At 50.2% G+C, this 54223-nt stretch carries 52 protein-coding genes, 3 pseudogenes and 1 riboswitch; of the genes and pseudogenes, 12 read left to right on the top strand and 43 right to left on the bottom strand.

Features of this window, described 5'->3' with window-relative positions; all coding sequences use genetic code 11:
* Nucleotides 1-806 precede the first annotated feature (806 nt).
* A complete protein-coding gene (locus tag D479_RS12380) occupies nt 807-1340 on the top strand; it encodes a sigma-70 family RNA polymerase sigma factor (RefSeq protein WP_008637533.1) in 534 nt (177 codons plus the stop codon).
* Nucleotides 1321-2730, top strand: a complete 1410-nt coding sequence (locus tag D479_RS12375; protein WP_008637532.1) for a DUF4179 domain-containing protein — start codon at nt 1321-1323, stop codon at nt 2728-2730. The genes D479_RS12380 and D479_RS12375 overlap by 20 nt, the downstream gene beginning before the upstream one ends.
* A 235-nt stretch (nt 2731-2965) precedes the next feature.
* Here D479_RS12375 and D479_RS20245 read toward each other — a convergent pair whose 3' ends face one another.
* The 12 genes and pseudogenes from D479_RS20245 to D479_RS12320 all read right to left on the bottom strand — a co-directional run bounded on the left by D479_RS20245 (nt 2966) and on the right by D479_RS12320 (nt 15777).
* Nucleotides 2966-3142 carry a hypothetical protein gene (locus D479_RS20245; RefSeq protein ID WP_008637531.1) on the bottom strand — a complete coding sequence of 59 codons (177 nt, stop codon included), beginning with the start codon at nt 3140-3142 and terminating at the stop codon, nt 2966-2968.
* Between the two features lie 50 nt (nt 3143-3192).
* Nucleotides 3193-4965, bottom strand: coding sequence for an AAA family ATPase (locus D479_RS12370; RefSeq protein ID WP_008637530.1), 1773 nt, complete (start codon nt 4963-4965; stop codon nt 3193-3195).
* A gap of 178 nt (nt 4966-5143) precedes the next feature.
* On the bottom strand, nt 5144-5365 hold the full coding sequence (locus D479_RS12365; RefSeq protein WP_039871423.1) for a hypothetical protein: 222 nt from the start codon (nt 5363-5365) through the stop codon (nt 5144-5146).
* Between the two features lie 91 nt (nt 5366-5456).
* Nucleotides 5457-5720, bottom strand: coding sequence for a hypothetical protein (locus tag D479_RS12360; protein WP_241210931.1), 264 nt, complete (start codon nt 5718-5720; stop codon nt 5457-5459).
* A 15-nt stretch (nt 5721-5735) separates the two neighbouring features.
* Nucleotides 5736-6080, bottom strand: a complete 345-nt coding sequence (locus D479_RS12355; protein WP_008637524.1) for a hypothetical protein — start codon at nt 6078-6080, stop codon at nt 5736-5738.
* Nucleotides 6081-6239: 159 nt separating this feature from the next.
* Nucleotides 6240-7457, bottom strand: coding sequence for an aspartate kinase (locus tag D479_RS12350; protein ID WP_008637522.1), 1218 nt, complete (start codon nt 7455-7457; stop codon nt 6240-6242).
* A gap of 19 nt (nt 7458-7476) precedes the next feature.
* A pseudogene (locus tag D479_RS12345) lies at nt 7477-9275 on the bottom strand (IucA/IucC family siderophore biosynthesis protein).
* A 22-nt stretch (nt 9276-9297) separates the two neighbouring features.
* Nucleotides 9298-10633: pseudogene (locus D479_RS12340) on the bottom strand (lysine N(6)-hydroxylase/L-ornithine N(5)-oxygenase family protein).
* On the bottom strand, nt 10608-11156 hold the full coding sequence (locus D479_RS12335) for a GNAT family N-acetyltransferase (RefSeq protein WP_039871435.1): 549 nt from the start codon (nt 11154-11156) through the stop codon (nt 10608-10610). Before D479_RS12335 ends, D479_RS12340 begins: the two are co-directional and overlap by 26 nt.
* 22 nt (nt 11157-11178) lie before the next feature.
* A complete protein-coding gene (locus D479_RS12330; RefSeq protein ID WP_039871422.1) occupies nt 11179-12915 on the bottom strand; it encodes an IucA/IucC family protein in 1737 nt (578 codons plus the stop codon).
* Nucleotides 12915-14480 (bottom strand): aspartate aminotransferase family protein, encoded by a 1566-nt coding sequence (locus D479_RS12325; RefSeq protein WP_081594830.1) that lies wholly within the window; start codon nt 14478-14480, stop codon nt 12915-12917. Before D479_RS12325 ends, D479_RS12330 begins: the two co-directional genes overlap by 1 nt.
* Nucleotides 14428-15777, bottom strand: coding sequence for an aspartate aminotransferase family protein (locus D479_RS12320; protein WP_008637510.1), 1350 nt, complete (start codon nt 15775-15777; stop codon nt 14428-14430). Before D479_RS12320 ends, D479_RS12325 begins: the two co-directional genes overlap by 53 nt.
* A gap of 325 nt (nt 15778-16102) precedes the next feature.
* On the opposite strand from D479_RS12320, the gene D479_RS12315 reads away from it, so the two are divergent.
* Both D479_RS12315 and D479_RS12310 read left to right on the top strand, forming a co-directional pair.
* Nucleotides 16103-17785, top strand: a complete 1683-nt coding sequence (locus D479_RS12315; RefSeq protein ID WP_008637509.1) for a serine hydrolase domain-containing protein — start codon at nt 16103-16105, stop codon at nt 17783-17785.
* Nucleotides 17786-17880: 95 nt separating this feature from the next.
* Nucleotides 17881-18063 carry a hypothetical protein gene (locus tag D479_RS12310; RefSeq protein WP_008637508.1) on the top strand — a complete coding sequence of 61 codons (183 nt, stop codon included), beginning with the start codon at nt 17881-17883 and terminating at the stop codon, nt 18061-18063.
* Here the strand turns inward: D479_RS12310 and D479_RS12305 are convergent.
* The 8 genes from D479_RS12305 to D479_RS12270 all read right to left on the bottom strand — a co-directional run bounded on the left by D479_RS12305 (nt 18058) and on the right by D479_RS12270 (nt 26609).
* Complete coding sequence (locus D479_RS12305) at nt 18058-19080, bottom strand: oligopeptide/dipeptide ABC transporter ATP-binding protein (RefSeq protein WP_008637507.1); 1023 nt, start codon at nt 19078-19080, stop codon at nt 18058-18060. The genes D479_RS12310 and D479_RS12305 overlap by 6 nt on opposite strands.
* The gene (locus tag D479_RS12300; RefSeq protein WP_008637506.1) at nt 19080-20009 is read right to left on the bottom strand and encodes a C40 family peptidase; all 930 of its coding nucleotides are present in this window, start codon (nt 20007-20009) and stop codon (nt 19080-19082) included. Before D479_RS12300 ends, D479_RS12305 begins: the two co-directional genes overlap by 1 nt.
* A gap of 22 nt (nt 20010-20031) precedes the next feature.
* Nucleotides 20032-21129, bottom strand: a complete 1098-nt coding sequence (locus D479_RS12295) for a dipeptide epimerase (protein ID WP_008637505.1) — start codon at nt 21127-21129, stop codon at nt 20032-20034.
* Between the two features lie 97 nt (nt 21130-21226).
* Nucleotides 21227-22852, bottom strand: coding sequence for a peptide ABC transporter substrate-binding protein (locus D479_RS12290; protein ID WP_008637504.1), 1626 nt, complete (start codon nt 22850-22852; stop codon nt 21227-21229).
* Between the two features lie 18 nt (nt 22853-22870).
* A complete protein-coding gene (locus tag D479_RS12285; protein WP_008637503.1) occupies nt 22871-23875 on the bottom strand; it encodes an ABC transporter ATP-binding protein in 1005 nt (334 codons plus the stop codon).
* Between the two features lie 3 nt (nt 23876-23878).
* Nucleotides 23879-24835, bottom strand: a complete 957-nt coding sequence (locus tag D479_RS12280; protein ID WP_008637502.1) for an ABC transporter permease — start codon at nt 24833-24835, stop codon at nt 23879-23881.
* A 4-nt stretch (nt 24836-24839) separates the two neighbouring features.
* Nucleotides 24840-25772 carry an ABC transporter permease gene (locus D479_RS12275; protein WP_008637501.1) on the bottom strand — a complete coding sequence of 311 codons (933 nt, stop codon included), beginning with the start codon at nt 25770-25772 and terminating at the stop codon, nt 24840-24842.
* 12 nt (nt 25773-25784) lie between these two features.
* Nucleotides 25785-26609, bottom strand: a complete 825-nt coding sequence (locus tag D479_RS12270) for a M55 family metallopeptidase (RefSeq protein ID WP_008637499.1) — start codon at nt 26607-26609, stop codon at nt 25785-25787.
* Between the two features lie 212 nt (nt 26610-26821).
* Between D479_RS12270 and D479_RS12265 the strand changes: the two genes are divergently transcribed.
* The gene (locus D479_RS12265; protein ID WP_008637497.1) at nt 26822-27274 is read left to right on the top strand and encodes an RDD family protein; all 453 of its coding nucleotides are present in this window, start codon (nt 26822-26824) and stop codon (nt 27272-27274) included.
* Between the two features lie 78 nt (nt 27275-27352).
* On the opposite strand, the gene fosB is transcribed toward D479_RS12265, so the two are convergent.
* The 4 genes and pseudogenes from fosB to D479_RS12245 form a co-directional block, all read right to left on the bottom strand.
* Nucleotides 27353-27775: a metallothiol transferase FosB gene (gene fosB, locus D479_RS12260; RefSeq protein ID WP_008637495.1), complete on the bottom strand. Its 423-nt coding sequence runs from the start codon at nt 27773-27775 to the stop codon at nt 27353-27355.
* A complete protein-coding gene (locus D479_RS12255; RefSeq protein ID WP_008637494.1) occupies nt 27772-27975 on the bottom strand; it encodes a hypothetical protein in 204 nt (67 codons plus the stop codon). Before D479_RS12255 ends, fosB begins: the two co-directional genes overlap by 4 nt.
* Before the next feature lie 102 nt (nt 27976-28077).
* A pseudogene (locus D479_RS12250) lies at nt 28078-28373 on the bottom strand (putative quinol monooxygenase).
* 98 nt (nt 28374-28471) lie between these two features.
* Nucleotides 28472-30835, bottom strand: a complete 2364-nt coding sequence (locus D479_RS12245; RefSeq protein WP_008637484.1) for a penicillin acylase family protein — start codon at nt 30833-30835, stop codon at nt 28472-28474.
* 117 nt (nt 30836-30952) lie between these two features.
* Here D479_RS12245 and D479_RS12240 point away from each other — a divergent pair, with 117 nt between their 5' ends.
* The 3 genes from D479_RS12240 (at nt 30953) to map (ending at nt 33442) form a co-directional block, all read left to right on the top strand.
* On the top strand, nt 30953-31957 hold the full coding sequence (locus D479_RS12240) for an aldo/keto reductase (protein ID WP_008637481.1): 1005 nt from the start codon (nt 30953-30955) through the stop codon (nt 31955-31957).
* A 117-nt stretch (nt 31958-32074) separates the two neighbouring features.
* On the top strand, nt 32075-32551 hold the full coding sequence (locus D479_RS12235; RefSeq protein ID WP_008637477.1) for a DUF456 domain-containing protein: 477 nt from the start codon (nt 32075-32077) through the stop codon (nt 32549-32551).
* Nucleotides 32552-32698: 147 nt separating this feature from the next.
* A complete protein-coding gene (gene map / locus D479_RS12230) occupies nt 32699-33442 on the top strand; it encodes a type I methionyl aminopeptidase (protein WP_008637475.1) in 744 nt (247 codons plus the stop codon).
* A 227-nt stretch (nt 33443-33669) separates the two neighbouring features.
* On the opposite strand, the gene D479_RS12225 is transcribed toward map, so the two are convergent.
* The 5 genes from D479_RS12225 to D479_RS12205 form a co-directional block, all read right to left on the bottom strand.
* Nucleotides 33670-34134, bottom strand: coding sequence for a DUF1641 domain-containing protein (locus D479_RS12225; RefSeq protein ID WP_008637472.1), 465 nt, complete (start codon nt 34132-34134; stop codon nt 33670-33672).
* Nucleotides 34135-37074, bottom strand: coding sequence for a formate dehydrogenase subunit alpha (fdhF, locus tag D479_RS12220; RefSeq protein ID WP_008637467.1), 2940 nt, complete (start codon nt 37072-37074; stop codon nt 34135-34137). It abuts the gene before it with no gap.
* On the bottom strand, nt 37067-37870 hold the full coding sequence (fdhD, locus tag D479_RS12215) for a formate dehydrogenase accessory sulfurtransferase FdhD (protein ID WP_008637463.1): 804 nt from the start codon (nt 37868-37870) through the stop codon (nt 37067-37069). Before fdhD ends, fdhF begins: the two co-directional genes overlap by 8 nt.
* A gap of 112 nt (nt 37871-37982) precedes the next feature.
* Entirely contained in the window at nt 37983-39167 is a 1185-nt protein-coding gene (locus D479_RS12210; RefSeq protein ID WP_008637461.1) for an MFS transporter, read from the bottom strand.
* A 79-nt stretch (nt 39168-39246) separates the two neighbouring features.
* Nucleotides 39247-39846, bottom strand: coding sequence for a metalloregulator ArsR/SmtB family transcription factor (locus D479_RS12205; protein WP_008637459.1), 600 nt, complete (start codon nt 39844-39846; stop codon nt 39247-39249).
* A 162-nt stretch (nt 39847-40008) separates the two neighbouring features.
* Between D479_RS12205 and D479_RS12200 the strand changes: the two genes are divergently transcribed.
* Nucleotides 40009-40875: a YitT family protein gene (locus D479_RS12200; RefSeq protein ID WP_039871419.1), complete on the top strand. Its 867-nt coding sequence runs from the start codon at nt 40009-40011 to the stop codon at nt 40873-40875.
* Between the two features lie 64 nt (nt 40876-40939).
* Here D479_RS12200 and D479_RS12195 read toward each other — a convergent pair whose 3' ends face one another.
* From D479_RS12195 to D479_RS12185, 3 genes are all read right to left on the bottom strand, one after another.
* Nucleotides 40940-41305, bottom strand: coding sequence for a hypothetical protein (locus tag D479_RS12195; protein WP_008637454.1), 366 nt, complete (start codon nt 41303-41305; stop codon nt 40940-40942).
* 261 nt (nt 41306-41566) lie between these two features.
* The gene (locus D479_RS12190) at nt 41567-42133 is read right to left on the bottom strand and encodes an NADPH-dependent FMN reductase (RefSeq protein ID WP_008637453.1); all 567 of its coding nucleotides are present in this window, start codon (nt 42131-42133) and stop codon (nt 41567-41569) included.
* A gap of 25 nt (nt 42134-42158) precedes the next feature.
* On the bottom strand, nt 42159-43217 hold the full coding sequence (locus D479_RS12185) for an LLM class flavin-dependent oxidoreductase (protein WP_008637452.1): 1059 nt from the start codon (nt 43215-43217) through the stop codon (nt 42159-42161).
* A 121-nt stretch (nt 43218-43338) separates the two neighbouring features.
* Between D479_RS12185 and D479_RS12180 the strand changes: the two genes are divergently transcribed.
* Nucleotides 43339-43668: a helix-turn-helix domain-containing protein gene (locus D479_RS12180; RefSeq protein WP_008637451.1), complete on the top strand. Its 330-nt coding sequence runs from the start codon at nt 43339-43341 to the stop codon at nt 43666-43668.
* Nucleotides 43669-43695: 27 nt separating this feature from the next.
* Here the strand turns inward: D479_RS12180 and D479_RS12175 are convergent, their stop codons facing one another.
* The 3 genes from D479_RS12175 to D479_RS12165 are packed head-to-tail and all read right to left on the bottom strand — an operon-like array spanning nt 43696 to nt 44984.
* Nucleotides 43696-43887: a PspC domain-containing protein gene (locus tag D479_RS12175; RefSeq protein ID WP_026578509.1), complete on the bottom strand. Its 192-nt coding sequence runs from the start codon at nt 43885-43887 to the stop codon at nt 43696-43698.
* Between the two features lie 18 nt (nt 43888-43905).
* Nucleotides 43906-44406, bottom strand: a complete 501-nt coding sequence (locus tag D479_RS12170; protein WP_008637441.1) for an NUDIX domain-containing protein — start codon at nt 44404-44406, stop codon at nt 43906-43908.
* Nucleotides 44403-44984 (bottom strand): XRE family transcriptional regulator, encoded by a 582-nt coding sequence (locus D479_RS12165; RefSeq protein ID WP_008637439.1) that lies wholly within the window; start codon nt 44982-44984, stop codon nt 44403-44405. The genes D479_RS12170 and D479_RS12165 overlap by 4 nt, the downstream gene beginning before the upstream one ends.
* A gap of 102 nt (nt 44985-45086) precedes the next feature.
* Between D479_RS12165 and D479_RS12160 the strand changes: the two genes are divergently transcribed.
* A complete protein-coding gene (locus tag D479_RS12160) occupies nt 45087-46037 on the top strand; it encodes a multidrug resistance efflux transporter family protein (RefSeq protein WP_008637437.1) in 951 nt (316 codons plus the stop codon).
* Nucleotides 46038-46114: 77 nt separating this feature from the next.
* Nucleotides 46115-46879 carry a DUF4397 domain-containing protein gene (locus tag D479_RS12155; protein ID WP_008637436.1) on the top strand — a complete coding sequence of 255 codons (765 nt, stop codon included), beginning with the start codon at nt 46115-46117 and terminating at the stop codon, nt 46877-46879.
* Between the two features lie 33 nt (nt 46880-46912).
* Here D479_RS12155 and D479_RS12150 read toward each other — a convergent pair whose 3' ends face one another.
* The 8 genes from D479_RS12150 to D479_RS12115 form a co-directional block, all read right to left on the bottom strand.
* Entirely contained in the window at nt 46913-47449 is a 537-nt protein-coding gene (locus D479_RS12150; RefSeq protein WP_008637435.1) for a GNAT family N-acetyltransferase, read from the bottom strand.
* Between the two features lie 19 nt (nt 47450-47468).
* On the bottom strand, nt 47469-47933 hold the full coding sequence (locus D479_RS12145; protein WP_008637434.1) for a hypothetical protein: 465 nt from the start codon (nt 47931-47933) through the stop codon (nt 47469-47471).
* An 83-nt stretch (nt 47934-48016) separates the two neighbouring features.
* On the bottom strand, nt 48017-49459 hold the full coding sequence (locus D479_RS12140; protein ID WP_008637433.1) for a phospholipase D family protein: 1443 nt from the start codon (nt 49457-49459) through the stop codon (nt 48017-48019).
* A gap of 175 nt (nt 49460-49634) precedes the next feature.
* Complete coding sequence (thiT, locus tag D479_RS12135; protein WP_008637432.1) at nt 49635-50204, bottom strand: energy-coupled thiamine transporter ThiT; 570 nt, start codon at nt 50202-50204, stop codon at nt 49635-49637.
* Nucleotides 50205-50293: 89 nt separating this feature from the next.
* A riboswitch (TPP riboswitch) is annotated at nt 50294-50393 on the bottom strand.
* 83 nt (nt 50394-50476) lie between these two features.
* The gene (locus D479_RS12130) at nt 50477-51214 is read right to left on the bottom strand and encodes an alpha/beta fold hydrolase (protein WP_008637430.1); all 738 of its coding nucleotides are present in this window, start codon (nt 51212-51214) and stop codon (nt 50477-50479) included.
* Nucleotides 51168-52076, bottom strand: a complete 909-nt coding sequence (locus D479_RS12125; RefSeq protein WP_008637428.1) for an SDR family oxidoreductase — start codon at nt 52074-52076, stop codon at nt 51168-51170. The genes D479_RS12130 and D479_RS12125 overlap by 47 nt, the downstream gene beginning before the upstream one ends.
* Before the next feature lie 195 nt (nt 52077-52271).
* The gene (locus D479_RS12120) at nt 52272-53516 is read right to left on the bottom strand and encodes an MFS transporter (protein WP_008637427.1); all 1245 of its coding nucleotides are present in this window, start codon (nt 53514-53516) and stop codon (nt 52272-52274) included.
* A gap of 74 nt (nt 53517-53590) precedes the next feature.
* Nucleotides 53591-54196, bottom strand: a complete 606-nt coding sequence (locus D479_RS12115) for a winged helix-turn-helix domain-containing protein (protein WP_008637426.1) — start codon at nt 54194-54196, stop codon at nt 53591-53593.
* Nucleotides 54197-54223 lie beyond the last annotated feature (27 nt).

Here is a 54223-nt window from a genome sequence, read left to right as displayed (position 1 = left end):
AACATATAATTCAATAAATAAGAAAGAAAATAATTATTTTCTAAGCCATGCCTATAAATAAACTTAGAATATTAAGAAAGATAAACCAACTAAACGTTCCAATACTAAGGAAAACCGCTATCAAAGAGAAGGTTTTAAAAGAATCTATATGATTTCGTTTGTCATTAAAAAAAATAAACAAAGAAAAAATTAAACTGATAGATAGCAAAACTCCCAATGTAGCATTATAATTACCTACCCTAATACCTAAATAATTGTCTAGACCAAAAAGAGTGATTGCAATATAAAACAGATTAACTAATAATGCTATCCCTAAGAAAAATGACCTCATCATCAATCCTCCTATTCACCATTTCAGTAACTTAGAATGACTTCATAAAATAAAGTCATGAAAACACCTAACCTACCTCCTTTAATTTTGTAGATATTACAACCATACCATTAATAATCCAACCTTTTCCAATTATGAAGTGAATCAATTATTTCGAAACTGAGTCTCCCACAAACCTGCCCAAAACATTAAGAAGAGGGCAATTCTTCTGTTAAAGAATTGCCCCTTCTCTGGAAGACTCGATTTCGAGATAAATTCAAATATGATTAGATTTCTACCTATATCGAAATAGTAAGATACCTCTATTTTCTTCTTCAATTCCAATACGTATAATTCCTCCTACAGTCAAATATATCTGGAACTTTCATAAATTATATCCAAGTTTTATATGTTAAGGTCTATCATAGTTCAAAAAAATGAAAAAATTGAAACTTTTCAAGGGGCTGCTCCCTCATATAAGTAAGGAGGTGACACATTGGCACACAAAAAGACGGTCAAAAAAGCGATCAAAGGGAATGCAGAGGCCTTTGAATTATTAATTAACGAACAAAGAGAAAAACTTTATAAAACGGCTTGGCTCTATGTCAGAAATAAAGAGGACGCCCTCGATATTGTACAGGAAGCTGTTACCAAAGCCTTTGTGTCTTTAGCTCAGCTAAAAAAGCCTGAGTTGTTTAACGCCTGGCTGATGAAGATTTTAATACATACGGCTTATGATGTCCTTCAAAAGAAGAAGAAGGTTGTTCTTACGGATGACTTCTCTAACTTTCAAAGGAAAGAATCCATAGAGGTAGAAGAAAAAATCGACTTAATCTCAGCGATAACTAACCTGGATTACCATTACAGAACGGCTATTATCCTTTTTTATTTTCATGACCAGTCCATTCACACCATTTCTGAAATCATGGATAAGCCAGAAGGAACCATTAAAACGTACCTTCGTCGTGCCAAAGGTGAACTAAAAAAGGTGTTAGGGGGAGTGAATATCGATGAAAAAAGACTGGTTTGAGGAACGTTGGAATTCAATCGAAGTCCCAGAAGAAGAGTTAGACAAGGCTATTACAAACGGCATTCAAGCAGGTAAAAAAGAAACTCCCAATAAAAAGCACTGGAAGTTACCTGCCATGGTCTCATCGGCAGCTGCTTCGCTGATCCTGGTCTCTGGATTAGTTTTTTCACCCATAACCGAAGTCCTTGCGAAAGTCCCTTTACTAAATTTTGTTTATGATGAAATTTCCTTTCCTGTCGGGAGTGAGTTATTCAATAAACAGTTAGTCACAGAACTTAATGAAACAGCCACAAGTAACGGTGTAGACGTAACCATAACCAGTGCCTATTATGACAACACTCTCCTTGGTATTACGTTTAAAGTAACATCCGATCAGCTTTCGATAGAGGCTATGGACAGAAAAAACAGTCCACAAGCCGGTTATAGTTATTATTTATTTAATGGAGATGAACAAAATCAATGGGGAGGTTCCATGAGTCAATTAAAAGAAACAGAGGAAGGGTTTGTCGGAGCCATGGAGTTTCAGCAACGCGACCAATCCATAGGCGAGGACTTTACTCTTCCGATCACCTTTACTTCCATTCTAGGTAAGAAAGGAACATGGAAATTCGACATTCCCATTGAACAAAGAACTCCAGAAAAAATAATAATAGACGGACATGATACAACAACCAAAGGGGGCTATTCCTTTAGTCTTAATTCTATAACTAAAGGTGAAGCTACGACCATTCTTAATTACACCACCACACGACCCAAGAATGGAGAAGATGACCACTTTAGTATCGACGTGGAGGATGCACAAGGAGACCAATTGTCGAAAAGGAACATCGGTAAAACATTAAGTGTAAATAAAACCAATGAATCTATAAAAGTGAAGGAACAGTCTCTTTTCTCAAGTACACTCAACGAGAAGGATGACTATATTTTGATTCATCCTAAAGTAAGCAGAGATGAATTTGATACGATACAAGCTTTCCAGAAGACCCCCTTTGAAATCCAAAGCGATCGATTTGGATACACAATAGTGGTAGAAAATGTTCAAATGAACCATCGACTGCTAACGATTGATTATTATCTTAAGAATGTAGACCGAGAAAAATTAAAGAAAGATAACTTTCTTAATTTCGCCAATCAAATTAAGCTTATCCGGTCTGAAGACGTAATTGCAGGGGCAGATGGTCAAGCTCAGTATGAAGCTTTAAAAGAAGACTCTCTTATCTACGGTAATAATGGAGAAATTATTAATCAAGGTGAATTGCATTTACAGTCAACATTTGAAATAAAATCAAATTTCAATCTCAAGGAATATTCGCTTATGGTTCCCTTTGGAATTTTCAGTTCAAACGCTCCAATAGAATTAGATCCTATTAAAATTGATATTTCTTTTTGATAATTTATGTTCCATCAAAAAACAGCGCAACTTCTGAATTGGAAGTCGCGCTGTTTTTGGAAATAAAAGGTTATTTTAGAATAGACCCCGAGTCTTGTAAACCCAATATCAGGTTCACTTAAAAAAACATAACAAATTCACTAGCTTAAATTGTAGATATAAGCATATTCATAAACAAATTACTTTAAATGATACTTTGTTATAGTTTCAGCATATTGATAAAGACCCCGTTTTTCTAATTCTTCAACAAATACGGGCCAAGGGGGACGTTACTCATATATGGTTTGGGACCGGAGGAGAGTCCACCTCCTGGGCCTGTAGAAAGCCCCCCTCCATGACCTGTTGACATTCCGCCTTTGGGACCTGTAGACAAGCCTCCACCAGGGCCTGTATTCTTATTTCTATTCCACATACAATTACCTCCTACTAGTATATTGATTAGGTTTATTCAGGTAGAACAAGTTAACAACCTACACGTATAACATAGTCTTCTCTTGGAACTTCCCATTGTTTCTTCACCTCATTGATATTCTCCCAATCATAATATTCAAGAAGTATATGATTCTTATGATCAATTGGTTCATTACTTTTCTGTTTATAAGCGAGCTTAATTATATTCAATAGGTTACCTGGAATATCATGGATAGATTTATTTTTTATATATTCATATGCAGCAAAGGATTTTGACTCTCCTTTTTCATAATCCTCGGGCATTTCAGCTTCAAAAGTATGTTGGAAAACGTACTTTGGCGATTCACCAATTTCGCATAATCTCTCTATCTTATGATTAAGTGTAAGAGCAGCCTTTAAAGACGGGACTGTTCTTATATCACCTTTTTTGTTGTATTCAGTAATATCAAAATCATGAATACATGTGTAATCAACTCCAAAGTTATTTAAAACATTTAGAACAACATACATGGTCCCTTTACCAGCACAGTTAATGACAGATGTTCGTTGATAAACCTCTTCTTCCAATTCACCACTTTCAACTAACTTTTCACCAATTGACTTTAAAGCAACTACCTCAGTATCTCCTTCAACTAATATCACATTATTTGCAAAAAACATTTCATTTACGTAGGGATCAAACTTTAAAAGAGCTTGAAACCTCTCTTTTTCTTGATCAGGTAAACCATAAATATCTGAATTCACCTGCTTAACAGATATTTTTTTATCCTCTTTCATATTTAATTTGATTAAAGTACGATGTGGTTTTGAAAGATCAATAAAATTTGGAGAATGAGAAGTTGCTATAACTTGGAAGAATCCTTCATCCACCAGGTTGTAGAGTGTATCTTTGAATACTCTTGCTAAATGAGGATGAAGGTATAATTCAGGTTCTTCTATAGCAATTATTAAAGGTCTATTAACACCTTTCTCTTCTTCATTAAATTTTTTCTTGAATAATTTAAAACCTTTAAATATAGACAAAATAAAAGTTCGTTGAACACCATTTCCTTGATGTTTTAACGTTGTTTCTAATCCATTAAAATCGAAGTTAGGTTCCACTGAAGTACTTACAATATCTTCTAATGGACTGACATTAACATTAAACTTAATCTTTGTTGAAGTTACGTCTTTTAAAAATTCTTGAACTTCCTCTTCAAAGTAATTAATTTTTTCATCATTATGTTTATTTATTTTGTCCTGCAATAAACGTGCCTTCTCTTCCGCTTCCTTATATTCATCCAAGTTTTTTATAACGCTTTTATATAGTGAATATAAAGTTTTCATGTATTGAGAATTATTTTTCAAATCATCTGATGCATCCTTAACAGCTGGTATATAGACTATTTCTGGGAAGGCATTTAAAAAATGGGTTCCATCCTTTCCACCACCTAACTTTCCATCCCATCCTTCATAATTTAAATCGTGAGATTCCTCACCAGTAGTTTTAGATGCTCTTTCTACTTTTTGATCATAATTATAAATTGCCCGCACAATAAAATTACCACTATCTTCATGTACTGACTTTCTTATACCATGCAAGTCTAATTCTTCTGACGTAATATCCGTGAAAGTAGCATGAAAACTAACAGGATTAGAGGTTTCATAATTATGATAAAAGCTTTGATCTAATTTTGTTTCTTTTGAACCGAATTGTTTTAATGCTTGTAGTATAGTACTCTTACTATTATTATTTGGGCCTATAACAATAGAAATGTCTTCAATATGTAATGTTAATTCTTTTATACCTTTAAAGTTCCTTATAGTTAATTTTGATAGTTTCAAATCGACCCCTCCCACTTCCTTATTTTAACATAAGGGGAATGTGAATTTTTATAATTTTCAAATATTAATTAATTGACAATGCTCTATACTATATACTTAACTGCCAATTATCTCGAAACTGAGTCTTCAACTAACCTGCCCGTTTCTTTAAGACTTGAACCCAAGATATCTATGCCATCTACGATCTCTTATACGTCCAAAATATACGAAGTAACACAACGACAAGGGATAAAGGAATGCTCCACAATATTTGATAACTCCCTAACATATACATGAACAATACGGGCATCAATACAACCGCATAAATGCCCCATGTCTGTTTATGAGTGGAAAGATAATATCCGACGAAAGCTGTGACCAATGCCGGAAAGAGAACGAGGGACAGAAAAGACATAGTCATAGTGAACCTCCTTTTTTATGGCATCAAATCTTCCTGAAGTTTCCTTTTTATACTATGTATGTAGGAATAGATTCCTTATCCTTCCGCAGCATTAAAAAGCTGCCAGGGCGTAGCCCACGAACATGAAGATAAGGAAACGGAAGGTCATGATACTGTTCAAGACGATTCCAAGCCGGCTGCCGCCAAGTATTCCGAATACGACACCGATCGGATTGATGATGAACGTTCCCATCCAGAATCCGTAACCATAGTTTAATAGAAAGTTCGGCAGCCATAAGGCGGCGCCTAAACATGCACAAAGAATCGACAACAGCTGCCAGCGACTTTCTTTATCTACCGGGATGACACGATGCAACATAATTCCTCCTTCTTATGTAAAAAAATAAATAGTAATCGATGTCAGGATGACGGCTCGTACGCTTTTCCCTTTATTGTTTCGCCACGCACCGACAGCCGTCGTGATCCCGCTTATAGCGAGCAGGGCGATGCCGATCCGGTTGATAAGTGGAACGGAACCTGTCTGCCCGAGCGACGCAAGGAATCCTCCGACGACGAGAAAGCCGATGGTAACGATATAGGACGGCGAAGTTATCTCCTCTCTCGCTTCCTTTCGCTCCTCCGGCTCCATCTTGACGTACGTCATCCCGACGGCGCTGCCCATCGATCCCCACATGATGGCGAAGGGTATCCAAGCATCTAACACCTCGACGTTCATTGTTACCCTCCTTCGTTGATTTCTATTGCCGTTTCCTGTGGAATCAAGAAATCTAACAATTGCTGCCAATTATATCAAAATTCCACTCCCCTATGGAAGGCGCTTATCGTTTTACATAAGCAAAGGCCTGATCGAATCATCGATCAGGCCTTTGTCATCCTATCCGTAGGCGACGGGATGCTGGTTGTCTTGTTTTAATAGGACTCGATCGTGAAGCTGCTGCATCCATGCATCGAGGTTCTTTTCAGGCAGGAGGGCGCTCCACGCTTCGGGGTGGCAGTCGGCCGTCTCGACCTCCTTCGCTTGGAAAAGAGGGCTTGTCCGGATCAGGTTCGCTTGCTTCTTTTTTTGGTCTTCTGATCCGCACACGAGATGCACGAGTGCTTTGCCCGGCTCCTGTGTGACGGTATGGATTCCTAGTGTCTCTTTTTTCCGGTTGATCCGGTTCATCGTTTCATAGATTTCTTCTTCTTTCATTATAATGGCATACGCATCACGCTTGGCGGCTGCTATGCCGCTCCAGGTGACGTGTGCTTCAGCAAGGGTTTCCCGCAGCTTCCTCAGGTCGATATCGCCGGTCATGCGGAGAAGCGTCAGCCCCTTCTGTCCGGTGATACCGGTAACGCCGGGCGCTGTCAGGCCGGGAGCCAGCCGTTCGATGCGGGTTCCTTGGTCTGTATGGAAGCTGGACCGGACGTGCAGTGGAACGTCGTGGCTTCTGGCATGGAGGACCGCCCGTGGATGGATGACGGACGCTCCTGCCGCTGCCATCGCAAGCAGGCTTTCGTAGTCCATGCAGCTGTATTTGATCGCTCCTCGGACCGAACGTGGATCCGCGGAATAGACGCCGTCGACGTCTGTGAAAATGTCGCAGCGTTCGGCCCCTAATTCCGCAGCCAGCGCTGCGGCTGTCGTATCGGACCCTCCTCGGCCGAGGGTGCAGATTTCTCCTTCACCGGCGTTGCCCTGGAAGCCGGCGACGACGACGATCTTACCGGCATCCAGCTGCTCTTGGATCGGACGCGTAGCAATCTTCGTGATCCGTGCCTTCCCGTAGGCGTGTTCTGTCTGGATGCCGGCTTGTGGGCCGGTCAGGGCAACGGCATCGGCCCCTTTTTCCTTCAGGGCGAGCGAGAGGAGCGAACAGGAAACCTGCTCTCCTGTCGCAAGCAGAAGATCCATGTCCCGCGGATCGGGACGGTTCGTCAGTTCTTTGGCAAGCGAAAGCAGGCGGTTGGTGGAATCCCCCATTGCTGATACGACGACGACCAGCTGGCTGCCTTTCTCTCTTTCCAGCAGGATCCGGTCCCGGATGGCTGCGATTCGCTCGGTGGACTGGAGGGATGTACCTCCGAACTTCTGCACGATGATGGCCATCGTCTTTCCCTCCCATTCGTCAGTGGCTTTTCTCGATTCGTTGGAACTCGGCAAGGGCATTGGTGACCCGGCCGAATTCAGAGGCGTGCGGGCGATCTTCGCCGTCGGCATACCCGTAATCGACCATCCGGTTGCGGTTCAGGCACAGCTTCGTCAATGTCGGCTGGAAGAAGTCGAATAGTTCAAACCGCTCCTTCAGCTGCGGGAACCTGTCCTGGTAGTCATGGATGGACGCTGCGAGCAGTTCGAAAAAGCGCCGTTCGCCAAGCATGCCGTGCCGCTCCATCAACTGGCTCAAGTAACGGAGGTGACAGATGAACAGGCCGGTGAATATGAACTGCGTGAGCCCTTCCGGCGGCTCGCTGCGGAGCACTTCCTTCATTTCGTCGGACAAGCCGCTCAATTCTTCAAACGGCTGATCGGTAATGTTGACGTCATCGACGAAGTCCTTGATCGCAAGTCGATGGGGCTGGTAATCTTTCAAAACGAGGATCGTATTCTGCCGTGCGGGGAGAAGACCGTGCCGTATTGGTACAAGTAATGAAGCAGCGGGTCCATGACGACCTTGTAGAACTTCTGCATCCACGTATCAGGATCAAGACCGGATGCGGCGATCGTTTCTTTAATGTACGGCGTTCCTTCATGGTCTTCATGAAGAAGCGCGGCCAGCGTGATCGCCTGCTCCCCTTCCTCTAAATACGTGTAGATGCTTTCGCGCCAGATCGTCCCGAGCATCTCCAAATACTGATACGGCGCATCAGCGACGTTCGAGTAATGGGGATGATCGACGTTGATGCTGGCATTCTCTCCCGGCAGGATGACCCGGCATTCGTTTTTCAGGAAGTCATCCTGTTCGTACATCCCTTTGATGAGTTCGGTCACTTTCGGCGCTATTTTCGTGCGCTCGGACGGCAGACCGCGATAAACGAGCGTGTTCAAAATACTCAACGGCAGTTTGACGTGGTGCTTCTCCTGAGAGCTTCTGTTTACGAAGGTGCGGATCGATTGCTGCGGCAGGTAGCTGTCCGCACCGTCGCCGACCGGGATGATCCTTTTTTCTGCAAGCTCCTGGGGGAAGTTCTGGACAATCGTGTTTTCCCACTGCCACTCATGGACAGGGAAGAAGTAGTAGTCCTCCGCCCGGCCGCCGGATTGTCGGACGACCTCCTTGAAACGAGTCCGGTCTTTTTCGCTCAGCTCCTTCTCCAACAGGTCGTCCCAGTTCAAGCCGTCGACCGCCTGGAACGTGGCGAGCGTCTTATGTACAGCGATCCATGACAGCTTCACTTCCTGATGCTGCTCCGGTGCAAACCGCAGGTAGTCGCCGTAGCTGAAGCCGATTCTCCCTTTGTTATAGGTGATCCACGGGTGGCCGGTCATGTAGCCTTCGAGCTCGGCATAATCAATATCCAACAGCTCCCGGGAGGTAAGGTCCTTTTTGTTTAACAGGTGGACGTCCGCGATCAGCGTGGCATTCAATTCCTTGATTAAATGTCCCGTCGTTTCAGGGGACATTCCGATCGTCTCCTGAAGATCGATAAGCAGATCGACCGCGCTGTCTGCTTCCTGCTCCCCGTCCTCTGTGATCAGGCGGATGGACCGGGAGTCGACGTCGAAGCTGTCAAACAGGCGCGGCTCTGCCCGGAAGGTGTACACCGTCCCTTCCTTTGCTTCGAGCCGGTACGTGTTGGTACGTTCCTCCGTCGGATGGATCATATCCTCATACATATATTCCGCAAGCATCTTCGCCATCAGTCGCTGGTTCACTTTCTTCCAATCGTCTTCCTTCAGCTGTTCTTGAATATCTTGAAATAACACGTCAATCCCTCTTTTCTTTCGATTATGGATGGGTAAGTGCGGGCTGCTTCTTCGACCCGAACGTCTGGAATACGTGGGAGTCTTCGACCGGGTACACGTCCCTCCCTGCGATCCGGTTGATGATCACGGCATTCCGGTAGGCGCCGAGACCGAGGTCCGGTGCACCAACGCCGTGGGTATGGAGCTCCCCGTTCTGTACAAAAATGTCCCCTTCGGCTTCAAACGTCGTTTCGATGTCATACTCCCGGTTGATGACGAGCCTTCCCCGGTCATCTTTGACGAGTGCTTCTTCGATGCTTCGGAAAAAGGCCGGAATCCGCTGTCGATAGCCGGTACCGAGGATGACAACATCCGCTTCGGTTTCCACCGCTTCCCCGCTCACCCGCTGATATCCGCGCAGGGTCAGGCGGCCGCCCCGTCCTGCAAGCTCCGTCATTTCCGTCATCGCCTGGAGCTCGATTTCCGTTTTTTTGCCTCCGACGGTCCGTTCATACAGGTGATCATAAATGTCTGCGATCAGTCTCAGCGCTTATTCCTTTGTACAAGAGGCTCTGATCCTCCAGCAGCTGGTCCTTCTTCCATTGCGGGAGGGCGTGGAAGAAGTCGATATAGTCCGGTGAAAAGTACTCCAGCCCGAGCTTGGAATATTCCATCGGGAAGAAGCCCTTCGACCGGGTGTACCATTGAAGCGAGCCGCCGCAGTTCTCTTGATGCTTCGCTATATCAAGGAACACCTCGGCTGCACTCTGACCGGAGCCAATGACGGTCACAGCCCCGTCGAGCTCCGCTTCCTCCTTCCTCTTCAAGTATTCCGATGTATGGAAGACGTTCGGTCCGAGTGCTTCCCGGAAAGCTTCCGGCACACCCGGTTCGGTCCCGATCCCCATTACGATATGACGGGTGATATAGGTCTCTTCCTCTCCACGGCTCAGGTCGCGGATCCGCACTTGATAAAGGTTCCGATCGTCCCGTTCCACCATCCGGACCTCCGTCACCTCTTTGCCGAATCGGCAGGAATCAAGGCGCTTACTCACCCAGCGGCAGTAATGGTCGTATTCCTTCCTCGGAATATGGAATTTCTCCAGGAAGTAGAAGTGATAGAGACGGTTATGTTCCTGCAGGTAGTTCAAATAGCTGTGCTCGCTCTTCACATCTGCCATGCTGACAAGGTCTGCGAAAAACGGGACCTGCAGCGTCGTACCTTCGATCAGCATATGAGGGTGCCATTGGAAGTCCGTTTCCCTTTCGAAGAATACAGCATGGACATCCTCTACCCCGTCCAGCAGGGCGGCCATTCCCAAGTTGAACGGCCCGAGCCCGATTCCGATGACATCATAGACAGGTTGTGTCGTATACATCGTTCCACCTCTTTTCAAATTCTTCTCGTTCACAAAACATCAGCTGCGCCTGCTTATCAGGGAGGGGGATCGGCTTTATCCTCCGGAAGCCGCACCTTTCGAACACATGGATCATCTTCTCATTGCGGATATCCGGTTCTGCTGCGACTTTTGCCGTCTTAGGCTCCTGGAATTGGTACCGCACCATTTCGCGGAGGAAAGGCAGGGCACAGCCTTTACCAAGGTATGCTTTCTCCCCGATCAGCAGGTGGACGCCCTGATCGAATGGGGCGGCGGGATACGAGCCTTCGAGAACGTCCCCCTGTACCCAATAGGCTTCCCAATAACTGACCGGTTCTCCATCAATCGTTCCGATATACAGCGTCTGGTGGCTGTCTGCGAGCGCTTTTTCATAGTGGGTACGGAAACGGTCGAGCGGAATATCCAAGTTCCAGAACGAATGGACGTGTTCCTCCTGCATCCAGCGATGGACAAGCGCGAGATCATCGATTCCGGCGCGGCGGAATCCGATCGTCCGGCCGATGTCTTCCGCATAGCGTTCATATTCACACACCATGGATCGTCCCTTCCTTCACTGCGATCGGGTTATCGATGTTGGTGTACACGGACTGCGCTTCCATCGGCCCTTCCAGCTCGTCCATGTCATACAGCCTCGTCAAAAGATTGGCTTTACACGGCAGTTTACCTTCCGTAAGCAGGCTTTTGGCGACAGGAGATTCCGGATGGAGCTGAAGGCGCTCTCTCAGCATTTCCATCAACACCTCTTCCTCGATCAGCCCGCCTGTTCCGAAGCCGTTGATAAGACCGAATAAATGATTGAAGAAGAAATAATAGCGCATCCGTTCTTCCGCCACATCATCTGCGCAGATCGTGTCGCTCGTTTCGTTCAAGGAAGGAAGCAGTGCTTTCAGGAGGTCCGCTTTCGACTCGCTGAAATAGTACCCCTGGTTGTCCCGGTAATAAAAACGGGACGGATAGCCGTTTTCCAGGCGGACGACGGCATTCTGCTGATGGGCCTCAAGCGCAATTCCGTAGGTCGAATACATCCACATCATAGGATCGAAGCTGATCGACAAATACTTTTCAAACCAGTCGAGGCTGACCGCTTCCGTCGACCGCCCTTCCTTCTCGGCAAGGCTGTGGATGATGCCCGCTATCCGCGATCTGTCTCCGTACGCGTGATCCTGGACGAGGGCTGCCACGGGACTCACTCCGGATGCCTGCTTTTCCACGAACGGATTCTCACGTAAGATGACATCGAAGCCGGGGACGTCCTTCAAGCGGATCGATGCCGGGTCCTTGATGATATCGAAATCCGGAAACGCTTGTTGCAGACGGGTACCGAGATCGGTCGCGAGCAGTCGGGATACCTCTACCCCGCGGTCCAGCTCCTTCGGCTGATTACAGCGAAGGGAGTTGGTGATTTTCACCGGGACGGAGAACTTGAACATCCACGGGGATGAGCTGTTGTAAACGGTGCGGAAGGAGGATGTCGCCGTATAAAAAGCTCCTGCCGGCCCGAGGTAAGTCAAAGCCCCGGACTCGAGAAGACGTTGTACATCCTTTCGCTTAAGCAGGCTCGCGGACTGGAGCGGATGCATCGGAAGCAGCACGCGTCCTCCGCCGATCTCTTTTTTCAAAAACTCTGCCGCCCCTTCCCGCTGCGCTTCCTCCTGAATGAGGACGGAGGCAGGCCGGTCGAGACTGGAATCCTGCGCGACGATGTCCGGGTCCGCACTGAAATAATCGAGTTGGAATATTCCCTTATGCTCGGGTGCGTACGTTCGGTCTTCGGCATCCGTCAGTCCCTGTTTGCTCTTCGGGGTCGGGTGGAGCAGATGACCGAACAGCAGCGACTGCTCCGCTTCGATATAGTCGAAGTCTTCTCTGGAGAGCTGATGGCGGTCTTCCCACCGCGCTTCGATGTACTCCTTCATTTTCCTGCAGCTGAGGAGCACCCGCAGGATGAGCTCATCTTCCGCCCATTCCTGCCCGTTCCCGATCAGCCACTCTTTGACGAGGAGCGTCGTCATCGTCACGTAGTCGAGGGTGTGGGCATCTTCCATGCCCTCGGTGTAGTAGACGGCCGGGAACCGGAAGAGGTGCCTCCCCGTCAGTGACCAATACTGCAGCGGTACGTCGATCACCATCTTCTGTCTCGTGAGCGGGATTCGGATCCTTTCTTCTCCTCCGCTGATGCGTTCATAATTTTCGGTTTCTCTCACATAGCAATTGAGGAAACTCTGCATCGTCGCCTGTTCGGCTGTTTCCTTCGCTTTCATCAATGGGAATCTCCTCCTGTCGTCCGTTTGTCCGCAGCGTCAAGAACTGCCTCGATGACTGCCTTCACATCCGCTTCTGTCGTCCGCGGATTCAAAATCGTGCATTTCAAATACGTTTCTCCCCGAACCACCGTTTTGGCGATGATCGGCTTCCCTGAGGTGAAGAGGTCCTGCTGGATCTGCCGGTTCAGAGCGCCGCGGTCTACGTCTCCGCTCCCTTTGTACTGGAAAACGACGGCGGACATTTCCGGTTCTGCATTTTCCACAAGAAAATCAGGATGGCCGGCTAAGCGATCGGCAGCAAAACGCGCCGTCGCCATCGTCTGGTCGACCATGTCGCCCAGCACCTCTGTCCCCACCGTCTTCAGGGTGACGAGCACTTTGAGCGCATCAAAGCGCCGCGTCGTCTGCACGCTTTTGTTGACGAGATTCAAAATGCCGTCCTCTTCGTCCGCTTTCGGATTCAAATAGTCGGCATGGTGGGACAAGAGCCTCATGTGGCCGCCGTCCTTCAGCAGGAACAGTCCGCAGCTGATCGGCTGATACAGCCATTTATGAAAATCAAGCGTGACGGAATCCGCTCGCTCCAGTCCCGCAAGCTTCCCTTTGTGTGCCCGGCTGAAGAGAAGCCCCCCGCCATAGGCAGCGTCCACGTGAAACCAGATGCCTCGCTCTTGGCATATATCCGCAATCTCCTCCAGCGGATCGATGCTGCCGAAATCCGTCGTCCCGCACGTGGCCGCGACGGCAAAGGGATGGAGTCCTGTTTGTTCCATTTCATCGAGCGTATCCTTCAGAGCGGCCGGGTCCATCCGGTGATGCTCATTGACGGCGACCGGAATGACGGCATCCTCTCCGAGACCGAGCTGGGCAAGACTTTTCCGGACGGAGAAGTGGGCTTCTTCAGAACAGAGCACACGCAGCTTCCGGAAGTTCTCCGGGAGCCCCTTTTTCTGGACGTCGTGTCCGAACCGTTTGAGGCAGTATGCGTCTCTTGCAAGCAGCATGCCCATATAGTTGGACTGGGTCCCGCCGCTTGTGAACACGCCGTCCGCCTCTTCCGGAAACCGGACTAGATCCGCCCAGTACTTGACGAGCATTTCTTCGACATACGTTGCCGCCGGACTTTGATCCCACGAATCCATCGATTGATTCCATGCTCCGATCATCACCTCTGCCGCTATACCTGCGACAAGCGGCGGGCAGTGGAGATGGGCCATGCTCTGTGGGTGGGAGACGTGCAGGCTGTTCTTCAAAACAGGGTCCTTAAGTTCATTCCATACGTCCTCAAGCGCCCGGCCATTCACAGAGTCCGTGTCCATCGCTTGTATCTCCGCTCTCACCTGCTGATGGGACTTTCCAATAAAGGGCTGATCGACCTCTTCATATACGTCCAGCACCGCTTCTGTAACAAGCTCCATCTGCTTACGAAAAGCGGTAAGTCCTGCTTCTCCGTGGAGGAAAAGGTGATCGAACGCCGTGTTCGTCTGTTTGCATGCCGTTGTCATCGTTTCACCCCACCGTCGCAGCAGCAGTCGCTTCTCGGAGAATCGCCACCACGTCATCGATTTGTGCTTCGGTAATGATCAGCGGCGGCAGGAACCGGACGACGGCGCCGTGCCTTCCACCTACTTCAAGGATTAACCCGCGGTCGAAGCATTCCTTTTGAATACGGCTTGCGACTGCCGCGTCTGCCGGCAGGCTGCCCTGGATCGATGCTTTTCCTTCCGGGTCGACCATTTCCATTCCGATCATCAATCCTCTCCCGCGGACATCGCCGATCGCCGGGAAATCACGCTGCATGTCTTTCAATGCTTTCATCAGCTTCGCACCCATTTTTTCCGCATGTTCCGATAAACGCTGCTCTTTCACGTATTTCAATGTCGCTGTTCCGGCGGCCATCGCCATCTGGTTGCCTCGGAACGTCCCGATATGGGCGCCCGGTTCCCATGCGTCCAGCTCCCTGTCGTACACGACGACGGATAACGGCAGGCTGCCGCCGATCGCTTTCGATAGAACGAAGGCGTCCGGGACGATGCCGGCATGCTCGAAGGAGAACAGTCGCCCTGTGCGGCCGATCCCTGTCTGGACTTCGTCGATGATCAATGGAATCCCCCGCTCCTTCGTAATCCGGCGCATTTCCTTTAGCCATTCAATCGGAGCAGGGATAGCTCCCCCTTCGCCCTGGACCGTTTCGAAGATCATCGCTGCCGGGGGAAGAATGCCGCTCTCCGGATCGTCCAGCAGCTGTTCGATATAGGTGGCGCTCAGCGCCTGTCCCTCGTCCCCGCCTTTACCGAACGGGCAGCGGTACTCGTATGGATACGGCAGGAAGTGGGTATCCGGCATCAATCCCTGTACATGCCGCTTCGGAGCAAGGTTGCCGCTTATGGACATCGTTCCATGCGTCGCTCCGTGATAGCCGCCCTGGAAGGTCAGGATGCTCTGTCTTCCTGTCGCCGTCTTTGCAAGCTTCAGCGCTGCTTCGATGGCATCTCCTCCTGTAGGTCCGCAGAACTGTACCTTCGCCCGCTCCCGGAAGCCGTCCGGGAGGCTGTCGAACAGTTCGTCGACGAAGCTTTCTTTTACTTCTGTCGTAATATCAAGCGTGTGAAGCGGCAGGCGGTCACGAAGGACCTTCTCCATCGCTTCGATGACGACCGGATGGTTGTGACCGAGGGCTAGCGTACCGGCACCGGCAAGACAGTCGATGTAGCGCTTCCCTTCGACGTCGGTTATGTAGATGCCTTCCGCTTCCCGGATGGCTAATGGAATACGGCGCGGATAAGAGCGCGCATTGGATTCTCTTCGTTCCTGCTGATCTAATAATTGTTTATTGGATTTTTTTGTTTGGATACTCATTTCATTCAGCTCCTTGTCTCTTCTGTTCGTTAACCTACCGATATCGTAATTGATAATGATTTTCAATGTCAACGGTAGTTGAGAACTATTATCAGTTGGTGAGATGAAGAAATATCCTCTACAATCCCTGTTACGACCGCATTCTCTCTCCTTTTGCAAGCACTGCTTTTTTTCTGACAATTAGGAAAAAAGACCTGTTACTTAAAGAAGAAAATGGTTATATTTCCAAACATTAATTTGTCGTTTTCGTGACGTACGCGTCATGGACTTTGTCGACTCCTGCCCCTATGATTAAGAAGAAGATGGAAAAAACAGGAGGGATCGTATGAAAAGAAGAACGATGTCACTCGTCCTCGTCACTGCCATGGGCGCAGCTATGATGCCCGGCTCCACGCTTGAAGCGGTCGAAGGTCCGTCGATCGAGATGGAGAAAAAAGAAAACCCGCATGCCTCTGTCCACCGCCCGTCTTTCCCGGCATCTTCGTGGGACCATCCGCTTCCTTCCTCTCCCGTCCTGCATCCCGGTTCTATCCGCGGAGCTGGTATGAGAAGCGGACCGCTGAAAGCAATCGATCCGTTGATCGAGCAGGCGATAGCCGATCAGGTGATGCCGGGTGCTGTAACCTTCGTCGCCCGCCGGGGCCACATTGTTCAGCAGGAAGCCTACGGCTACGCTGTCCGGTATAAGGATGATGCCTTCACAGAAATAAAAAGTCCGATCAAAATGACGGAGCATACCATTTTCGACCTCGCCTCCATCAGCAAAATCTTCACGACGACCGCCGCCATGAAGCTGTATGAAGACGGGAAGTTCAAATTGGATGACCCCGTCGCCAAGTATCTGCCGGAATTCGCTGCCAACGGCAAAGAAGACGTGACGATTGAGCAGTTGATGACCCACACCTCCGGATTCACACCATGGATTCCCCTATACCAAGTCGACGGAGACCGGGACGACCGGATCCAGCACGTGCTCCAATACCCGCTTGAAAATGCCCCGGGATCTACATACACGTACAGCGACCTCAACATGATCACGCTCGGCGCACTAATTGAACGTCTGTCCGGCATGCGTCTCGACACCTTCGTCAAACAGGAAATAACCGGACCGCTTCAAATGAACGACACGATGTACAATCCACCAGCACAGCTCAAGGCCCGCATAGCCGCAACCGAATACCAGCCGTGGACCGAGCGCGGACTCGTCTGGGGAGAGGTGCATGATGAGAGCGCCTGGTCCCTGGACGGTGTCGCCGGCCATGCAGGCGTCTTCTCGACTGCTTCCGACCTCGGCAAATTCGCTCATATGTTTTTGATGGAAGGGAAATACGGCGGCACCAGAATCCTTGAACCGGAAACGGTCGAGCTGCTCACGGAAAACCGGATCCCACAGTTTCCCGGCGATGACCACGGGCTCGGATGGGAACTTCAGCAGGGCTGGTTCATGGATGCTCTCTCTTCCCCGTCTACGTTCGGTCACACCGGCTATACAGGAACGTCGATCGTCGTCAATCCGGCGAACCAGACCATTGCGATCCTGTTGACAAACCGGGTGCACCCGACACGGGAAACGGTATCCACCTCCCCGACGAGACGTGCGTTCGCCAGACAGGTCGCCGATGCCATACCGGTAGCGTCTTCCACGAAGAAGGCCGAACGATGGTTTGCCGGTTATGGCGACAAGCTGGCCAGATCGATGACGGCAGAAGTCGATTTGAAGAAAGCTGCCACTCTTTCCTTCGATACGTGGTACCGCATCGAAAACACCTATGACAATGGTCGCCTGGAACGATCGACGGACGGCGAGAATTGGGAAGAGTTGGAGGTATTTACCGGGGAAAGCGATGATTGGGTTCATAAGGACTTCTCTCTGCCGAAAGACACCAAATTTATCCGCTTCACGTATGAAACAGATAACGCCGTCAACAACCGGGGCTGGTACGTAGAGGGAGCAAAAATCAACAAGAAGCCGCTCGATTTTGATACGAATGAATGGGAGAAACGATAGTAAAAAAAACGCCCGGGAGCTTGATGCTCCACGGGCGTTTTACATTTCCTGTCAAAGGTTATAGTAAAAAATAGAAAGAGTAAAGGAGGTAGACTGTGAGCAGAACAACCAAAATCACGCTGTTTGCAATCTGTAGTGCCGTTTTAGTCGGATTTCTCATGTATGATCTGGTGGTTGGAGACTTTGGTTATCGGACCTTCCGTCTGATCGGTGTCATCGCTGTCGCCTTTTACATCCTCTATACCGTCCTTTCAAAAAAGAAAAAAAGTGAACTATGACAGCGTCGACGCTTTCCGGTCCGATCTCTGTTCCTGAACGGTCTCCTTGTGCTCCTCATCGTACAAATGACAGGCGACCTGGTGCCCTTCTTCGGCCTCCTGCCACACGGGTACCTTCTGTGCGCAGATGTCCATGGCGACAGGACACCTGGTCCGGAAGACGCAGCCGCTCGGTGGATCGATCGGACTTGGGATTTCCCCCTCGATCAGCACCTGCTCCCGGGCATCCTCAAGGTCCGGATCGGGAATGGGAATCGCAGATAAGAGCCCTTTTGTATAGGGGTGCAGCGGGTTCGCGTACAGACGATCGCTGCTCGTCAGCTCCACTAGATGACCAAGATACATGACACCGATCCGGTCCGAGATGTGCTGGACCATCGATAGGTCGTGGGCGATGAATAAATAGGTAAGCCCCTTCTCTTCCTGCAGCCTTTCGAGCAGGTTGACGACCTGGGCTTGAACAGACACATCCAATGCCGATATCGGTTCATCTGCGATGACGATATCCGGATCCAGCGCAAGCGCCCGTGCGATTCCAATCCTCTGACGCTGGCCGCCGCTGAATTCGTGCGGATAGCGGTTGGCATGATCCCGGTTCAGCCCGACCTCTTCCAACAGCTCATAGACCCGCTCCGTCCGTTCTCGCCCACTGGAAAACAGACCGTGGATTTCCATCGGTTCGGCTATGATCTCCGCAACTGTCGATCGTGGATTTAAGGAAGCATATGGGTCCTGAAAGATCATCTGCATGTTCCGTTTCAGGTGGAATTGTTCTTTCGGATTTCTCCCGTGGACGCTTTTCCCTTGATAGAGCACTTCTCCATCCGTACGGTCATAGAGATTCATAATCGTCCTTCCTGTCGTCGATTTCCCACACCCGGATTCCCCGACAAGACCGAACGTTTCGCCTTTGTATATATCGAAGCTGACGCCGTCCACCGCTTTCAACGTCCGCCCTTTTCCTAAATGGAAGTGCTTCTTCAACTGTTTCACTTCCAACACTTTTTCTCTGTCCATCAAGATGCCCCCTCTTCTGTCCCATACCTTCTTGCTCTGCACCATTCCTTCTCGTAATCAGAACCCTGCAAATCTATGATTTCAATCGCCTTGCCGATATTCGGGGAATGCAGCATCTTTCCATGTCCGTAATAGAAACCGACGTGGTGGATCCTGCCTTTTCCTTCTTCATAAGCAAAGAATAATAGATCCCCCGGTTCGACGCGATCCAACGGGATGTCTATGCCATGGAGGGCCTGGTCGGACGCATCACGCGGAATAACGTGACCCTGCGCTTTGTGCATGTTGTAGGCGAAACCGGAGCAGTCATAACCGAACGCGCTCATTCCGCCCCAGAAATACGGAAGACCCTTGAAAGCCTCTGCCGTCTTTATGATGGACGCCCCGCTTCTCTCCCGGATATCCTTCGGTTTGCTTCGTGCATCTTCTCTGCTTACATAGCCTTCCCCATCCGCCAGTCGGACCCGGATGAACGAGTCTTCCTCATACAGGAAAGGAAGCTCGGTCAAAAAGCTGATTTCAAACAGCGGCTGTTTTTTCTCGTCGTAAAGGATAGTTGCTTTTGCATGGACGATGACCAGATCGACGCCTTTCCAGTCCGCTTCCGGCACCTCTGTCAATTGGCGGTACGGCACATAGCCTGGATATCCACGCGCATCCTTGCTCGAAGGCTGACTCGGAATGACAACCTTCGCCCAGTCACCCTCCACCTCATCGACAAGGACACGTTCACCGTAAAGCAGCTGGGATTGGACGAGGTTATCGTCACACATGGCATGCTTCGCCGGGTCATCCAACTCCTCCAGCCACTTCTTCACAGAAAACGTGCGCTCTAATCCCTGTTCGTCGATCGTTCGCGGGGACTCCGGTGATGTCCATACCGTTGCGACCGGTGCCGAGACGATCCAGATTCTCTCCTGTTGATTCATCTTGTCTTCCCCCTTTTCTTCTCTATGATAGGACGTGTTCCTGGAACCGCACCTCATCGATTCCAAGCCCTGGTTCATCGGGCATAGTCATAACGGCACGGTTGTACACGACACCACCGACGATTGGATCTCCCGTCAGCATGAGCGGTGCATCGAAATCGACCTTGGTTACATTATTCAATCCAGCGGCAAAATGGGCGGCAGCCGTGATCCCGAGCTTCGTTTCAATCATTGAACCGACCATGCACGGGATACCACAGCTTTCTGCCATGGCGTTGATTTTACATGCTTGATGGATGCCGCCTGATTTCATCAGCTTAATATTGATCATATCGGCACTTCTTGTTTCAAGGACCCGCTTTGCGTCCGCCGGTGAAAAGACGCTTTCATCAGCCATGACGATCGTATGGGTTGCGTCCGTCACCTGCTTCAGTCCTTCGATATCTCCTGCCTTCACCGGCTGCTCGACGAGTTCGATCGGCAGCTTCAGTTCTTCCATCCGCCGGATGGCGCGGATGGCGTCTTTCGCACTCCATCCCTGATTCGCATCAAGGCGGATTGCAGCATCGTCCCCGATCCGGCTGCGAATTGCCCGGATCCTTTCTATGTCCTTGTCGATCGAGTCTTTCCCGACCTTCACCTTGAGCGTGCGGAAACCGTCTTTTATATATCGTTCGGCATCGTCCGCCATCTCCTCCGGCTCATTGACGCTGACCGTATAGTCGGTCTCAAGCATCCGCTTCGCCCCTCCGAGAAACTGATAAAGGGGAAGGCGGCAGAAGCGGGCGAGACAGTCATGGATCGCGATATCGACCGCTGCCTTGGCACTTGTATTACCGACACAGCTTGCATGAAGTGCTCCAAATAAAGTGTCTCTGCTAAGCACGGATTCTCCAAGGAGAACAGGGGCCAGGATCGTGCGGATGGTGTGCTCGATACTTACGAGACTTTCTCCTGTTATGACGTGGGTCGGCGGCGCTTCGCCCCAGCCGATGATCCCGTTGTCGCACGTCACCTTCACATAGATGGATTGTGCAACCGTCACGGTCCGGAGCGCCGTCTTGAACGGTTTATGAAGCGGAACAGCTATCGGGTAGGTGTCTATGGAGGCTATCTTCAAATCTCTCACCCTTCCTTTCTATAAACATACCGGTTATGTAAAAGAAAAAGAGGCAGTCTTTCCGTGACGGAAAACGGCTGCCTCTTTTCGTTGATCCTTACTTCTTATCTGCCCATTTCAATTCAAGATATCCGACCGGGTGACGGACGATATCTGAAACGGAATCTTTCTCCAGCAGCACTTGGTTGTAGAAGTGAATCGGGAAGATCGGCATTTCTTCGAACAGCACTTTCTCTGCTTCATACATCAGCTCCCAGCGCTTCGCTTCATCCGTCTCCGCTTTCGCATCGGCAATCAACTGATCGTACTCTTCATTTGACCAGCCGGTCCGGTTCATGGAGGAGTCGGAGATGAAGCTCTCCAGGAAGTTGATCGGGTCTGCATAGTCAGCAAGGAAGGAACTTCTGGAAAGCTGGTGCTCCAAGTTCTTCTGCGCTTCCAGGAACACGTTCCATTCCGCATTTTCAAGGGTCACATCGACATCCAGATTTTCCTTGAACATTTGTTGGATGGTTTCCGCTACTTTCTTATGATCTTCACTTGTATTGTAGGAAAGTGTGACAGCAGGAAGTTCATCATAACCTTCTTCTTCCATTCCCTCTTCCAGTAATTTCTTCGCTTCCTCTGCATTGAATTCGATCAGGTCGCCGTTATGCTCACGGAAATCATCCCCGGACGGCCCTTCAAATCCGTAGGACACGAAGCCGTATGCCGGCTCTTCGCCGTTCTTCGTAACATAATCGACGATGTCCTGCTGGTTCACAGCCATGGCGAACGCCTGTCTGATCTTTTTATTCTGGAACGGCTCTTCATTGACGTTGAAACGGTAGAAATACGTTCCCGCCTGATCCGTGATGTTGACTTCTTCACTATCCATCAACTCATCAGCAAGCTCTGCCGGGATGTAGGACGTGTCGAGCTCGCCGCTCTTATACATCTGATATTCCGTATTCTCATCAGGAACCATGGACCATTTGACTTCATCCAATTGAACGGTTTCGTTATCCCAGTAGTTTTCACTCTTCTTAAAGACCATTTCGCTGTCATGCTTCCATTGATCAAGCGTGAATGGTCCGTTACCGACGAAGCTGTCCGCTTCGGTGTACCATTCCGGATTCTCTTCTGCCACCGACTGATTGATCGGGAAGAATGCCGGATTGGAGATGACGTGAAGGAAGTAGCCGGTCGGTGCTTTCAGCGTCACTTTCAACTCTATATCGCTGACCGCTTCCACCATGACGTCATCCGCTGTTCCATCCCCTGTGTTGAATGCTTCTCCACCTTCAATGAAGTAACCGAGGAACGCAGCTGGTGAAGCCGTTTCCGGATCCAGCAGACGCTTCCAGGCGTACTCAAAATCCCCTGCCGTCACGTCATCGCCGTTGGACCATGCCGCATCATCACGGATTTTAAACGTGTACACTTTTCCGTCTTCCGACACTTCCCATTCCTCTGCCGTTGCAGGCTGTGGAGAATGATCTTTACCCAGACGGGTCATACCTTCCATCAAGTTGTTCAAGGCATTCCAGGACAAGTTATCAAAGCCCATCGGCGGGTCGAACGACGTCGGCTCTTCCCCGTTATTGATGAGAAGCGTCTTCGTACCACTCTCCTCCGAGCCGTCCCCTTCATCTGATCCTTCACTAGAACTCTCATTTGCCGTACAAGCCGCCAGCATCGCGACAAGTACAATCCCCATGATTAACGTCAACCACTTTTTCATACGTGCTCCCCCTCTTTTTTATGATCCTTTTATTGTTGCCATATAAGTGCGAGCCCGTTCATCCTGCAGCCAGCATTCGACTGCGTGGGTGGTACTAAGCTCGGTGTGAACCGGCTGGACTCTGCCGCATACTTCCATCGCTGCCGGACAGCGGGCCGTGAACGGGCACCCTTCCGGTGGAGCGAAAAGATCCGGCGGAGTGCCTTCGATCGGAATCAATTTCTCTCCTTTTTGATCGAGACGCGGGACCGAGTGCAGCAAGCCTTTCGTATAAGGATGATTCGGTGTATAGAATATTTCCCGCCTCGTCCCCGTCTCAACGACCTTCCCGGCATACATGACCGCGATCCTGTCGGCGATTTTCGCAACGACACCGAGATCATGGGTGATCAAAATGATCGACACTCCCGTCTCCTTCTGAATCTTGCGGAACAGCTGAAGAATCTGGGCCTGGATCGTCACATCGAGTGCCGTCGTCGGCTCATCCGCAATCAACAGCTCCGGTTCACAGATCAGTGCCATGGCAATGACGATCCGCTGTCTCATCCCACCGCTGAATTGGTGGGGATACTGCTTCATCCGCTCATCCGGGTTCGGAATACCGACAAGGTTGAGCATGGAAACGGCCTGTGCCTTCGCTTCTTTATTCGATATCTTTCTGTGCTGCTTCAATCCTTCCGTCAATTGATCTCCAACCGTGAGCGTGGGGTTCAGCGCTGTCATCGGATCCTGGAAGATCATCGATATGTCGACCCCGCGGATGCTGCGGATCTGCTTCTGGGACAGCTTCGTCATGTCCTGTCCCTTGAACAAAATCGACCCCTGTTTGATCCATCCCGGAGGTTCCGGAATGAGCCGCATAATGCTGTTTGCCGTGACACTCTTGCCGCAGCCGGATTCGCCGACGATCGCGAGCGTCTCCCCCTGATACAATTCTAAATTCACGCCTCGAACCGCCTGCACTTCACCACCGAATGTGGTGAAGGAGACGTGGAGGTCGCGGATGTCCAATATCTTCTCCATCTTCTACCTCCTAAGTCTTGGATCGAGGGCGTCCTGCAGCCCGTCTCCGAGTACGTTAAACGCGAACATCGTTGCAGATATGAAGAACGCCGGGAAGAACAGGCGCCACCAGTCTCCGGAAAGAATGACTCCCAGCGCGTCGTTCGCCATCATTCCCCAGCTCGCGTACGGCGACTGAATGCCGAGTCCGAGGAAGCTGAGAAAGGCTTCCGCGAAGATCGCGGATGGAACTGTCAGCGTCATCTGTACGATGATCGGACCCATCGTGTTCGGAAGCAGGTTCTTCCGGATGATCCGCTTCGTCTTCGCTCCGAACGACTGGGATGCCATGACAAATTCATTGTGTTTCAACTGCAGGACCTGTCCGCGGACAATCCTCGCCATCCCTACCCAGCCGGTGACGGTGAGTGCGATGATGATGGTCAAAAGACTTGGACCCATCACGACGAGCAGCAGGATAACGACAAGCAGATAAGGAAGACCGTAGAGGATTTCAATGATCCGCATCATCACGTTATCCGTGCGGCCGCCCTTATACCCGGAAATCCCTCCGTAGGCGACGCCGATGAAGAAATCGATCAGGGCCGCCATGAGACCGACGAATAAGGAAATTCTCGCCCCGTACCATGTACGAGTGAAGACGTCCCGGCCGAGTTCATCCGTGCCGAACCAGTGGCTCGCAGAAGGCGCCTGGTTTTGGTTGGCCAGCTGCGTCTCCGACACGCTGTGCGGGGAAATCCATGGACCGATCACCGCCATGATGCCGAGCAGCACAAGGAAAACGAGTCCGAACATGGCAAGCTTGTTCTGTCTGAGTCTCCGCCAGGCATCGGCCCAGTAGGACAGAGACGGCCGGACGACCGATTCTGCCTCTTCCAAGTCCTTCTCCTTCGGACGGAACCATTCATCGGGGATCGATGAGTGGTGGTTGTTTGTGTGTTCTTTCTCTAAAGCCGGCATTCCGTCATCGGCCCCCTTCTTTATGTAATTTGATTCGAGGATCGAGTATTCCGTAGGCGATGTCTACAAGGAACAGCATGAAAACGAGAAATGCGCTGTAGAAGACCGTCGTTCCCATGATGACTGGATAATCCCGCTGGTTGATTCCTTCGACGAAATATTTGCCCATCCCCGGGATGGCAAAGATCTTCTCGATGACGAACGTCCCGGTTAAGATACCGGCAAGCAGCGTCCCGAGTATGGTTACAACGGGCATGAGCGCATTCCTTAACGCATGCTTCACGACGACTTTGAAAGGCGACAATCCTTTTGCCCTGGCCGTCTTAATATAATCCTGCGTCAGCGTCTCCAGCATGCTCGATCTGGTCAAACGGGCGATAATTGCCATCGGACCGGTCGCAAGTGCAATGATCGGAAGAATCATGTGCTGGGGCGAACTCCACGTCGCCGCAGGCAGAAGTCCTGCATTGACCGCCAGCTGCTGGATCAGGAAGGTCGCAAGTACGAAGTTTGGAATGGAGATCCCAAGAACGGCGAGTGTCATCGCCAAGTAATCAATGACGCCGTTATGTTTAAGCGCGGCCAGCACACCGAGGACGATTCCGGATACGACGGCAATCAATATCGTCCATATCCCGAGCTCTGCAGAAATCGGAAAACCTCTGCTCAGCAGCGAGTTCACCGAATCATTCGGCTGCTTGATCGATGGACCGAAATCAAGCGTCACGATCGATTTCAAATAGAGAACATACTGGACGGCAAGTGGTTCATCGAGGTGGTAGAACTCCTCCAGGTTCTGCTGGACGGCTGCATTCGTCGTCCGCTCTTCGTTAAGTGGAGACCCCGGAATGGCATTCATCAGGAAAAACGTGAGCGTGGCGATGATGAACACCGTCACGACCATATAGGCGAAGCGTTTCAAAATATAGGTAAACACAGCTGTCCCCTCCTAGCTTGATGTGGCCCGCATAGCGAGGTCTGTCATGACGAGCATCGCCTGATAGGCTTCCTTGATATCCCGGGCTTGAAAGTGGACGGTCGTCGAATCGGATGCCAGAACGGCCCCCGGCATCATGGCCGCCCACTCGGCTTGTCCATAATTCATGAATTCAATGGCGAGCGCCGGACTTTCCGACGCTCGTAAAGGTGGAACGTTGGATCGGTTATGTATCGCTTCTTTCGTTTTCTGCTGCAGCAGTTCTCCCGCTTTTCTCGGAGTAAGGCTCTTGACGGCTGCCCGTGTGATCGTTTCTTTGACAGCTGCCGTCGTCACGTTCGGCAGGAGGTCTTCCGCTTCCATCGCAGCCTGGTCATCCCCTGCGACCATCAGGACAGGCACACCGTAGTGACCTGCCATGTAGGCATTGAAGCCGAGTTCCCCCACCGCCCTCTCGTCCACGTAAAAGTTACGGACCCCGAAGGTCATGGAGTGGGACAGTACCCCTTTCATGGCTGCGCGTGCATGGTAGCCGATGAACATCGCTCCGTCGAAGCTCTCATCGAGCCCTTCGACCATCGAGTAAGGTTTCGCTCCTCCCGTAATTAAGAGAACATCCGGATGCAGGTCATCGATGAGCAGATTATTCATTTTGGAATGGCTGTCATTGACGAGAATTTCCGTGGCTCCGTTTTCATAGGCCGTATGTAGGACGTAATTGACTTCTTCCGTCATTATTTTTCTTGCCCGTTCGTAATTGTGCTTCGACGAATCGACGAACGTGTGATCTGGAATACCCGTGATCCCTTCCATATCAACGGAAAGGTATAACTTCATCCCGACTCCCCCTTTTTTGTCAATTTTTATAATTTTCAATTAATTTAACAATAATTCCACATATTTGCAAGAGTACAAATACTTAGGATAAGTGGATGAGCCTGTAATACAAGGCTTTTGCCTATGTCATTTTTTTCTAAAATAAAGAAAGTTTTAACCTTAGACAGGAAAGGTAAATAGTACCAAGGGATTAAATAAAGGAGTGGTAGTCCATGAGTAATCCTGCTGGTTTTTGGGTGAGGGTCGGGGCGAGACTTCTGGATGGGTTGATTCTGTTCCTTGTCATCAGTCTGGTCTCCTGGCTCATCTATGGCAGCTTCACCTCCACGGATGAGTATCGTCCGACCAACGTCATCGGTCTGCTTTATTGGGTTCTGGTTCCGACAATATGGTCGGGATACACGATTGGAAAGCGAATCACAGGCGGCATGCGGGTAGTGAAAGCAGATGGCAGCGAAGTCTCGCTCGGCACCATGCTGTTGAGGGAAGTGGTAGCAGGACTCGTGTATGTCGTGACCTTGGGCATCGCCCTGATTGTCAGTGCTTTCATGGTCGGGATGAGGGACGATAAGCGAGCTGTTCATGATTTCATCGCCGGCACGTATGTGACGTACGACGCACCGCAGGGAGCCTCTGCGAAAAATACAGCAGAAGTAGAGGTGTAGGAAGAAGCAGCCGACCTCTCTTCCTCCAAAAAAAAGAAGGTGGAACCAGATTGCTGGGCCCACCTTCTTCTTTTTATCTTATGTATAAAATTTCATATGGGGCATCGCCGCTTTATAATACGCGAGCCGCTTTTCGAGCGTACCGGTGTGGAGTTCGAACTTATGCCCGTCGGGATCTGTGAAATAGATCGAGCTGCCGTCCCGTGTGTCCCTCGGCCTGCCGCTTAGTATGGGGACACCGAGTTCAAGAAGCTCCTCATATGCGGACTCCACTTCCTCTTCTGCAATCGTAAACGCGATATGGGTATAGGACTGATGAATCTCTTCCCGCGGAATATCCTTTTCCTCATTCAAAGCAAGCCACATTCCGTTCAAATCCAAATAAGCCGTCGTCCTCCCCTTCACGAGTAACTTCGCTTGGAAAACCTCCCGGTAAAAAGTGATCGAGCGGTCCAAATCGGCGACAGAAAACAAATAATGATTGACCGGTCCTATGTTCATAAGCGCTCTCCTCCTGTTTTGGAACGCTTCAACGTCTGCAGCAAGTGATAAAGCAGCGAATAAAAAACTATGACGACGATGGAAGCTTTCACGTTCTCCTCCCATAGAATCGAATCTCCAGCCATGTAATCATAAATAGAAAGCATACTCCACAAGACAAGGAAACAGAATAAGTAACTGAATGTTCGTGCAAAACTCATAAAAAACGATCCTCCCTTCCTTCATTATAGAGGAAGAACGGGAAGTCTCGTCAAGGTTTCATAGAAAAACCCCCATGCAGCGAGCCGCACAGGGGATTCGGTTTATTTCTCTACCTTGTTTCCTTCATAAATATTCAAATCCATCGGTGCAGTCAGCAGTTCCTTCGCTTTTTTGACGAAGTTCTGCAGATGGGAGGATTTATTGTGCTCCTCCATAGCGGCGGCATCTTTCCAAATTTCAATCATCTGATAGACGTTTTCTTTTTCTGTGTCTTTCATGAGATTATAGGACACGTTGCCTTCTTCTTCACGGGAACCTTCCATAAGCGCTCTTGTCGCCTCCAGGAATTCCGGTTTTTCTGTGGATCCACCTCAAGGGTTGCATGAATGATGTACATGGGATCTCCTCCTTTTCACAACTATCAAGACTCCTCCACGAAGGAAGGATTTATAGAAAACTATACGCCTCCTGCCCACGGGAAATCAAAAGATTTGTTTATGGAGTCAGAGTCAACGTTTCCCCTTCGTAATCGGTCATACTCGTCTTATGGTATCCGCCTTCCACCCAATCCATCATCTGGTCGTGGTACCAGTCGCTCCGAAAGTGACCCGACTGACCGGGACCAACGACGTGGTAGGCTTCTGTTGGATCTTCCATATCGATGACAAACCGCCACGAGGCACCATGATTGACGATCCCGTCATCGTTGAACCCTGCAGCCCTGACCGTTACGCGGCTTCCGCTGACAGGCTCCGGGTCGCCGGGGTTCAGGAAGCGTTCGAGAAAGCCGATGCTGGAAAGCGGATGCGTGAATTCAACCGCGTGCCCGTCCCCCCACGTCCAGGCGGAAGGATCCTCCCCATACATTTCCGTCAGTTCCGTGACCGTCTTTCGGAACGACGACTCCAATACTTCTTCCACCCCGCCGGCCTTTTCCATCCAAAGGGACTCTTCCCCATCCTGGACCATGCGAAGCAGTTCGTCCGTTGTCTGCGCAGATCCGCCGAACAGTCCACGCATGTCTTTTGAAATATCCTTATACAACACGTCCTGCATCGTTAACATCCAATGGTGAAAAATGAGCGGCTGAGCAAGTCCGGCATCGTCTTCCAAATTCCAGTCCTTCATGAGGGCGAGGCTCTCTTGTTCGATGTCGTTCCAATCCCCATTCATCGTTTCCGTCATATAGCCGAGGAACTCTTCCGCCTGCAGGTTCTTCACATCCATCTGCATCGCCTGAAAATCCTCCGGCGTCATATCATCCTCCGCCTGAATCATTTCAGCGATCCGCTCATATCGATAAGGCTGTGCCCAGTTGTGACTGATATGATAGGGATAATCGTCGTTTGTAATTTTGTTATTGGCTGTCGCAATAAAGCCCTCTTCCGGATTGACAGAAGTCGGCAGCTCGTCGAAAGGAATGAATCCTTTCCACTCCGTTTCCTTCTTCCAACCCGGGAGCGGCAGCAGCGCGTCATCCGGATTTTCATAGATCGGAATGCGGCCGTTCGCTTTATAGGCGATCGTTCCATCTTTATCGGCAAACACGAAATTTTGAGCAGGGGCGAGGAACTTCTCCAACCCTTTTTCAAAAGAAGACCAATCATCCGCCCGGTTGATCTCCATGACCGCTTCCAGCTCCGTTGTCGGATCGAGCGCCGTCCACCTCAGGGAAAGCACCTCATCCTTGCCCGTCTCTTCGGCAAATTCGCTGATGACCGGTCCGTGACGCGTTTCGAGCACCTCTAATTCGACCGTGTCTCCATCTTTGACCTCAATCGGTTCAGCGATCACCTCCGCCTGCTCCCACTCCCCTTCGAATTCGAACTGCGTAGGATCGTCCGGATTACGCTTTTCTGCGTAAAGCTGCTGCACGTCAGGACCGACGTTGGTTACCCCCCATGCGATATCTGCATTATGACCGAGGATGACCCCCGGCACTCCCGCGAAAATAACGCCCGAAACCTGGTAATCAGGAGCCTCCAGCTGCATCTGGTACCAAATCGATGGTGTGGCGATCCCAAGATGCGGATCGTCCGCAAGCATCGGTGCGCCCGATTCCGTCCGCTCCCCGCTCACGACCCAGTTGTTGCTGCCATTGAACGGCTCCGGAATGACTGCCTGTGCAAAGCTATCTTCCATATCCACTGCTGTCAGGACGGTCGGCGCATCTTCCGGGTAGGATGAAAACAGCTCGTACGCCTCTTCTTCATCGAAGTTCTGCAGAAGATAGGCATGGAACGCCTGCCGCTCCCAGTGCCCGCCTAAATCAAAGGCCATATACTTGCCGATCGTGATGGAATCAAGCGGTGTCCAAGGCTCCGGTTCTATGCCCATCATTGCAAATTCCGGCGGGAGCGGCTCTTCTTCCATAAACGTATTGACCCCATCTGCAAAAGCCTGCAGATCACGGATCGTCTCCTCTGAATAGACCTCCAGCGACTTTTCTGCCGCCCGGCGCAGACCCAGTGTCCGGAAATAACGATCCTGATCCACCGTCGCTTCCCCGACGACTTCGCTCAACCTTCCCGATGCCTGCCTGCGAGCAAGCTCCATTTGAAACAGGCGGTCCTGAGCCTGCACGTACCCTTGGGCCCGGAATAGATCCGCTGTATTCTCCGCTTTTATATGAGGAATCCCGTCCGCATCCCTTGTGATGGTCACCTGTCCCTCCAAACCGTCCAGCTGCTTTTCCCCGCTGACCTGCGGCAGGCTGCGGTTTATGTAAACGTTTACAAAAATAAGCGCCGAAACGACTAATAAAACGATAACCCCCGCGGTCCACAGCGTCACCTTCTTCCATCTTTTCCTGCGTGGTTGATGGTCGTCCCATTTCCTTACCGTCTCCACTGCACTCATCCCCCTTTTCTCCTATTATACCTTACTTGTTCCGGAAGAATGCGAGAACTTATGATTACTAGATTGACCATTCGGGTAAACTACACCCATATGCTCGACTTGGAGGTGCTTATGATTATGGAAAAAATAAATATCAGCAATACTTCTATGGAAGCAAGCCGAATCGGTCTTGGAACATGGGCGATCGGCGGCTGGATGTGGGGTGGTACCGACGAGAAACAGTCTATTGATACCATCCATAAAGCGCTGGATCATGGGATTAACTTCATTGATACAGCTCCTGCATACGGCTTCGGTCATTCCGAGGAACTCGTAGGAAAAGCCGTCAAAGAATATGGAAACAGGGAGGATATTCTCCTCGCTACGAAAGTCGGCATCGAATGGAAAGAGGACCAGGCGTTCCGTAACGCCAGCAAAGAACGGATCCATCAGGAAGTGGAGGATTCCCTCCGCCGTCTGCAAACCGATTATATCGATGTTTACCAAGTGCACTGGCCGGATCCTATGACACCGATCCACGAGACGGCCGAAGCGCTTAATTATTTATATAAACAAGGAAAAATCCGCGCCATCGGGGTAAGCAACTTTTCTCCAGAGCAGATGGATACGTTCCGGGAAGCGGCTCCCCTGCATACCCTGCAGCCGCCGTACAACCTGTTCGAGAGGGACATTGAATCTAAAACGCTCCCTTACGTTCAGGAACATGACCTGACATCCATAACCTACGGATCACTGTGCCGCGGACTTCTCTCCGGTAAAATGACCGCTGACAGGGAGTTCAAAGGCGATGACCTCCGTAACAACGATCCGAAATTCCAGCAGCCGCGCTTCAAACAATATCTGGATGCCGTGCACGAACTGGACCAATTGGCGAAGGATCGTTTCGGCAAGAACGTCCTTCATCTCGCTCTCCGCTGGGTACTCGACCAGCCCGGATCCGGCATCGCCCTCATGGGAGGACGGAGACCGGACCAACTGGACCCTGTTCAGGAAGTGAGCCATTTTGAAATCGATCAGGAGACGCTGCAGGACATCGATGAGATTCTGCTGAAACATGTCAAAGACCCCGTCGGACCGGAGTTTATGGCCCCACCTGATCGTCAGGAACTTGGTATGAAATAAAGGACAGAAGTCGGGCTCCTCTGAGACCCGGCTTTTTTAAATGAACCGTTGCTGAAACCGAACCGTTTGTTTATCGTAAAGTAAATGTACGAAAGAAAATTTAGGAGGAAATGAACGATGGATGTATTGATTTGGGTAATTATCATCGCGTGTTTCATCGCGAGCTTTGCAAGCATTATTTTTCCGATCATTCCCGGACCGCTCGTCTTGTGGATCGGATTTCTCGCTTACTATTTCTTTTTGAACGGAGGAGCCTTATCGATCTTCTTCTGGATCGGCATGGTCATCTTGACCGTTCTGTTGATTGTTTCTGATATCATCGCCAACAGCTACTTCGTCAAGAAATACGGAGGCAGCAAATGGGGAGAACGGGCGGCAGCTGTCGGTGTCATTGTCGGTTCTTTCATCATCCCCCCGTTCGGCATCCTGATTGTGCCGTTCCTGGCCGTCATTGTCGTAGAGCTCATCCAGAAAAGAGCTGCAGAGGAGGCATTCAAGGCGGCCGTCGGCTCTCTATTCGGGTTCCTAGGCGGCACCGTGGCGAAAATCGTAATTCAAGTCATCATGATTGTATGGTTCTTCCTGGAAATATAAGCACACCCTCCAGAAGCCACCTCCTGCACGATTTCCTAAAAGTGATTAGAGGCAGGGTCATACCAGCACTGAAATCATATTTTCCACCCATTGGTTAAGAACTAAAGGGGATATTATTCATAAAATACTTTGAAAAGGAGAATACCTATGGTTGCAAAAGACAAAGCGGATTTCGTTGGATTGAAAGTAATTGGGGAAATATGCGGGACCATTCGAGATGAGTTGGTCCATAGGACAGAACCTGGAATCACTACAAAAGAACTGGACGAAATTGCAAGAGAGATGTTCGAAAAAGCAGGAGCTCAATCCGCCCCTAAAGGAGAATACAATTTCCCGGGATATACATGCATTAGCATCAATGAAGAAGTAGCGCACGGGATTCCAAAGAGAAAACGGATCATTCAAGAAGGGGACATAGTAAATATAGATGTTTCAGGTTCAAAAAACGGATATTTTGCAGATACTGGAGTATCTTTCGTCGTAGGGGAAGGAGAAGCAATTTTACAGAAAATATGTGACGTAGCTAAAGAAGCTTTCGAAGCCGGAATAAAGAAAGCACAGCCGGGTTCTAAGAAAAGTGCAATCGGAAAAGCTTCACACGATGTAGCTAAGCATCACGGCTTCACAGTCATTAAAAACCTTACCGGACACGGTGTTGGGCGTTCGATTCATGAAGAACCGAAACACATTTTCAACTATGATACCCCATGGGATGATGAAATGTTAGTAGAAGGTATGGTCATTGCCTTTGAACCTATGATCTCTACATTCGAAGAGGAAGTCTTCCAATCAGTAGATGGATGGACACTCCTAACTAACGAAAGCTTTGTCGCTCAATATGAACATACGGTCATTCTTACCGAGGAAGGGCCGATTATTACCACATTGTAAGAACAATAACTGATGCGATAAGCCTAATCCCTGGTATTCGAAGAGGATTAGGTTTTTTGTATTCATTATCTCTATAGCTGGGGAGGCTCACCGGTCTGCCCGTAGAAAGCGCTCGATTCCCCGGATCCCGCCCTCTCCTTATGAAAAGCACTTCTTCAACAAGCTGAAAGAAACGGGTCTATGCAGACCCGTTTCTTTTCTTATTCCTCTTCTTTTGTTCTTTTTATCTATTTCCCCATCCCTTTCAGAAAGGCTAGGAGCATCGTGATGCTGCGGTTGATTTCCGGATCTTTCAGCACTTTGGCAAGGTCGAGGATCGACGTTTTTTCTTTGTATCCTTCCCCCTCCATCTGTTCAATCCCGTTATTTAACCGGGAAGAAAGGTCGCGCAGGCCGGATACGTTCAAATCTCCAAGCAGAAAGATGAGCTCTGGGATGTTGTTCAGTAAAGGTTCATACTGGTCTTTATCAATTTCCTTCACCACATTGGCAAGCGCCTCGTCTTTCGCCTTCAAGAAGGCCGTCGCTGTATCCAGTGTCCCTTCCTCATCAAGCGTCCGGAGCAGGCGGATGCCTTTCAGGATGGCATCCTTATTGTCAGCGACCGCTTCCCTGACTTCCTGAACATCTTTTTCGATCTGCGTATCCCGGGATATTTCCATCCGCTTAATATTCGTGATCGCCTTCGCCATTCATCGTTCCCCCTGACTGCCCGGGAATACATAATCTTCCCGCTGCCATTTTTTCTTCACCTGTACACTGATCTGTGGTACTGGATCGCCTCTTCGGTGATTGTTGGAAGGAATCGGTGATTTCCCTTTCTTCTTCAGCACTTTCATTTTGACCGCTATCTCCTTATATGCCGGGGTATTGCTGTCCTTGTCGACACGGTTGTCCGTCAAATAATTGACCGCTGATTTCCCGTTATCATTCAAAGGCAGGAAGATTTCCTTGCCGCGGACGCGGTCGGTAACGGTGACGACCCCGGTCGCTTCCCCCGCCTCCGATATCAGCTTCACTTCCGCTCCTTCTTCAATACCACGCTCTTTTGCAAGTTCCGGAGAGATTTCGATGAAGGCGTTCGGTGTCTTGCGCCGGATACCCTCTGACTTATAGGTCATATTCCCTTCGTGGAAATGTTCCAACAGGCGGCCGTTGTTGACGTGAAGGTCGTACTGCTCATCCGTGTCGTACATCAATTCATACGAGAGAGGATACAGCTTCGCCTTCTTATCGTCGAATGGAAAACCGTCGAGGAACAAGACAGGCTGATCACTTCCGTCTTCGGCTACCGGCCACTGCAGCGACTGATACCCTTCGAGGCGATCATAGCTTACGCCCGCAAACAACGGGGCAAGTCCTGCCGCTTCTGCCATGATTTCTCCCGGGTGACTATAATTCCAGTCATAGCCGAGCCGCTTGGCAATCAGCTGGATGATCTGCCAGTCCGGCTTCGTTCCTTCCAGCGGATCAAAGCTGTTGTAGAGCCTCTGGATTCTCCGTTCGGTATTCGTAAACGTCCCTTCCTTCTCCAGACTCGGGGAAGCAGGAAGAACAACATCGGCATATTCTGCCGTTTTCGTCAGGAATAGGTCCTGTACGATGAAGAGGTCAAGCTTCTCAAAGGCACTTGTGACATAATTGATGTTCGCATCGACGACGCCGGTATCTTCTCCCATGACATACATGGCAGATAAGTCCCCTGCATGGATCGACTCGATCATTTCATGGTTGTCCATCCCCGGGTCCTTCGGAATAGAGACGCCCCATGCTTTCTCATATCTGGCCCTTGCTTCGTCGTCTGTTGTCTTCTCGTACCCCGGGAAGAAGTCAGGCATACTGCCGAAATCACTGCATCCTTGGACATTGTTATGCCCGCGCAGCGGATAAGCGCCAACGCCGGGACGTCCATAGTTCCCTGTAATAAGAAGCAGGTTACTGATTGCCGTACTCGTGTCACTTCCGAGCATATGCTGCGTCACACCCATTGCCCAGCATATGACGACAGATTCTGATTCAGCGATCTCCTTAGCGACATCTTTGAGCTCGGATACTGGAATACCGGTCAAGTCACTGGCATATGCAAGCGTAAACGGCTCCAGGCTCTCCCGATACTCCTCAAACCCGTTCACCCACTGATCCAGAAACTTTTCGTCCTGCCAGCCCTGATCGAGAATATACTTCGTCACGGCGGAAAGCCAGACAAGATCCGTTCCCGCTTTCGGACGGTAAAAGCGGTCCGCCCGTTTCGCCATTTCATGCTTACGGAGATCGAAGACGAAAAGCTTCTGGTCGAAAAGCTTCTGGGAACGCTTGATACGGGAAGCGAGCACCGGGTGGGATTCTGCCGTGTTCGAACCGATAGTAATGACGAGCTTACTTTTCGCTATATCATCGATGGATCCTGAATCGCCGCCGTAGCCGACCGTCCGGAACAAGCCTTTCGTCGCCGGTGCCTGACAGTAGCGGGAACAGTTATCGACGTTATTCGTCCCGATGACCTGGCGTGCCAGTTTCTGCATCAAGTACGATTCTTCATTGGTCGCTTTGGACGAGGAAATGAATGCGAGGTGATCGGCCCCTTTTTCCGCTTTGATCTTCTCCATCCGGTCCCCGATGAAGTCGATCGCTTCTTCCCATTCCACTTCCTCGAATTGATCGCCGCGACGGACCAGCGGCTTGGTCAGACGCTCATCACTGTTGACATAGTCCCAGCCGAACTTCCCTTTGACACAGGAGGAAATTCCGTTTGCCGGAGACTGGGCGTTCGGTTCCACTTTAAGAATCTGGCGGCCCTTCGTCCATACGTCAAACGAGCAGCCTACCCCGCAGTACGTACAGACGGTCTTCGTCTTGTCGATCCGGTCCTCACGCATCGCTGCTTCCGAATCGGATACGGCAAAGAGCGGACCGTACCCCGTCTCCACTTTCTTCGTAAGCTGGATCATCGACTTCAGAATGCCGGGCTCGGTATCCGTAAGAAAACCGGCTTCGCCCTCCATGCCCTTCTCCATCATTGCGTTACACGGACAAACAGTCGAACACTGTCCACAGTTGACGCAGGAAGACTGATCGATCGGAACATCATTATCCCAGATGACGCGTGGTTCTTTCCTGTCCCAGTCGATGGTAAGGGTTTCATTGACCTGGACATCCTGGCAGACTTCTACACATCGTCCGCACAAGATACACTGATCCGGATCATACCGGTAAAAGGAACCAGATTCATCCTTCTCATAGCTCGTCGGCTGAAACGGCCGCGACTGGTGCTCCAGTCCGAAATCCGCCATCGTGTTGTGAATCTCACAAGAGCCGTTATTATAGTCACACACCGTGCAGTAAAGCTCATGCTTCTCAAGAATCCGGTCCAGCGATTCCTTCTGGGCTTTATGTACGTGAGGTAGTTTCGTCTGGACTTTCATACCTGCCTTGACTTCTGTACCGCAGGCACGCGTAAGCTCGCCGTTCACCTGGACGATACACGTATCACACGTCTGGATAGGTCCGAGGGATTCGTTGTAGCAGATCTGCGGCACCTGTTCCCCTGTCGTATTGATCAAATCCAGTAAATTTTGTTCCGGGTCTGCTAAATATTCTGTTCCGTTGATGGTCACCACTGTGTGCTCATTCAACCGAAACGCCTCCTTTCGATGATTCTTTGATTCGACTCGGGTGTGTATAAACGTTCATCCGCCTTCCACGGACGAAGCCGACGGCCGTTATATGGAGGTCCTCGGCCAGCTGGAGAGCGAGGTCCGTCGGTGCCGATTTGGACAAAAGGAAACCAATCCTCATCTTCGACACCTTCAATAACACTTCCGAAGATATCCGCCCGCTGAACAGGACGGCGAGTCCCCTGTGTTCCATTCGCTCCATCAGGAGGTACCCGTAAAGTTTGTCGAGGGCGTTATGCCGTCCGATGTCCGTGTACGCCTTCACGATCTTCCCGTCTTTCGCAATGGCTGCCTGATGCACGCCGCCGGTCTCGCGGAACGTCTCTGCTTCCCTATGGAAAGCATCCATCATGCGAAAACAGGTGTCCGGCGTATAAGCGGTATCATCGACCGCCGTCCTCGCCGTAGCAGCATCATTCTTGAAATAGAACGCCCGGCTCTTGCCGCAGCAGGAACCGATCCACCTTTTCTGGCCTTCCCCGCTGACGGCGATCGGTCGATGTGTTTCTACGTAGGCGATACCGCGGTCCATGTCGATCGTAAGCTTTTTGATCTCGTCTGCTTTCCGGATGAGCCCTTCCGATGCGAGAAAACCGGTGACAAGGACTTCCAAATCGAGCGGTGTACACACCATCGTCGCGAATTCGTTGCCGTTAATAAAGATGGTCAATGGATATTCCACCGCCACGATATCTGACTTTCTGTCTGCTTCTTCTCCTTCATAACGGTCGATCGTCCACGGTGTCGTCTCCATTCGGATTCCTCCAATTACCAAAGTCTACCTCTATATATTCCCATTATTTCGACAAAACAAACGCCCGCCACCGTTCTGGTGACAGGCGTGCTGACTGCATTCTTCTATCCCGTTATTTCGCTGATTCCCTTCCCATTTCCTGCTTCGCCGGCACTCTTTTTTTATACTGGAAAAGCAAATAAAGCACGACTGCTCCAATCATACCGATCAAACCGCCGCTGAAGCCGACCAGCCTCTCATGGAAATGATCGATGAGCACACCCGAAATGAACATGACGAGGCCGATTTGGACATTCGTCCAGGATTCAATGCGGCCGAACACCCGGCCTTCTTCTCCGGCAGGTGTCGATTTCATAATGTAACTGTCCACCACCGCACCGGCTGCTCCACCAATAAAGGAAACAAAGAAAAATGCAGCTGCGAGCAGCGGGAACGATGTCATTTGACTGGCGGCCGACTGTCCGGCTCCTTCCATAAAAAGCAGCAAAAACGCATAGGTCAATAAATGCTCTCCCTTCAACCTCCTGGTCACATAAAAGCTGATCATCATCCCGGCTCCGAGTGAGCCGTACAGCAGACCGACCCCCAGTTCTCCAAGGCTGAATAGCCGCTCGCCATAAACGGTAATCATAAGATTGAACACACCGTCCATCGCTGCTCCTATCAAAAGGAACGCCACCGCGAAACCGATTCCGCCTTTCCACCGGAACTTCGGAGGAGAAGCTTTTGTGACAGAGACCTTGCGCTTATCCTTCAGCGGCAGCAGGAATAATGCAGCGCCAAGAAACGATGCCGCATTAAGAAGGAAGGCGAGCGAGCCGCCGAATAAGTAGCTGACGATCCCACCGGTGATCGAACCGCCGATCAAAACGATACCAAGAAGCGCCTGCTCCCGACCGTTGACCTCAAGGATATCCTTCTTCTCCACGATTTGTGCAATCATACTTTTTCGCACCGGCTGATAAAACGCCTCTCCGCTTGCAAGGACGACCATTCCGACAAACAGGATCCATACGTCCGCTTCTGATCGGACAAACAGAAAGGATAGAGCAAACGGGAGACGGCACAAATCGGTAAGAATCAACAGACGCTTCTTGCTCCATCGATCCGCCAGCCGTCCCGCAAACGGCGAAAGAAGCAGATAAGGGAGGACGCGGATCCCCAAGGCTGCCCCCACCGCCATTCCCGATCCCGTCAGCTGCAAGAGAAGCGTCAGTACAGCCACCTGGCTGAAACGATCCCCGACGCCGTTTACAATTCCAGCGTAAAATAAATATCGATATGGATGATTTTTCATTTCCCTCCCCCTTATTAGACGAATATCTAATTAGATATTCAAAAGAAAACCGCCCTTCCAGGAGCGGCTGCATCCGGTCTCACCCAATATGATCGGGAACGACCACCGGCCACATAGCTTCCGGATTGCGTTCATACTTCCCGTTTTCCCTGTACACGAACTGCTGCATGACCCACTCCCTTCTCAGCGTTGCGGGATCATCGAAGAAGGTGCGGATATACGCATTGATATCCTTCTCCTCATACACTTCGCCTTGTTTTAATCCCTTTACGAAATAGCTGAGAACGACATTTTTCTTCTTCAACTGACTAGGCAGGTGCTTCAGCTTTCCATCTATCGTGATGAAACTGCGGATAATCTTTCTTTGGTCGGAGTCATCGACATGAAGTTCCTGCGCCTTCCATCCGCTGTCGTCCCCAATCCGAAGAATCGCTGTCGACATCATCTTCAGCCGTTCCTCATCCAAATGGAAGTACACCGTATTTTTATCGCGCCTGGCATACACCATCCCCGTATCCTTCAGCTTCTTCAAATGATGGGTGATCGTCGGCGGCTTTAAACCGAGCTTTCCTGCGATCGCCTGCCCGTGCAGCGGCCCCTGCCTTAGCATAGCGATGATCCTGAGCCTCGTCGGGTCACCGACCGCCTTGTGGAAATGAACCATTTTATCCAGCTGCATCCCTTTTCCCCCTCAACTAATTTAATGTGTATCTAATTAGATGATAATTAAATTAGGTCGTTAGGTCAATGTTTTCTTTCATAAAAATGGTATAATAGAAAAGAAGTATCCGAGTTTAGGATAAACAAAAGTCATGGTACTGGAAAGAAAGGTTGATCGTTGTTGGCTACTATAAAGAAAAAAAGAATACTTCGAGAAGTAAGATTCCTCGTTATGATCACGATCGGTGCGATGATCGCAGCCGCGGGTCTTGAATTCTTCCTCGTCCCGAACGACATTCTCGACGGAGGGGTCATCGGCCTTTCCATCATCGCTTCGGAACTTACCGGCTGGACGATGAGTATCTTCCTCATTCTCTTGAACCTGCCATTCCTATACATAGGCTACAGGAAAATCGGGATGAAGTTCACGATGCATACCCTCTACGGAGTCGTCGTACTCTCGTTAAGCACTGCTTACCTTCACCATTTTGAACCGGTGACAGATGATCTGTTCCTGGCAACGGTGATCGGGGCCGTCATTCTCGGCACAGGGGTCGGGCTCGTCATCCGAACAGGAGGAGCACTCGATGGTACAGAAATCATCGCCATCCTCGTCAGTAAGAAACGGCCGGTTTCCGTCGGCCAGTTCATCATGGTCGTCAACGTATTCATTTTCATACTGGCCGCGCTGCTCGTATTCAGCTGGGAAACGGCCATGTACTCGATCATTACGTATTATATTGCTTATAAGATGATCGACATTGTCGTGGAAGGGCTGGAAGAATGGAAATCGGTCACCATCATTTCCGAGAAACCAGAAGAGATCGCCGACTCCCTTCTCGACCAGCTCGGCCGCGGGATGACATACATTCAAGGAGAAGGGGTTTTCTCAAAAGAACCGAAGAAAATCATCTATACCATTGTTTCGCGGATCGAACTTTCTACGGTGCGCTCGGTGGTCGATGAAATCGATCCGAACGCCCTCGTCGCCATTGAAAACACGACAGACGTACGCGGGTCCAACTTCGACACCGGCTCTCCCCACTAAAACCAATCGGCGCAACATAGGCAGTAAAACAAAAAGAACTTCCAAATGGAAGTTCTTTTTTTGTTTATTTATGCACTTTTCGGAGCTGGTCTTCCGCCATCCTGCCGAGGACGGGCAGATGGTAGCGCCCTCCCTGATAAGCCTTGTACATAAGAAACAGCCAAAGGATGAAGGAAACCGGCGCGATCAGGATGCTTACAAGCAGGCCGAGGACGGGAACGAAATTCAGCACGATGGTCAGAAGGAAAATCCCTCCGAAGACGAAAATCGACTGGACAGCGTGGAAGCGGATCGTCTCGTTCTCTTTCTCGATGAGCAATAGGACAGTGCCTGTGATAAAACCAAGCAGATAAGCTAACAGACTGCCGACATTCTCCTGCAACCCTGTGGATGACCGCCGCGGACTCATTTCCTTCGGCCCTGGAGCCATTTCGACCACTCCTTCTTCCATAATAAGAGCATAGGATGTAAAAAGTTTTCTGATTATTCTGTAATTTTATTATACGAAGGATGTCGAAACCCGTCAACAAAAATCGAAAAATAACTACTTACTATCCAGCACGGCGGGAACAAGAAGGAGTGCACGGAAGAGATCGGGATCCGGAGAATAGAGCACTTTCCGTGAGTCGTGCCATTTCCCGGAGTCCGCTCGCTCTTGCCCCCATCCCCTCTTCATTAAAGCTCCGGCCTTTTAGAAGTCATAGTCCTCTTCCCTCTTCTCCAGCATCTGCTTGTACGTATCGGCAAGCAGCTTCGTATCTTCGACGAGACGCTCGATCCGAAATAGAACGTCATCATTCACGATCGCTTTCCCTCGGAAGTCCTCTTCGACGAGAAAAACGAACGTCTGGACGATCTGTGCTTTCATATAGGACAGGATCGGTTTCAGCTGCTGCTCTGCAATCAAATAGTGCTTGGATGAGCCTGCCGTGACGACAATGCTTACGACTTTATCAAGGAAAGCATTGACCGGAAGCATGTCGAAGACGTTCTTCAGCGCACCGGGAATGGATGCTTGGAATATCGGCGTGCCGATGATCACAGCATCGGCTTCCATGATCGTTTTTGTCACGTATCCGGCATCCCCTTCGTATTCCAAGTAGTTGCGTCCATCGCTGTATGGAATGTCATACTCAGCCAGATCAAGCAGCTCAAAGCTGGTATCCGGATATTTTTGTTTCCACTCTTGCTCTACCTGTCCCAGCGCGGTTCTTGTTTTCGAACCGACGACGGAACCGGAGATCGCTACCGTTTTCATCCCTGTATTCCTCCTTGTTTCTTCTTTATTTTCCTTTGGTATATTTACGGACAGCGGGCAGGATTTCTGTTCCAATCAGCTCGATGTTCCGCTTCAAGTGCTTCAAGGGCATGCCGCCGAAGTCGATTTGAGCCAGGTAACGCTGATGTCCGAACACTTCCTTCTGATAGAGAATCTTCTCGATGATCTCCTGCGGACTGCCGACATTGATGACGTTCCGCTTGTCTCTCGCCTGAGCAAAGACCTGCTTCGGAAAACCCTGTCCGTTCGTCTTCTTCATCCCTTCGTTTATATACGGATACATCGTACGCAGTGCCTCCTGTGTCGTATCTGCGGCAAAGAAGAATCCGGTCGTTCCCACAGGCAGTTGGGCAGGATCAAATCCATGCTCCTCCGCGGATCGACGGTACGCCTCCACCCTGCTTTGAAACACACCTGCCGAACCTCCAAGGGCGGCAAGCATCATCGGAACGCCCGCTTCTCCCGCTTTCCGGGCGCTTGCAGGCGTTCCTCCGACCGCCCGCCAAATCGGAAGAGAGCCGTTCTTCGGCCGCGGCAGCACTTCTGCGTTTCTGAGCGGCTTGCGGAATTCCCCGCTCCAGTTGACTACTTCTTCCCTGTTCAATTGAAGAAGAAGGTCGAACTTCTCTTCGTATAATGCCTCATAATCCCGTACATCATAACCGAGCAGTTCAAACAGTCCGACTCTCGATGCACGGCCGGCAATGATTTCCGCCCGGCCGTCCGATATAAGATCGATGGTCGCAAAATCTTCATACACCCGGACCGGGTCCGAGGTGCTGATGATGGTCGAGGAGCTTCCAATTTTAATGTTCTTCGTCGCCTGAGCAACAGCAGAAAGAACCACGGCATGGGCCTGGGTCGCAAAATAATCCTGATGGCTTTCTCCGACACTAAAAAAGTCGATGCCGGCTTCATCTGCCAGTTCAGCCACCTCTATAATTTCCTGTATCCTTTGTTTTGCTGAAATACGTTCGCCTGTATTCGGGTCCGGAAGGTGATCGCCGAGCGTGTATAGCCCGAACTCCAATCCCTGCTCCGGATTAATTCGATAGGACTGCATCGTCATACCTCCTGGTTGAATGATCGTTCCCTTTCATTATGCGCCTCGATGTGGAACGTGTGAAGAACGCACTTCAAAGTGGTATAGTATACTTAAAGAAACTGTGGAAGGAGGAACCCTTTTGAATCCACAATTATGCCGCGTGGATGACGCGCTCCAAATCCTTGTCGGGAAATGGAAGCCGATTATCCTGCTGCACTTACTTGAAGAAGATACCCTCCGTTTCAGTGAATTGAAACGCCTCATTCCAGGTATTACACAGAAGATGTTGACCAATCAGCTCCGGGATCTGGAAGAGGAGGACATCATCGAACGGGTCGTCTACCCTGTCGTGCCACCGAAAGTCGAGTATTCGATAACGGAGTACGGCCGTACGCTTCACCCTATTCTTGATGCCATGCATGCATGGGGAACCAATCATCTCCAACGCAAAGAAGCCAAACATAAATAAAGACCGCCTGGAGTCTATCTCCGGCGGTCATATTTGTTTGTCTGTCGGCATGACGATCGCTGCGATGATGTAGATCAGCCACGTCATCCCCCCGGTGAAAAAACCGGAGACAACGAGCAGGATACGCAAGAGACTGACATCAATGCCGTACATCTCACTGACCCCTCCGAGCACTCCTGATACTTGGGAATCTTTCGTCGAACGATAGAGCTTCTTCATACCTTCTCCTCCTTCCACCTAAAATAATTCCTGTACGTAAGAAAGCGTGGGCACAAGCCTGTTCTCCCCGACCATCGCTTCCAGCTCCTGCCGTGTCACCCACCTGCCCTCCCTAACTTCGCCTTGCTGCAAGACAACCGCTTCTTCCTTAAAATCGTGCTGAAAAACCCAGACATCCATGAAATCTTGAAACTCCGCTCTGCATACAGATTTCTCCAACGAACCGGATGCATCCTGCAGATCGATACCGATTTCTTCCTTTACTTCCCGAAGCGCTCCTGTATAACTGTCTTCCCCTGCAGTCACCGATCCACCCGTTCCTTCCCAGTACCCGCCGAAATGCTTCTCCGGGGCACGCTTCGTCACGAACACTTCTCCCCTGCTGTTTTTAATCCAGACATGCACAACTATGTGATACTCCCCGGCAGCCATCGGCCGGCCGCGTTCCACCGTTTGCCCTGTCTTCCGGCGCTTTTGATCATGGATATCCCAAAGTTCGACTGGAGCCTCTCCCTTCATGCTTTCGTATAAATCATGACAAAATGAAGCACCGCTTCTTCTTTTCCCCTGTTCCTATATCCGTGCGGCTGGTCAGCGTGAAACTTGATCGAGTCGTGGACGTTAATCGGATAGACTTCCTCTCCTACCACGACTTCCGCCGCCCCTTCCATGACCGTCACGAACTCGATCACACCGGGTTGATGGGCTTCCGCAGTGTAAAAGCTGTCCGGTTTCAGAAAAGCACGATGCGTCTCCAACGAACCGTAGCCGGAGTTCGTAAACATCGGTTCGAGCGTCAGCGATTCATCTGCGCTCAATACTTTACGGCCCTCCTGCTTTCTTGAAATGACGACCTCTTTACTGTCAGCGACCAGCGCCGTGATCGGGATGGCGAGTCCATTTGCGATTTTCCAAATGATCGTGAGAGAAGGGTTCGCCTCCCCGCGTTCGATCTTGCCGAGGGTCAGTTTGCTGACCTGCGTCTTTTCCGCCAGGTCGTTTAACGACATTTCCTTCTCTTTGCGGATATTCCGCAGTTTCTTTCCGACATGTTTGGCGAATGTTTCCGGGTTTTCCCAATGTTGATTATAGTCCATAGCATTCTTCTCCTATTTTTATGTTGCCGAAACACCACACATTAAGTATATTATAATAAACCTAAACAAAACTATAATATACCAAAAGGGAGTCCTATTGTTATGAAAGAGCTGTTACTTGGCATCATTTCCTCGATGTTTTTCGCTGTCACATTCATTTTGAACCGTTCGATGGAACTGGACGGGGGCAGCTGGATGTGGAGTGCTTCCCTCCGATTCCTGTTCATGATTCCGTTCTTATTCTTTATTGTACTCGGTAGAAGAAATCTCCTACAAGTGTTTTCTGAAATGAAGCAGGCCCCCCTGCAATGGCTTACATGGAGCTTTGTCGGATTTGTACTTTTCTATGCACCGCTTACCTATGCCGCTGCTTACGGACCTGGTTGGCTTGTCGCCGGAACGTGGCAGATGACGATCGTCGCAGGCATCCTTATCGCTCCCTTGATTGTGAAAGGCAAGGGTGTCATGCAGTGGCGGGCACTCGCGATCTCTTCCATCATCCTCTTCGGCGTGTTCTTGATACAATTCGAAAAGGCCGCCGACACGACATTTCTTGAATGGGTCGTCGGAGTACTTCCTGTGCTTGTCGCCTGCTTCGCTTACCCGCTTGGTAACAGAAAAATGATGGCCGTTTGTGGCGACAGGCTGGATACGTTCCAGCGCATTTTCGGGATGACGCTTGCCAGTCTGCCGTTCTGGCTTGTATTAAGTGCCATTGCCGGCGTTCAAGCAGGCGCACCGAGTCCCGGCCAGGTCGTACAGTCGCTGATTGTTGCGGTTTCCTCCGGAATCATTGCCACAACCCTGTTCTTTTTTGCAACGAACCGCGTCCAGCATCACCAGGGGAAGCTGGCTGCTGTGGAAGCGACACAGTCGACGCAGATCCTGTTCGTCATTGTCGGGGAAGCGTGGCTGCTTTCCAGTCCGCTGCCGAGCGGCCTTGCCCTTCTCGGCGTCTGTCTGATTATGATCGGAATCGTCATCCATACGCTGTTCATGAGTTTCCTGAACAAGCAGGTCTCTCCCGTCCAAGCGTTGTCCAAAGCCGAGTAAACAGAATGGTTGGTCTCTTTCCAGGAAAGCACGCATAGGCTTGTGTTAGAGATTTTTTCCTGGGAGGGGATGAGAACATGAATGATGGCAGGGATCAGCTTGCGTGGCAGGCGATGAAGTATGATCTGATGGCGAATTACTACAAATATATCGACCCCAGGCTGCATGTGTACTATTACCAGAGACACCTGGAGTGCATGCAGCGGCTCATCATGAGCGAGCGCAGTGAAATAGGACCGGGTGGATCCGGAGGAAACACGGGGATGAATGCGATGGTGCGGGTGCTGCACGCCTCACCGGACGCACCGGCCGTCGACGTCTATGTAAACGGACAAAAGGTTCTTGGAGGCATCTCTTATAAACAGCAGAGCAATTATTTGACCGTTCCAGCAGGCACTTATAAGATTGACATCTATGCAGCCGGAGATACAAGCAGTCCGGTCTTGTCCCAGCAGGTGAGCGTCGACGGAGGCAACCGCTATACCGTAGCCGCAGCAGGAGCTGTGAATAACCTTCAGCTGATACCGGTAGTAGACAGCAGCAGTGTCTCTTCCGGAAGCAGCAGGGTGAGGGTGTGGCATTTATCTCCGAACGCTCCGGCTGTCGACGTCGCCGTCAAAGGCGGGGACGTCCTCTTCCGGAATGTTCCATTCGGTAAAGCGACCCGTTACATGACCCTGCCGCCGACGACGGCCGACCTGGAAGTCCGGGTCGCCGGTACGAATCAGGTCGTCCTTGAAATCCCTCAAGCGACGTTTAAGCCGAATGAAGCATATACAGCTGTTGCCTTAGGTTTCGCCGGGGGCGACCCAGCCCTTGAAGCGATGTTCCTTCAGCCATAATACCACCAAATCCCGGGCCGTCCCGGGATTTTTTTATTGGGCTGTCGGCGAAAGAGGCTTCTCCATACGGATATCTGCCCACATCCTCCCGCCATAGTAGGTGAATCCTTCTTCTCTGGCTATCTCCTTGTAACCGAGTCTGCTGTATAGTCTGTGCGCAGACTCGTTGAATTCAAAAACTCCGAGCTCGACCCGATTCAAGCCCATCTTCTTCATTTCCTCCTCCATAAATAAAATCGCTTTAGCGCCGATACCTTTCCCCCGGGCGCCGGCTTCACCGATGGTGATCCCGATCCAGCCGGAGCCCTTCTCTTTCCTAAAGAGATGTTCCGGATCGATCATGAAGTTCATTTCACCGACAAGGACCCCGTCCAGCATGATGGCATACATTTCATGGTCCTCCAGGCGCTTCGTCAGTGTATCCACCGTCTGCAGACGTTCCTTCTCGAAAGACGCTTGATTTTTATGAGGTCTTGCAAGTGCACTGATTGTTCGATCGTTCTCCCAACGGTTGTATGCCGCGACCATTGTCTCGTCGAAGGCGGTGATCTTTCGGAATTCCAATTTCATCCTTACCACTCCTCTTCTATTATGCCGCTCTTTTCAGCTGCTTCCATAAAGCATCCGCCTCTTCAAGAAGCTCCTTGTACTCCAAACCCACATATATGCATAGGGCGAGGATGAAGGCGATCGCGACGACATCCAACACTCCCTGCCACTTCGGTGAAAGAAGAGCACGCGTTCCATACCTTTTTGAGAAAATACGGGACCCTGCCCCGATGACTAGAAAAAGAGGAAGACTGATGATCCAGGCAAAAAAATTGTGGAGGCGTTGATCCATGACAAGAACAGCGACTTCCTGCTCACTGGAGAGCGCTTGAACCTCAACAACTTCCTTTTCCTCCCACATCCAATCTTGACGAGTGACTGTCTTACCGTCTTCTCCCATATCCATCCCTAGAGGAACCGTATCTACGCCATACATCAGGACTCGACTCAACAGGAATACGGATGCAACAGCGATGATCTCGATGACGATGCCGGCTGCTTTCATAACATCCCCCCTCCTTCTATCGTAGCATAAAACGTTCCCGACACAGAAAAACCCCCGGACGCTCATCGTCCGGAGGTAGTCTATCAATAGGTCGTAAACCACGTCCATTTCTGCAGGTAATACGTGGCATAGCGGATAAACGTCAGCTTATCCGTATATTCCTCATAATCCGCTGTGAAATGACCGTCTTCGTTATTCCAAAGCTTGGTGAAGTAGCCGTCGACCTCCTGAAAAACAGGCTCTTCTCCGCTTCCTTTCATCACGACGTTCGCTTCCAGGTTCAAGTCTGCCAGGTTCCGTCTCGTATAGTTGGCGGAGCCGGCAATGATGACGTCTTCCTCTTCTTTATCTAAATAAAGCATCTTCGTATGGAATTGTTCGATATTCACATCATACCAGCGGAGATGGATGTTCTTATTCCCGAGCCGCTGCATCTCTGCGGCTACGGGTAAATTAGGAATCCCCGTCTTCTCATGTCCAAATGACTGCTTGTTCGGGTCCATGATGATGTTCGCTTCCGCCCCCCGGTCTGCAGCTTTGTCAATCAGGTCAATGATCTTTCTGTCCGCAAGGTAATACATGCCGAGCCAGATCGTATCTCCTTTTCCAACATCCTTAAGTTCTTCCAAAATTGCCTGGTACGTCTTTCCTTCCGTGACGAACTTGGTCTTCACTGGACCATCCTGTTTTTCCCATTTCCTGTTCTTGTAATCCGGGAAATCAGCGTCGCCGGAATAACGGACAACTGCCTCCTCGGCTTCGAGAATGTCCCGGATGATCGGGCCTGTCATCTTGAACGCCACATTCTCATGGTAACCGCTCGCGTCATGGGGATTCGCCGTCGATACGATTGCCGCTTCTTCCGTCACAACGAGCTTCCTGTGATTCGCTTTAATATTCATCAGCTTCAAATACGAGCGCAGAGTGACATCGGGTGCATCTTTTGCGAGCGGGTTGCTGATCCAGCCGCCGTCGCCTGTCCCCATCCATGAAGCCGTAAGCCTCCAGACGCTGGAGTAGAGCGGGTTGGAATCACGGAGCTCGTTCAGGTCCGTCAGCACGACATCGACACCCCCATCCCTCAGCCGCTTGATCGATTCCGACTCATAAGACCCGTAAACCGTATTGATTGGATCGGTGATGAAAACGACCTTCAAGTCAGGATGCTTTTCCTTTTGGGCGAGAATGGCATCCACCAGGTTTTCCGACAGTGGCGGAAAATCTCTTTTTCCATCTGTGTAGCCGTTAAATAAAAACATATCTGCAACAATGAAATCCTCCGCCTCACCAATCATGGCGTTTATTTCATCGAATATCTCCGCGTCGTGAACCGTATTACCTTCTTCATCTTCATACGTGAGATCCCGAAAAAACTCCACGCCCGATAGTTCGTGCACGTCCCCTTCATAGGAGATGCCCTCAGGAAGCTTCTTCCACGATGTATGATAAGCGATCATGAAAACGAGTACGATAAATATAAGAATGACAATCAACCAAAACCGCTTCTTTCTAAAAAGCTTCTTCATTTCCAGCCCTCCTTTTATGTAACCAGTGCAATGGTATATACACTTCTACAGGAAGCATGAAACCCATATGCTATAAAATAGGGTCTCCCTCCCTATAAAAAATAGAAAAGCATCGTGCCGGAGCACGATGCTTTTAGTGGTTAAGGATTCCTAGGAGCGGGATGGGAACCTTGTATTATTCTTGTGTGAGCAGCTTCGGACGCTGCAGAAAAAGAATGATGAGGACGATACTGCTCAATACGAATGCAGGCAGCATATACCCCCCGTTATAGACGAGCGAATACAGCCAGACCGGCTGTCCTTCCGGCGCGAACTCCCCGTAAAAGACGATCCCTGCGAGAAAATGTCCGAAGAAACGCAGGAGACTCCCGACAAAGCAGCCGACAATGATCCAGCCGACGATCGCTTTTTTGTTTTGTTTCCGTACCGCGTTCCATACCGGCTTTGCCGCGACACCTGCAAGTCCGATGACACCGAAAGCTACGAAGTAATCAAGAAACGTCTGAAGAGGTGTCATGATGTAAGCACCGGTTAAGATTTGATAGGCCCCGAGCAGCAGCCCGGTGGCGACTCCGCCTTTGATTCCCCAACGGAAAGCGATGATGAAGACAGGAACCATCGCGAGCGACACAGAACCACCCTGTGCCCACAATTTGAATGAAAGAAATGGAATGATGTCCAAAAGCAGTGCCAAAGCAGAGAATATAGCTACTTCGACAAGAAATAATACACGACGATTTCTCATCGTTATCTACCCCCAATAATTGAAGACAAAAAAAGCAATGCCAAAAAGGGAAGCTTCCTGATGGAGGAGTCCCTTGTTGAGCATTGCACCATCAAAAAAGCCGCCATCCCTGCGCCAGTGCTAACTGACAGGTTCGAAGGGTCTGGACACAGCGTCCACTCTCAGCCGGAGGCTCCCCTTGAAGGCTTTATACCGTTTACTTTTCTTGATTTGTCTTCTATTATAGTCGAAACCACCCGAAATTACAAAGGCCTTTTATTTCCCGGGGAATGCTATTTCGTATTTGTGTACGTCTGGAAAAACTCCAGACTGCGCTCGATGATCAAGTCTTTATCATGGTCGAGCGTTGCGACGTGATAGCTGTCATCCAAATGAATAATTTCTTTATGCTCGGAAAAAACCGTTTCAAAGATCACCTCGGAATTGTTCGGGGGCACGACATGATCCTCCCTTGAAACGAAAACGACGATCGGACAATGAATGCTGCTTAATAGATCCCTGGTCTTCCCCATGAGCATCGACAGCTCTTTAATCGATTTTACCGGTGTCCGATCATAGCCGAGCTCGTCACTTTCCGGATCTTTAATATCCGATCCAATCGCTTCAAGAAAGCGCTCCTCTGTGCTCGAGCTGTTCTCAAGCACCGGGATATCGATTGCTGCATTGATCGGGATGACGCCGGCGACCTTCTTCTTCCCTGCCACATATAAAGCAAGCGTCCCTCCCATCGACAAGCCGACGACGAAGATTTTTTCACAACGCGCTTCCAGCCAGTCAAAGGCTTCCATGACCGATTGAATCCAGTCTTCATGACTCGTGGACTCCATGTCCTCCGGCGTGGTCCCGTGCCCCTTCAGTCTCGGACAGACGACGGTATACCCGGCGCGGCCATATGCTTCAGCCAGCGGCCTCATACTTTGCGTCGTTCCTGTAAATCCATGGGATACCAGGATCCCTACCTCATTACCCTCGAACCGTATCTCTTCTGCCCCACTCATCACTGCGGTCATTTCGTTTCCTCCTGTTCGTTTTCCCTTTTCCTAAAACCGTCGTCAGCACTGCTTTCTCCAATATTCTCCAAGGCATGACCCGTTTCAGAAATACGTTGAACTTCACTTTCGCTCCGATTGGAAAGCGCAGCTTCCGTATTCTGTCCTGCTCGATCAACTCGGTCATCAATGCAGCTACATCCGACGGATTTTCGCGGCTGTCTCCATTCAACGCATTCCATAGTCCTTTTATGTAATCAGCATAGGGAGAATCAGGGTCATGGACAGCGTCCGGGAGTTCCATTCCGGCTGACCATATATTCGTTTGGTACGAGCCCGGCTCTACAAGAGCAACATCGATGCCGAATGGCTGGACCTCGAAGCGGAGGCTTTCTGTAAGCCCTTCGAGCGCATGTTTCGATGACACGTATGCCGATAACCCCGGGAATCCGATCAAACCGCTGACGCTGCTCACATTGATGATCTTGCCACGCGTCTGCTTCCGCATGAGCGGCAGAACTGCCTGGGTGACGGCGATGACCCCGAACACATTCGTCTCGAACTGACGTCTATACGCTTCCAGCGGTATCTGCTCGAGAAAGCCGCCGATTGCAAAACCAGCATTGTTGACGAGAACGTCGACTGCTTCCAAATCGTTCAGCTTTTCTTTAAATGCAGCGATGGAAGCATCATCGGTCACGTCGAGCTTCCAAACCGTGATCCGGCTCCTCACGTGATTGGAAATCGCTGCGTCCTCGAATACTTCCGCTTTTTCCATGTTCCTCATTGTCGCGATTACCGAAAACCCTTTTTCCGCACATTTGACCGCCGTCAAATAGCCGAACCCACTCGATGCTCCGGTAATCAATACGGTTGGATTCATGTCATTTCTCCTCTCTGCTTCCTCATTCCTTATAACGTTCGATATCAAACACTTGTTTTCCTCTAATGCCCTCTGTACAAAAACACAATGGTTTCTCTGACGGGATTGATCTTATAAAATAAGTTCTTCCCTTTCTCTCCCGTACTTTCCCCTGTTCTCCCGCATATCACGGCAGGCAAAAAGAAAAGGCCCCGCTTAATCGGCGGAGCGCAGGACAGGAAAAGTCACATATAAAGCGAAAACACTCACGAGAAGGGGCAGGGCGCTCCATGCCATCAACGTTTGAATCGGAATTCCCCAGCCGAGAAACAGAGAGGTGACCGCGTACGAGAGCGGAATCAACCCAAGCGACCCGGTCCGTATCAGACTCATCACCCTTCCCACCTTGCTTTCTTCTGCAGACGATTGAACGAGGGATAGGAGCGGAATATTGACGGCCGGAATGATCATGCCGATAAGAACGATAATAAGCACGGATAAAACCAGCGTATCTGCACGGCTGAAGATAAACATACCGGCTCCTTCGAGAGCGATCAAGTACAGCGCATACGCTCCCCGTCTCCGCCGGATGTTGAGAAAACCGATCAGGACAGCTCCGAGAATCATCCCGAACGTCAGTCCACCTTGGACGAGACTGAAATCGAGGGCACTTCCGTCCAGGACTCCTTCCACGAAGATCGGCAGCCCCATCATTAAAGGGCCGGAGATGAAAAAGTTGACGATGATCGTAATGATGAACAGCGACCGCAGCAGTCTGGACTGCCACGTGTAACGGAAGCCCTCCGCCAATTGGGCATAGAACGGGGAACGCTCCCCTTCCTGCGCATCCTTTCCCTGCTTTTTCACAAATAGAATTCCGACACCGGATAAGATAAGAAACAGGACGATGATCAGAAGGACGAAGCTGTAGGAAAGCGAATGGATCAGGACACCGGCAAGGAGTGGTCCGGTGAACGTAGCAATCTGGATCGTTCCCTGAATAACGGAGTTTGCGCGCGTCAGCTGATCCTTCCCTGTCACTTTCGGAAGCAGCGCATCTCTTGCCGGCTCGAACATTCCGCCGCAGGCTCCGAACAGGCCTGCGTGGACCGCCATGATCCAAACAGGAACCTCCTGAAGGGTAAGAAAACAAATCGATAAGGTAAAGAGGAAGACAGCCATCGTTAAGTCCGATGCCGCCATGACCTTCGTTTGACTGCAGCGGTCCGCGACCACTCCACCGACAATCATGGAAACCATCCGCACCGTCGTCAAGGAAATCAACACCATGCCGAGAGCCGCTGCCATATGTAACGACTCTACGATGTACCACGACTGAAGAAACATAAACATCGACAGGCTTAAACTGGAAACAACCGTTGTAAAGGCCAAAAGGAGAAAGGATCTTGACTTCCATAACGAAACCTCTCTTTTCTCCTCATATGACTTTGCGCTTTCCATAACATCTCCTCCTCGGATGCCGGCGGTAAAAAATATTTTACTGTTGCACAAAAAAAGAGACCTCCACCCCGACTTTATGTCTCTCCCTTTTTCCCGAACCGACTTTCCTCTATCTGCAAACCGAGCATGTGAAAATAGTACAGCTTCGCATCTTCTGTCGGTTCCGTACGTTGAATCGATGCAAGTTCTTCCATTAAGTCGGAGAATTTCTGCTGCCAGGCCAGAAAGTCCTCCTCCTTTGCATGAATTTCATAAGCGGCGGATCGGTATTTCCAGTCTTCCGGTTTTTTAGACAGGGAATCATTCTCCAGCGACTCCTCCGGCACTGATAAAACCCGCTGTTTGGAATGATCGAGCATGGCGAGCATCATCTGCCGGATTGGACCCGACACCTCTGCGTTTGGCAGCAGTTCGGCATCCGGTACAAACCCGCGGGCTACCGTTTGATAGAACTTCTGGACAATCCCGTTCTTTTCTTCCGTTCTAGCAATTTCCAAAAGCCCGTTCTTCTCCAACTCTTTCAAATGATAATGGATGCGGGCTCTTGAGAGCTGATAGATTTCAGAAAGCTGCTGACCGGTCTGCGCCTTCCCCATCAGACGCAGAAGCAGGTCCGACCGGAACGGATCCGCCATCGCCTTCAGCTGGTCGTGGGTTGTTAGTATTTTTATGTCCTCCACTAGACCGTTCACTCCTTTTTACTCGGT

The sequence above is a fragment of the Halobacillus sp. BAB-2008 genome (assembly GCF_000328325.1).
Classification (GTDB): domain Bacteria; phylum Bacillota; class Bacilli; order Bacillales; family Halobacillaceae; genus Halobacillus.
This window is presented reverse-complemented; position numbering and strand designations above follow the sequence as displayed.

Excerpts from the sequence above, each read along its gene's own strand:
- D479_RS12375 (WP_008637532.1), top strand. The coding sequence starts at position 1,321 with ATGAAAAAAGACTGGTTTGAGGAACGTTGGAATTCAATCGAAGTCCCA.
- D479_RS20245 (WP_008637531.1), bottom strand. The coding sequence starts at position 3,142 with ATGTGGAATAGAAATAAGAATACAGGCCCTGGTGGAGGCTTGTCTACA.
- D479_RS12365 (WP_039871423.1), bottom strand. The coding sequence starts at position 5,365 with ATGACTATGTCTTTTCTGTCCCTCGTTCTCTTTCCGGCATTGGTCACA.
- D479_RS12355 (WP_008637524.1), bottom strand. The coding sequence starts at position 6,080 with ATGAACGTCGAGGTGTTAGATGCTTGGATACCCTTCGCCATCATGTGG.
- D479_RS12350 (WP_008637522.1), bottom strand. The coding sequence starts at position 7,457 with ATGGCCATCATCGTGCAGAAGTTCGGAGGTACATCCCTCCAGTCCACC.
- D479_RS12330 (WP_039871422.1), bottom strand. The coding sequence starts at position 12,915 with ATGAAAGCGAAGGAAACAGCCGAACAGGCGACGATGCAGAGTTTCCTC.
- D479_RS12325 (WP_081594830.1), bottom strand. The coding sequence starts at position 14,480 with ATGACGTGGTGGCGATTCTCCGAGAAGCGACTGCTGCTGCGACGGTGG.
- D479_RS12320 (WP_008637510.1), bottom strand. The coding sequence starts at position 15,777 with ATGAGTATCCAAACAAAAAAATCCAATAAACAATTATTAGATCAGCAG.
- D479_RS12315 (WP_008637509.1), top strand. The coding sequence starts at position 16,103 with ATGAAAAGAAGAACGATGTCACTCGTCCTCGTCACTGCCATGGGCGCA.
- D479_RS12305 (WP_008637507.1), bottom strand. The coding sequence starts at position 19,080 with ATGGACAGAGAAAAAGTGTTGGAAGTGAAACAGTTGAAGAAGCACTTC.
- D479_RS12300 (WP_008637506.1), bottom strand. The coding sequence starts at position 20,009 with ATGAATCAACAGGAGAGAATCTGGATCGTCTCGGCACCGGTCGCAACG.
- D479_RS12290 (WP_008637504.1), bottom strand. The coding sequence starts at position 22,852 with ATGAAAAAGTGGTTGACGTTAATCATGGGGATTGTACTTGTCGCGATG.
- D479_RS12285 (WP_008637503.1), bottom strand. The coding sequence starts at position 23,875 with ATGGAGAAGATATTGGACATCCGCGACCTCCACGTCTCCTTCACCACA.
- D479_RS12280 (WP_008637502.1), bottom strand. The coding sequence starts at position 24,835 with ATGCCGGCTTTAGAGAAAGAACACACAAACAACCACCACTCATCGATC.
- D479_RS12270 (WP_008637499.1), bottom strand. The coding sequence starts at position 26,609 with ATGAAGTTATACCTTTCCGTTGATATGGAAGGGATCACGGGTATTCCA.
- D479_RS12265 (WP_008637497.1), top strand. The coding sequence starts at position 26,822 with ATGAGTAATCCTGCTGGTTTTTGGGTGAGGGTCGGGGCGAGACTTCTG.
- fosB (WP_008637495.1), bottom strand. The coding sequence starts at position 27,775 with ATGAACATAGGACCGGTCAATCATTATTTGTTTTCTGTCGCCGATTTG.
- D479_RS12255 (WP_008637494.1), bottom strand. The coding sequence starts at position 27,975 with ATGAGTTTTGCACGAACATTCAGTTACTTATTCTGTTTCCTTGTCTTG.
- D479_RS12245 (WP_008637484.1), bottom strand. The coding sequence starts at position 30,835 with ATGAGTGCAGTGGAGACGGTAAGGAAATGGGACGACCATCAACCACGC.
- D479_RS12240 (WP_008637481.1), top strand. The coding sequence starts at position 30,953 with ATGGAAAAAATAAATATCAGCAATACTTCTATGGAAGCAAGCCGAATC.
- D479_RS12235 (WP_008637477.1), top strand. The coding sequence starts at position 32,075 with ATGGATGTATTGATTTGGGTAATTATCATCGCGTGTTTCATCGCGAGC.
- map (WP_008637475.1), top strand. The coding sequence starts at position 32,699 with ATGGTTGCAAAAGACAAAGCGGATTTCGTTGGATTGAAAGTAATTGGG.
- D479_RS12225 (WP_008637472.1), bottom strand. The coding sequence starts at position 34,134 with ATGGCGAAGGCGATCACGAATATTAAGCGGATGGAAATATCCCGGGAT.
- fdhD (WP_008637463.1), bottom strand. The coding sequence starts at position 37,870 with ATGGAGACGACACCGTGGACGATCGACCGTTATGAAGGAGAAGAAGCA.
- D479_RS12210 (WP_008637461.1), bottom strand. The coding sequence starts at position 39,167 with ATGAAAAATCATCCATATCGATATTTATTTTACGCTGGAATTGTAAAC.
- D479_RS12205 (WP_008637459.1), bottom strand. The coding sequence starts at position 39,846 with ATGCAGCTGGATAAAATGGTTCATTTCCACAAGGCGGTCGGTGACCCG.
- D479_RS12195 (WP_008637454.1), bottom strand. The coding sequence starts at position 41,305 with ATGGCTCCAGGGCCGAAGGAAATGAGTCCGCGGCGGTCATCCACAGGG.
- D479_RS12190 (WP_008637453.1), bottom strand. The coding sequence starts at position 42,133 with ATGAAAACGGTAGCGATCTCCGGTTCCGTCGTCGGTTCGAAAACAAGA.
- D479_RS12185 (WP_008637452.1), bottom strand. The coding sequence starts at position 43,217 with ATGCAGTCCTATCGAATTAATCCGGAGCAGGGATTGGAGTTCGGGCTA.
- D479_RS12175 (WP_026578509.1), bottom strand. The coding sequence starts at position 43,887 with ATGAAGAAGCTCTATCGTTCGACGAAAGATTCCCAAGTATCAGGAGTG.
- D479_RS12170 (WP_008637441.1), bottom strand. The coding sequence starts at position 44,406 with ATGAAGGGAGAGGCTCCAGTCGAACTTTGGGATATCCATGATCAAAAG.
- D479_RS12165 (WP_008637439.1), bottom strand. The coding sequence starts at position 44,984 with ATGGACTATAATCAACATTGGGAAAACCCGGAAACATTCGCCAAACAT.
- D479_RS12160 (WP_008637437.1), top strand. The coding sequence starts at position 45,087 with ATGAAAGAGCTGTTACTTGGCATCATTTCCTCGATGTTTTTCGCTGTC.
- D479_RS12155 (WP_008637436.1), top strand. The coding sequence starts at position 46,115 with ATGAATGATGGCAGGGATCAGCTTGCGTGGCAGGCGATGAAGTATGAT.
- D479_RS12150 (WP_008637435.1), bottom strand. The coding sequence starts at position 47,449 with ATGAAATTGGAATTCCGAAAGATCACCGCCTTCGACGAGACAATGGTC.
- D479_RS12145 (WP_008637434.1), bottom strand. The coding sequence starts at position 47,933 with ATGAAAGCAGCCGGCATCGTCATCGAGATCATCGCTGTTGCATCCGTA.
- D479_RS12140 (WP_008637433.1), bottom strand. The coding sequence starts at position 49,459 with ATGAAGAAGCTTTTTAGAAAGAAGCGGTTTTGGTTGATTGTCATTCTT.
- thiT (WP_008637432.1), bottom strand. The coding sequence starts at position 50,204 with ATGAGAAATCGTCGTGTATTATTTCTTGTCGAAGTAGCTATATTCTCT.
- D479_RS12130 (WP_008637430.1), bottom strand. The coding sequence starts at position 51,214 with ATGACCGCAGTGATGAGTGGGGCAGAAGAGATACGGTTCGAGGGTAAT.
- D479_RS12125 (WP_008637428.1), bottom strand. The coding sequence starts at position 52,076 with ATGAATCCAACCGTATTGATTACCGGAGCATCGAGTGGGTTCGGCTAT.
- D479_RS12120 (WP_008637427.1), bottom strand. The coding sequence starts at position 53,516 with ATGGAAAGCGCAAAGTCATATGAGGAGAAAAGAGAGGTTTCGTTATGG.